We start from the raw sequence: 40,841 nt of genomic DNA, 5'->3' as shown, positions 1-40,841 counted from the left end.
GGCGCTTGGGTCGCGCAAGCCCTACCCGAGTAACCCAGCCCCGCCGAAAGCCGGGGCCCCGCCGGCGCGGAGCGCCGCTCGACGCTACCGCGTCGAGCATTCTGTAGTGGCTAGGCCGCGGCTTTCGCCGGGGAAGGGCTAGAGGTTGGAAGGTCGAAGGGTGAGAGCTAACTTCCCTGCTTGCCCCTCTGCCACCACCACCGCGCCAGCCCGCCGATCGCGATCACGGCCCAGGCGGTCTCGATCACCAGCGCCGAGAGGTTGAACGCGCCCAACAGCGAGATCAGGATGCCGATCGCGCCGAGCAGGTTGAGCAGCAGCGCGGCGGGCTTGAGCGGATCGATGCGCCCGCCGACGGTCAGTCCATAGGCGATCAGCAACAGCAGCACGCCCAGCAGGCCGATCGCATCGAGAAGGGTGAAGCTATCCATGTTGCCGGAGGTGGACGTCGCGAACGCCTTGCGCAACCTGCGCGCAACGCGGGGTGTTGCGTCACGATGACCGATCCCGTTCAACTGCTCGCCAGCTGGCGCGAGGCGCCGCGGGTCCGCCGCCTCAATGAGCATCCCGTCGCCACCTCTGCGAAATACGTGCTGTGCTGGCTGCAACAGGCGCTGCGCGCGATCGACAACCCGGTGATCGACGCGGCCGTGCGGCTCGGCAATGCCTGGGGTCTGCCGGTGCTGGTCTATCATGGCGTGCGCGAGGATTACCCCTATGCGTCCGACCGGCTGCACCGGTTCATCCTGGGCGCGAGCCGCGACCTGGAGCGCGACTGCGCCGCGCGTGGGCTGCGTTGCGTCAACTTCGTCGATCGCGCCGCCAAGCGCGAGAAGGGGCTGGTCTATCGCCTTGCCGCCGATGCCGCCGCCGTGGTGCTGGAGGATCAGCCCGCGTTCGTGGCGCAATGGCAGGCAGAGCGGTTCGCCGCGAGGGCCGATGCGGCCGTGCTGGCGGTCAACGCGGCGTGCGTGGTGCCGCCGCTGGCGCTGGAGCAGGGGGTCAGGACCACGTCGGCCTTCCGTCGCCGGCATCAGGCGGCGCGCGAGGAGTGGTATGGCTGGACCGACGAGGCGGCGACGGAAAGGCCGTATGCGGGCAAGCTGCCCTACACGCCCGACCTGCTCGCCGACCTGAGCGACGCCGATCTGGACGCGCTGGTGGCGGAATGCGCGATCGACCACGCGCTGCCGGCACCAGCGATGTTCCCGGCGACCCGCGCGGAGGTGGCGGTGCGGCTCCAGCGGCTGCAGGACGAGGTGCTGCCCGCCTATGCCGACGCGCGCCGTCTGGCGAGCCGGCCGGAGGGGGCGAGCACGCTGTCGCCTTATCTCCATTTCGGCATGGTCGGTCCGCGCGAGATCGTCGCGGTGGTCGAGCAGGCGGATATCCCCGCGACCGAGCGTTCCAAGTTCCTCGACGAGTTGCTGACCTGGCGCGAGTGGTTTCATTACAAGGCGCGTTCGCTGCGCGTGCCCGAGCGATATGATCGCGTGCCGGCCTGGGCGCAGCGCGAGCTCGCCGAGCATGCCGAGGACCCGCGGCCAGAGCAGGAGCCGATGCGCGCGCTGCTGCTGGGCGAGACCGCCGACGAGACGTGGAACGCGTGCCAGAAACAATATCTGGTCGACGGCTGGATGCACAACAATTTGCGCATGTACTGGGCCAAGCGGATCATCGCGATGACGCCATCGCCCGAGGCCGGCTGGGCGACGGCGTGCTACCTCAACGACCGGCTGAGCCTGGATGGCCGCGATCCGTCCACCTATGGCAACCTCGCCTGGGCGTTCGGCGACGCGCAGCCGGGCTATCGTCGGTTGCCGATCTTCGGCCTTGTCCCGACCCGCGTCGACACGACGCTGCGCAAGGTCAACGGCGACGACTGGTTCGCGCGCGCGGCGGCGCGGGCGGGGCCGGCGCTGGACGTGCCGGATGAGGTGCCGGTGGATCCGTATCTGACGGGGGAGCTGCCGTTGCCGATGGTGAAGGGGTAGCTGTTCCGGTTGCCCTTTTCCCCAGTGTCCGCCGGGGAAGAGCAATGAAGTGGAGCCGCTCTCCTGGCTCTAGGGTGCCACCTCCACCTCACGCGCCGCCGCCAGATACACCGCGAACAGTCCGTCCGCGTCCGTCCACTCCTTCACCGGCGTCCATCCGCCCGCCGCCAGCAGCAGGCGCGCATCTCGGCTGCCGTATTTGTGGCTGTTCTCGGTGTGGATGCTCTCGTCCACCGCGATCGCGAACCGCTCGCCCGCAACCGTGAACGCGATGTCGCGGGTGGCGAGCAGGTGCATCTCGATCCGCGCCGCCGCGTCGTTCCAGCGTGCCTCGTGCGCGAACGCCTCCAGCGGAATGTCGCCGGCCAACTCGCGGTTGATGCGCGCGAGCAGGTTGACGTTGAACTCCGCCGTCATGCCGGCCGCGTCCTCATAGGCGGCGATCAGCACGGCGGGGTCCTTGATCCGGTCCATGCCGATCAGCAGCTGCGCGCCCTGTCCCAGGGTGTCGCGCATCCGGCGGAGCAGGTCGACGGCGTCGGCGGGCCCCATGTTGCCGATCGTCGAACCGGGGAAGAAGCCCAGCTTTGGCAGCGCGGCGACGTCGTCGGGAAGGCGCACCGCCTGCATGAAATCGGCTTCCACCGGCAGCACCGCCAGCGCCGGGAAGTCGGCCGAGAGCGCCTGCGACGACTCGCGGAGGAACGCGCCCGAGATGTCGATCGGCACGTACGCGGCAGGCGCAATCGCGCCGAGCACCAGCGGCGTCTTGGCCGACGAGCCGGAGCCGAACTCCACCACCGCGCGGCCAGTGCCGGTCAGCGCGGCCAGTTCCGGCCCGATCCGCGCCAGGATCGCGGCTTCGGTGCGGGTCGGGTAGTATTCGGGGAGCGCGGTGATCGCCTCGAACAGCTCGGACCCGCGGCGGTCGTAGAACCACCGCGCCGGGATCGCGCGCGGGCGGGCGCGGAGGCCGGCGATCACATCTTCGCGGAAACTCACCGGTCGCGGGCGAGGCGCACGCCGGTGAACTGCCAGCGTTGGTGGGGGTGGAAGAAGTTGCGGTAGCTCGCGCGCACATGCCCGCGCGGGGTGGCGCACGATCCGCCGCGCAGCACGAACTGCCCGCTCATGAACTTGCCGTTATATTCGCCAACCGCGCCCTCGACGGCGCGGAAGCCGGGATAGGGGCGATAGGCGCTGCCGGTCCATTCCCAGACATCGCCGAACGGGGCCGGACCGCCGCGGGTCGGTCGTGGCTCGACCGGACCGGCCGTGTCCAGCTGATTGCCGCCCGCCGGATCGTGCGGGGTGGCGAACACCTCCCACTCGGCTTCGGTCGGCAACCGCGCGCCGGCCCAGCTGGCATAGGCGTCCGCTTCGTAGAACGAGACGTGCGTGACCGGCGCGGCGGGGTCGATCGGGCGTCGCCCGTCCAGGCCGAAGCGCGTCCAGCCGCCGTCGCGCTGTTCCCAATATAGCGGCGCCGCGATGTCGTGCGCACGCAGCCATGTCCAGCCGTCGCTGAGCCAATGCCGCGCGTCGCGGTAGCCGCCATCGGCGATGAATTGCATCCACTCGCCATTGGTGACGGTGCGGTCGGCTACGCCATGCGGGTGGAGCAGCACCGCGTGGCGTGGCCCCTCGCAGTCGAAGCCGAAATCCGAGGCGTGATGCCCGATCTCGGCCGAGCCGCCCGGGTGTTCCAGCCAGCGGATCGGGCCGGGCATGGCGACGGGAACCTTGGGCGCGGGTGGCCACAGCGCGGGTTCGAGCGGGTTCTCGCTGAGCAGATGGAGGATATCGGTGACGAGCAGCTCCTGGTGCTGCTCCTCGTGGTGACAGCCCAGTTCCACCAGCGTGCGCGCTTCCGCCGACAGGCCGGGGAGCGCGTCGGCCAGGCCTGCGTCGACATGCGCGCGATACGCCCGCACCTCGTCGAGCGTCGGGCGGGTCGCCATCCCGCGACGGTCACGCGCGTGGCGGCGGCCTTCGGCCTCGTAATAGCTGTTGAACAGGAACGGCCAGCGTCCGTCGTGCAGCCGGTAGCCGGCGACATGATCGCGCAGCACGAAGGTCTCGAAGAACCAGGTCGTGTGCGCGAGGTGCCACTTTGCGGGCGAGGCATCGGGCATCGACTGCACCGTCGCATCGGCGTCCGACAGCGGGGTGGCGAGTGCAAGGCTGAGCGCGCGCACGCGGACGAAGCGCGTCGCCAGCGCGTCGTCGGCGGCCTGCAATGGATTCAGCATCACGGCCCCCTTCTCGCGTCAACGCGCAGAGGGCGTTAGCGCTCCGCGCCCGGCACCCATAAGATGTCGCTGGCCCCGCCGTCGTTCGCCCGACGCGCGGCGCAGAACAGCCAGTCGGACAGCCGGTTGAGATAGGCGAGCGCCCCCGCACCGACCGGCGGCTCGACGGCGACCGCCTGCCGCTCCGCGCGCCGGGTGATCGCGCGCGCCAGATGCAGCGCCGACGCCGCCGCCGTGCCGCCGGGCAGGACGAAGCTGGTCAGCGGCTGGAGCCGCGCAGTCATCGCGTCGATCTCCGCCTCCAGCCGCTCGATCTGCGCGGGCACGATGCGCAGCGCACCGTCGATGGCGAGCGGGGTGGCGAGGTCCGCGCCCAGGTCGAACAAGTCGTTCTGGATGCGCCGCAGCGCCGTGGCGGTCGCGTCGTCGGCGTGCAGCACCGCCAGCCCGATCGCGGAGTTCGCCTCGTCCACATCGCCGATCGCCGCGATCAGCGCCGACGCCTTGGCGACGCGCGAGCCGTCGACCAGCCCGGTCGTGCCGTCGTCGCCGGTGCGCGTGTAGATCTTGTTGAGCTTGACCATGCCCGTCCCCCTTCAGCGGGCGGCGCGGATCAGCCGTTCTTGCCCGCCGCGAACATGATCACGACGACGAGCAGGACGGCGAGCGCCTGATAGAAGATCCGCCTCTGCATCATGCGGTTCGATTTCAGCGACGCAGCACTCGGCCCTTCGCCGTCGCGCACCGCCGCATGACCCAACGCCAGGAAGGAAACGATGCCGCGCACGAGCGCCACCACAGCGGCAATCATGGCGGCGACGAGCAGGATGGAGAGGAACGTTGACATGCACCATATCTAGGCCGTCGTGAGCGCAAATCCAGTGGGCAAGCGCCCCGCGCGCAACCTTTGTGCCAGCGCCGGCCCGTCCTCGCCTGCCTCGCGCAGCGCAGCGAGTGTCGGGCTGCCGTGCCGCTTGGCGAGCCGCTCGCCGGCGGCGTCGGTGAGCAGCGGATGATGATGGTAGCGCGGCGTCGGCAGGCCGAGCAGCGCCTGCAGCAGCCGGTGCACATCGGTCGCGGCGAACAGGTCCGCGCCACGGATGATGTCGGTGATCCCCTGCGCGGCGTCGTCGACGGTCACGGCGAGGTGATAGGAGGCCGGCGCATCCTTGCGCGCGAGGATGACGTCGCCGTGCGCGGCGGGATTTGCCTGGACCCGGCCGGCGATGGCGTCGTGCCAAGATAAATCCTCTCCGGCACGGGGAGGTGGCGCGCGGCGATCGCCGCGTGAGGGTGGGGGCTCTCGACCGGGAGCGCCCTCGCGGCCTGCCCCCGCCACCACCGCGCGTCGCGCGGCGGTCCCCCTCCCTGTCCCTGGGAGGATCGAGACGGCTTTCATGACATCCAGCCGCCAGCAATGCGGGCGGCTCAGGTCCGGCGCGACCAGTCCCCGGCACGTCCCCGGATACACCGCCTCCACGCCGTGCGGTGCCCCTGCACTCGCGGCCGCGACGTCGGCGCGGGTGCAGAAGCAGGGATAGACCAGCCCCGCCGCCTTCAGACGCTCCAGCGTCGCCGCGTAGAGATCGAGCCGCGCCGACTGGAACACCGGCGGCTCGTGCGCGAGGCCCAGCCACGCCAGATCCGCCAGGATTGCCTGGACATGCTCCGCGCGCGCGCGGCTGCCGTCGATGTCCTCGATCCGCAGCAGGAAGCGCCCACCGTGCTCTGCCGCAAAGTCATGCGCCAGCACTGCCGACCAGGCATGGCCGAGATGCAATCTACCGGTCGGCGAGGGCGCAAATCGGGTGACGACGTCGTTAGCTGGGGCTTGACCCGGAATCATCGGTTATGCTGTCATCGCAGCGTCTCGGTCGCGACGCACAGCGATCGTAACGCGCAATGCTGGGAGGAGCCGTGTTTCATCCCGATCTGATCCGCCACCCCGATGGCTGCCCCGCGCTCGTGCTCAACGCCGACTACACGCCGTTATCCTATTACCCGCTCAGCCTGTGGCCGTGGCAGACGGCGGTCAAGGCGATGTGGCTCGACCGCGTCGACGTCGTCGCGTGCTACGAGCGCGAGGTGCGCAGCGCCACCGTCGCGCTGAAGCTGCCCAGCGTCATCGCGCTCAAGCAGTTCGTGAAGCCGTCGCAATTCCCCGCTTTCACCCGCTTCAACCTGTTCCTGCGCGACCGGTTCGAGTGCCAATATTGCGGGCATGGGCGCGAGCTGACGTTCGACCATGTCGTCCCGCGCGCGCAGGGCGGCCGCACGACGTGGGAGAATGTCGTCACCGCCTGCGCGCCCTGCAACCTCAAGAAAGGCGGCCGCACGCCGAAGCAGGCGAACATGCCGCTGCACATCGACGCGATCCGCCCGACCTCGTGGCAGCTGCAGGAACATGGGCGGAGTTTTCCGCCCAACTACCTGCACCAGACATGGCGCGACTGGCTGTACTGGGACATCGAGCTGGAGGCGTAGCGCGGCGAGCACGCGCCTAGCGAAGCCGGGTGCGAGACGCGCAAGCTCGGCCGGCGCGCGGCAGAGCAGACCCGCTCGAGGTCACGACGCGGCTTTGCCGCGGCGCTGCTCGCCCCTCCCTAACCACCCTCCGGCCGCGGCGGCACGAAGCCGACATGACCGAGCCGCCAGCTTCGTGCCGGATCACCTGGCCAGTAGTCGGCCGGATCCAGCGTCGCGCCCGGCGGCACCGCGCCGACCACCTGCACCGCGATGACCCGCCCCAGCTCGCGCAGGTGGATTTCCGCGCCCGGAAACCGGGCCGACATCGACGCATGCAGCGCGTTCGCGTCCGCCGCGACGTCGACGCCGTCCAGCTCGCGCGGCGCGCCGTCGATCAGCTCGGCGGAGGCGGAACGAAGCGCGCGCACGCCGTCATGCAGGATGCCGAGCGAGATCACTCCCGCCGCCAGCGCGTCCGCCCACCACCAGCCCAGGCCAATGCCGATCACCCCACCAATCCCCGCCACGCCGGTCATCCAGTCCGCCTTTTGCGTCTGCGCATCGGTGAACAGCGTCTTGTCGTTCAACTCGCGCGCCAGCGGCAGCTTCAGGCGACCCAGCACGACCGGCACCGCGATCGAATACAGCTGCGCCGCGACCATCACCCAGCCGAGCCAGACCTCGCGTCCCAGGATCACCACCCCGCCGACCGTGGCGTGCTCGCGCGCGGCCAGCGACATCACCGACTCGACCAGCAGTACGCCGCCCAGCACCGCCAGCGCCGCCGCCGCGATCGCGAACGCGAGGCCTGGCGCGCGCGCGAAGCCGTTGGGGAAGCGCGAGGTCGGCCGGTGCCGTTCGACGCGCGCCGCCATCAGGAACACGATCGGCGCGGTGAGGCTCAGGCAGTCCTCGATCCACGCGGTCTTCATCACCTGGCTCGACCCCATCGCCAGACCCATCACCGCGATCACCGTCGCGATCAGCCCGATCGTCCACCATTCCAGCCGCTCGGCGCGCTTGAGGGTCGCCTGCAGCTTGGGTGGGAGCGCGTCGTTCATGCGCCCCCCTCCGCCCGCGCAGCGCGTTCGACCAGCATGATCCAGGCGTTCTCGCCGTTGCGCGCGACGATATGTTCCCGGTGCGCGCCCTCGTCGAGCGGAGGGCCCAGGGTCACCCGGGTCGCCCAAGGCGTTTTCGCGTCGAAGCGGCCGCCGACCACGAGATCCAGCCTGCCTTCTTCCAGATCGAGCAACAGCGGCTCCAGCTGACCGCTCCGGACCACTGGTCGCGCGCCCGTCGCGCGGGCGACGTCCGCCAGCACGCGCATCCCCGCCGCGTCGGTCGCGCCCGCCACCCTTCCGACCGTGAACCGCCCTTCGCGCTGAATCCGATCCAGCGTGCCGTCGGGATCGCGCGGCAGCGGGGCGCAGGTGGCGATCATCGTTGCGCCGATCACCGCCGCCATCAAGCCTTGCATGATCCTGCCCCGCCCCTTTGTCGCGGCCGACAATAGGCAGGGTTGGGTTGCGCCGCCAGCGCCATCGCCTCCCGATTACAAACGTAGTTGACGTCGCCTGTTGAGGTGATACACTGTACTACATGACCACCACGCTTCTGCGCTTCGCCTCTGTCTCGCTGCTCGCCCTCGCTGCCTCCGCGACCGCGCAGACGCCCCCGGTGCCCGCCCCGCAGGCCGACGCCGCCCCGGTGACGCGGACCTACCTGCCCGCCGATTTCACCCGGTTCGCGCCCAAGACCGCGTTCGACATGCTTGCCCAGGTGCCCGGCTTCTCCATCGTCGAAGCCGAACAGGAACGCGGGCTGGGGCAGGCGTCGGAAAACGTGCTGATCAACGGCCAGCGCATCGCCGACAAGTCCGGCGGCGCGGTGGGCCAGCTCCGCAAGCTGCCCGCCGCCCAGGTGGAGCGGATCGAGATCGTGGAGGCCGCGACGCTCGGCCTCGCCGGACTGACGGGCCAGGTCGCCAACGTCGTCGTCAAGGCGGCGCGCACCGGCAGCGGCCAGTTCGAATGGCAACCGGACTTTCGCGCCCATTACGCCCGGCCCAATCTGTTTCGCGGCTCGGCCAGCTACACCGGCAGGAGCGGGGCGATCGACTACACGCTGTCGGTCGACAACCAGGCGGGACGTGGCGCGTTCGGGGGGCCGGTGCTGATCACCGGTCCGGACGGTGCGCTGATCGAACGGCGCGAGGAAGTGCTTCACAACGAGTCGGATCTCGTGACGTTCAAGACGCGCTTCGGCCTCGACGGACCCGGGTCGATGACGGCTCGGCTGACGCTGTCGGTCACGCCCTATTGGGCACCGGGTTTCACCAGCGACCGGCGCGTGCGCGCCGACGGTGACGATCGCACCCGCATCACGCGGAGTCAGCTGACCGGCAGCTTGTACGACATCAACGGCGAGGTCGACATGGCGCTGGGCTCGGGTCGGCTCAAGCTGATCGGCATCCGGCACTATGATTTCGAGCCGCGCGAGACCACGCAGATCACCAGCTTCGACTCGGGGGTGCCCGCGGCGGGTATTCGCCTGAACCGCACCAGCTTCATCGGCGAGACGATCGGGCGGGCGGAATATGGCTGGAACGGCGGCAGGAACGCCTGGCAGCTGTCACTGGAGCGCGCGGTGAACGTGCTCGACCAGCGCGGCCGCCTCGCCGGGCTGACGCCGGCGGGCGGGTTCGATCCGCTGCCCTTCCCCGGCGGCACGGGCGAGGTGCGCGAGGTCCGCTACGAGGCGACAGGCACGCTCAGCCGGCCGCTCACGCCCAAGCTGGACCTGCAGCTGGTGCTCGGCGCGGAGCAGAGCAGCCTCGCGCGGGTCGACGGCGATGGCGCGGCGCGGCGATTCTTCCGGCCGAAGGGCAGCGCGTCGCTCGCCTGGCGGCCGACCAAGGGCACCGACGCCAGCCTGAAGCTCAGCCGCCGGGTCGGGCAGATCAGTTTCTATGACTTCCTGTCGCAGCCCAATCTGACGCAGGATCGCGAGAATGCGGGCAACCCGGATCTCGTCCCGCCGCAGAGCTGGGAGCTGGAGGGGCAGGTCGCGCGCGAGCTGGGCCGGTGGGGCAAGACGCGACTGCGCGCCTATGGCCACCGTGTCGAGGACATCATCGACATCGTGCCGATCGGCGCGACCGGCGAAGGCGTCGGCAACCTGCCCAGCGCCACGCGGCTGGGCGTGGAGAGCGTCAGCACGCTGCAGTTCGATCCGCTGGGCTGGAGCGGCGCGCGGCTGGACGCCACGATCGGGTTCGTGCGCACCCGCGTGCGCGATCCGCTGACCGGTGACCAGCGCCCGATCAGCGGCACCCGCGACGCCTATGTCAAACTGGAGTTCCGGCGCGACGTGCCCGGCAGCCCGCTCGCCTGGGGCGGCAGCGCATCGTACGATCACAACGCGCGCCACTTCCGCCTGTCGGAGGTGTTCCGCAGCTGGGAAGGCCCGGTGTTCGACAGCCTGTTCGTCGAGCACAAGGATGTCTTGGGCCTGACCGTCCGGGCGCAGGTGGCCAATTTGCTGAACGCCCGCCACCGGCTCGACCGCTTCGTCTATGCCGGCCGCCGGAACACCAGCCCGCTGCTGTTCCGGCAGGAGGCCGACCAGCTGATCGGGCCGATCTTCCAGTTCCTGGTCAGGGGAAGCTTCTAGCTACGCCTTCTCAAGCGTGCATTGCAGCGGGTGCTGGTTCTGCCGCGCGAAGTCCATCACCTGGCCGACCTTGGTCTCGGCGACCTCGTAGGAAAAGGTGCCGCACACGCCCACGCCCTTTTGATGGACGTGCAGCATCACCCGCGTCGCCGCCTCCATGTCGAGGCGGAAGAAGCGCTGCAGGCACAGCACGACGAACTCCATCGGCGTGTAGTCGTCGTTGAGCATCAGCACGCGATAGGGTGTCGGCTGTTTGGTCTTCGCACGCGTCTTGGTGGCCAGGCCCGTGCCGGTACGGCCCCCGCCCTCGGTATCGCCGTCCCCGTCCGGGTCGGTGCCGCGCCGTTCGGCCGCTTGGAATGGTTCGCGCTGCATGAGTCGACAAAATATGGGCACAGGGCGAGTCGAGGCAAGGGCCAACTAAGAAAAGGGCGACGATCCGAAGACCGCCGCCCCTTTTCTGCGCAGGCCGTCAGGGGAGTAAATCCCGTGACGTCGGACAGGTTCGCTTCAGCGACCCGCCGGCCGGCCTGGAGGCGTGCGGCTCAGCGTGGCTAAGCCGTCTCGCCTCAGGCGGCTGCCTTTACCTTCTCGACGGCCAGCGCGACGCGGTTGGCGACCGGCTGGGCGACTTCGCCCATCAGCTTCATCATCGACTCGGTCGAGCGCGACGTCTCGGCGACCAGGCCGTCGAACTGCTGGCGGACATAGTCGCCCTGCAGCTTGACGAACTCGGTCGGCGACTTGACCGACGACATCGTGCGGGCCGTGGCGGTGGCGTCCTCGAAGTGCTTGCGCATCGCGGCCGCGCCGTCCTGCGCCAGCGTCTGCATGCCGGCGAACGCCAGCTTGCTCGACTCGACCAGCGCCTCGACATTGCCCTTGTTGAAGTCGTTCCAGTCGGCGAACAGCCTGGTGCTCTTCGCCATCGCGTCCTGCGCGCGGCCGCTCATGTCGGCAAACGCGGCCTGCGTCTTCTCGGTTGCGGTCTGGGTCATGTTCTCGATCGTCGTGGCCATGGTCGTTTCCTTGGAAGAGATCGCCGGCAGCGCGGCGGTCGGGTTGGGCAGGGTGGAGGGAGCCTCCGCAAAGGTGGCCGGCGCCGCGACGAACGGTTCAGCCGACTTGGCCTTCTTCGGCTTGGGCGCGGCGAGCGCCGCCGGGATCGATTCCGCGGACTCGAGCACGGGCAGAACGGGGAGATCGGACACGGCAGGCTCCTTTGTTGCAGTGCAACATAGAGGAACCCGGCGGCGCGTCAAGTAAAATGGTGCAGTGCAACATTTGTTGGATTAACGCGCGCGCACATACTCCCCGGGCGCGTCGCACAGCGCCGGCAGCACTCCCTCGCCCGGGACGCGCGCGCCTTCCGCCGCGACCTCCGTTCCGTCACGGTCGCGCAGCCAGTCGATCCAGTCCGGCCACCAGCTGCCCTTCGTCTCCGTCGCCCCCGCGACGAATTCGGCCAAGGTGTCGACCTTCGCGTCGTTGCGCCAATATTGATATTTTCCCGCCGCCGGGTGGTTCACCACGCCCGCGATATGCCCCGATCCCGCCAGCACGAAGCGCAAGGGACCACGGAACAAATGCGTGATCTTCCACACGCTTTCCGCCGGGGCGATATGGTCCTCGCGCCCCGCCTGGACATAGGTCGGCGTCGCCACCGTCGTCAGGTCGATGGGCGTGTCCAGCACCGACAGCCGGCCCGGCTCTACCAGCAGATTGTCGCGATACAGGTCCGCGAGGTAACTGCCGTGCCACCCTGCCGGCAGGTTGGTGGTGTCCCCGTTCCAGTGCAGCAGGTCGAATGCCGGATAATCGTCACCCAGCAGATAGTGGTTGGTGACGTAGTTCCAGATCAGATCGCGCCCGCGCAGCAGGTTGAAGGTCGCGGCCATCACGCGTCCGTCGAGATAGCCGTCCCTGGCTAGCCCGGCGACCATCTGCATCTGCTGGTCGTCGACGAAATGCTTGAGCTCGCCGGCATCGGTGAAATCGACCTGCGCGGTGAAGAAGGTCGCACTCGCCACCTTGTCCGCCTCCCCCTTCGCGGTCAGCACCGCCAGCGTCGCGGCCAGCGTCGTGCCCGCGACGCAATAGCCGATCGCGTGCGTGGCCGGCACGTCCAGCAGGTCGCGCACCGTGTCGATCGCGTCGATCTGGGCGGCGACGTAATCGTCCCATTTCACGTCCGCCATGCTGGCGTCGGCGGACTTCCACGACACCATGAAAACGGTCAGTCCCTGGTCCACCGCCCAGCGGATGAAGCTCTTCTCCGGCGTCAGATCGAGGATGTAGAAGCGGTTGATCCAGGGCGGAAAGATCACCAGCGGCGTGGCCAGCACGCGGTCCGTCGTCGGCGAATACTGGATCAGCTCGTACATCGGCGTGCGCTTGACGACCTTGCCCGGCGTCGTCGCCAGGTTGCGGCCGAGCTCGAAAGCGTCGCCCGCGGTGTGCGTCAGTTGCCCCTTGTTGAGGTCGGCGAGCATGTTGCCCATGCCGGTGAGCAGATTCTGTCCGCCCGTCTCGGCCGTCCGCGCCAGCACCTGCGGGTTGGTGAGCGGGAAGTTGGACGGGCTCATCGCGTCGGCCAGCGTGCGCGCGGCAAAGCGCAGCTTCTCGCGCTGTGCGTCGTCGACGCCGTCCATGCGATCGACGCTCGCCATCAGCGCCGCGCTCGCCTGTTCGTACGCCTGCCGCATCGCCGCGAAGCCGGGTTGCGACCAGCTGGGGTCCTTGAACCGCTTGTCCGCGGTGGGCGCGACCTCGACAGGTTCGAGGAACCGCTGCCACAGGTGCAGCCCGTCGCGCCAGAACTGGCCCACGCGTTCGATCGTCGCCGCGTCGTTGACGCCGGGCACGCCGCCGCCGGTCTGCTTCCCCGACTCCTTCATCGTCGCGATCGCCTGCTCCAGCAGCTTCTCCTGTTCGGCACCGACGGTGCGCAGCCAATCGACAGGGCTCGCCAGTGGGGGGCTGGTGGGCGGAACGGACTCGGCCATCGGATCACCTTTGCTTCGAACAGTCGAAACGCTGTAGCACGCGAACATGTCCGACGATTTCTACCGCATCAAGCGCCTGCCGCCCTACGTCATCGCCGAGGTCAATTCGATGCGCGCGGCGGCGCGCGCGGGGGGCGAGGACATCATCGACCTCGGCATGGGCAATCCCGATCTGCCGCCGCCGCCGCATGTCATCGCCAAGCTGGTCGAGGTCGCGCAGAAGCCCGACGCGCACGGTTATTCGCAGTCGAAGGGCATTCCCGGCCTGCGTCGTGCCCAGGCCAATTACTATGGCCGACGCTTTGGGGTCGATCTCGATCCCGAGACGGAGGTGGTGGTGACGATGGGGTCCAAGGAGGGGCTCGCCAGCCTCGCCACCGCGATCACGGCGCCGGGCGACGTCGTGCTCGCACCCAACCCGAGCTATCCGATCCATACCTTCGGCTTCATCATCGCCGGGGCGACGATCCGCGCGGTGCCGACCACGCCAGACGAGGCCTATTTCGAGAGCCTCGACCGGGCGATGGCGTTCACGGTGCCGCGTCCGAGCGTGCTGGTGGTGAACTATCCGTCAAATCCGACCGCGGAGTCGGTCGACCTTGGCTTCTACGAGCGGCTGGTCGCGTGGGCGCGCGAGAACAGCGTCTGGGTCATCTCCGACCTCGCCTATTCCGAGCTGTATTACGACGGCAACCCGACGCCATCGATCCTGCAGGTGCCGGGCGCCAAGGACGTCGCAGTCGAGTTCACCTCGCTGTCGAAGACCTATTCGATGGCGGGCTGGCGGATCGGCTTCGCGGTCGGCAACGCCAGGCTGATCGCCGCGATGGCGCGGGTCAAATCCTATCTGGACTATGGCGCGTTCACGCCGATCCAGGCCGCCGCCTGCGCGGCGTTGAACGGCCCGCAGGACATCGTCGCGACCAACCGCCAGCTCTATCACAAGCGTCGCGACGTGCTGGTGGAGTCGTTCGCCCGCGCCGGTTGGGACATCCCCAGCCCAAAGGCATCGATGTTCGCCTGGGCGCCGCTGCCGCCGGCGCTGAAGCACCTCGGTTCGCTGGAGTTCTCCAAGCAGCTGTTGACCCAGGCCAAGGTCGCGGTCGCGCCGGGCGTCGGCTATGGCGAGAACGGCGAGGGCTTCGTCCGCATCGCGTTGGTCGAGAACGAACAGCGGTTGCGACAGGCGGCGCGCAATGTGCGCCGGTATCTGGCGAGCATGGGGGTGAATACGCCGGGGCAGGGGGCGGGATGAGCGGACGAGATGCCCGACGCGCACGTTAGTTCGCAGAGCCGGGCGAGACACCGGTGAGCCGTTACCTGACGTTGCACTAATCGCCCGGTCCGGGTAGGCGGCCGTTACTCGCATGGACCCGGTGCAATTCCGGGTGGCTATTCCGGCCGCCGATCCGCCGGACAACACCGCGCACCTGACTTGAGCGTCGCCGTAGCGGCGTCTCCCGGGCGTCCGTTGCGGATTTCCTCCTTTGATCGCCAACTCTGCCGTCGCCCGCTATCGCGCCGAATGGATCAGCGACGCCGCGGGCGCTCGGCGCGATGTCCTCGCCGGCATCGTGGTCGCGCTCGCGCTGATCCCGGAGGCGATCGGCTTCTCCATCATTGCGGGTGTCGATCCGCGCGTCGGGCTTTATGCCTCGGTCGCGATCGCCATCGTGATTGCGTTCACCGGCGGGCGCCCCGGCATGATCTCCGCCGCGACCGCCGCCGTTGCCGTCCTGGTCGTCCCGCTGGTCCGCGATCATGGCGTCGAATATCTGTTCGCCGCGACCATCCTGATGGGAGTGGTTCAGATCGTGGCCGGGCTGCTGCGGCTGGATCTGCTGATGCAGTTCGTGTCGCGGTCGGTGATCACCGGCTTCGTAAACGCGCTCGCGATCCTGATCTTCATGGCGCAGCTGCCACAGCTCATCGACGTTAGCTGGCAGGCTTATGCGATGGTCGCGGCCGGACTGGCGATCATCTACCTCGTGCCGCATATCACCAGGGCCATTCCATCGCCGCTGGTCGCCATCCTGGTGCTCAGCGTTGTCAGCATCGCTACCGGCGCGCCGGTCAACACGGTGGGTGACATGGGCGCGCTCCCGCAAGGCCTTCCTAGCCTCTCCTGGCCCGACGTGCCGCTGACGCTGGACACATTGTGGATCATCCTGCCCTATTCGCTGACGATGGCGGCGGTGGGCCTACTGGAGTCGCTGCTGACCGCGCAGATCGTTGACGACATGACTGACACGGACAGCGACAAGCGCCGGGAGTGCGGCGGTCAGGGCAGCGCCAACATCGTTGCGGCCTTCTTCGGCGGCATGGGTGGATGCGCGATGATCGGCCAGTCGGTGATCAACGTCACATCCGGGGGCCGAGGGCGGCTGTCGACGTTCACAGCGGGCGCGTTCCTGCTGTTCCTGCTGGCGGTGCTGGGGCCGTTCGTCGGGCGCATTCCGATGCCCGCCTTGGTGGCGATCATGATTATGGTGTCGATCGGAACCTTCAGCTGGAACTCGATCCCGAACCTTCGCCGGCACCCGTGGCCATCGTCGGTGGTGATGGTGACGACGGTTGTCGTAGTGGTGGCGACGCACGACCTGGCGCAGGGGGTCCTGGCGGGCGTGCTGCTGTCGGGCATCTTCTTTGCCGGCAAGGTGCGGCGCATGTTCGCCGTCGAACGAACGCTCTCTGAGGACGGCACGACCGCGAATTTCCGTGTGTCGGGGCAGATCTTCTTTGCCTCGGTGGATCGCTTCACCCGCGCGTTCCAGGTCGAGGCGCGCGTTGCCAACGTGCTGATCGACATGACGGGCGCGCACTTCTGGGATATCTCCGGGGTCGCGGCGCTCGACAAGATCGTGGCGAGACTACGGCGCGATGGCGCTCGCGTAGAGGTCATCGGCTACAACCGGGCCAGCGCCGACATCGTCGACCGGTTCGCGCTGCACGACAAGACCGGCGTCCAGATGGGTGCCGTACCTCACTAGGTAGCGGACAAGCTCGATCCTACTCCGCCGCGATCGCCTCCTGGGGGTCGCGCGCGAGGTCCGCCGGCAGCGCCCAGTGGAGGTCGTCCAACCCCAGCACCCGGCCGTCATGCGCCAGCACGTTCATCGGCTGCACCGGTCGCATGTCGCGCTTGTCGACCAGCACGGGGAAGGCCGGCACGCACGTCTCCCAGCGCTCGCCCCACTGGCGCATCGCGATCATCGTCGGCAGCAGCGCCGCGCCCTTTTGGGTCAGGCTGTACTGCACCTTGCGGCGGTCATCGGGCATCGGCTCGCGCTGCAGGATGCCGTACTGGACCAGCTTGGCGAGCCGGCTGGCCAGGATGTTGCGCGCGATGCCCAGTTCCGACTGGAACTCCTCGAAATGGTGCAGCCCGTTGAAGGTGGCGCGCAGGATCAGGAACGACCAGCGCTCTCCGACCGCGTCCAGTGCTGCAGGCAGCGAACATTCGTCCAGCTTTTCCCGGAGCTTGCCCATCCTTCAGATCCTCTTCCTGCGCGAAGCGTACCGCATTTCGCCGACCCTGCGTGAAAAATATAGGTTTCGCGTTGCAACTAGAAACCTATCCGGGTAAGTGGTGATTCGCAACGCATTTACAGGGAGGTTCTCATGCGCCAGGTTCTCGCTTTCGCCGCCGCCATTCTCGTCGGCTCCACCATGATCGCCGCCACCGCCGATGCGCAAACGCCGGGGGGCTATTACGTCGCCACTCCCGCCGCACAGCCGGCCAAGTCGACCCTCGTCACGCGCTCGACCGCCTGGTCGCTGCGCGGCGCCGACTACGTCGCCGCCCGCGCCCCCGAGCGCGACGCGGTGCTGTGCCAGCTGATCGCGCGCAAGACCGGCCAGCTCAGCGGTTTCACCGTCGCGGGCAAAGCGTACGATGCCGATCAGCTCGCCAAGTGCAACGGCGCGAGGGGCGTGGGCTCCGCATCGGTCGCAGCGCGCTAAACAGGTTGCATCGCAGCATGCCGTCGCCCCAAGGTGGCGGCATGCTGCGGCAATATGAGCTGGTGGATCGCGTCCTCGACTACGATCCCGACGCCGACGAGGCGCTGCTCAACCGCGCCTATGTCTTTTCCATGCAGGCGCATGGCAGCCAGAAGCGCGCATCGGGCGACCCCTATTTCTCGCACCCGATCGAGGTCGCGGGAATCCTGACCGACCTCCGGCTCGACGCCGAGACGATCGCCACCGCGATCCTCCACGACACGGTCGAGGACACGCTGACCACGCCCGAGGAGATCGAGCGGCTGTTCGGCCCCAACGTCGCGCGGCTGGTCGACGGCGTGACCAAATTGTCGCGGATCGAGGCGCAGTCCGACAACGAGCGCGCGGCGGAAAATCTGCGCAAGTTCCTGCTCGCCATGTCCGACGACATCCGCGTGCTGCTGGTCAAGCTCGCCGACCGGCTGCACAACATGCGCACGCTCCACCACATCGCCAAGCCCGAGAAGCGCCGCCGCATCGCGCGCGAGACGATGGATATCTACGCCCCGCTCGCCGAGCGCGTCGGCATGTACGAATTCATGAAGGAGATGCAGACGCTCGCCTTTCGCGAGATCGAGCCGGAGGCGTTCGAATCCGTCACCCGTCGGCTCGCGCAGCTCAAGGAAGGTGGTGGCGACCGCATCGCCAAGATCGCGTCCGGCGTGAAGCTGCTGCTGGGCCGCGCCGGTATCGACGCCGAGGTCGGCGGTCGCGAGAAGCATCCCTATTCGATCTGGCGCAAGATGGCGGGGCGGCACATCAGCTTCGAGCAGCTGTCCGACATCATGGCGTTCCGCGTCGTGGTCGGCTCGGACGAGGAATGTTATCGCGCGCTGGGCGCGATCCACCGTCGCTGGCCGATGGTGCCCGGGCGGTTCAAGGACTATATCTCCACCCCCAAGCGCAACGGCTATCGCTCGCTCCACACCAGCGTCATCCATGCCGAGAACACGCGCGTCGAAATCCAGATCCGCTCCAAGACGATGCATGCCGAGGCGGAATTCGGCCTGGCCGCGCACTGGGCGTACAAGGAGGGCACGCGCGCCGAGGTCGGCGGGTCGGGGGACCATAGCTGGATCCGCGATCTGGTCGAGATCCTCGATACCGCCGCGACGCCCGAGGAGCTGCTCGAACATACCCGCATGGCGATGTATGCTGACCGCATCTTCGCCTTTACGCCCAAGGGCGAGCTGACGCAGCTGCCCAAGGGCGCGACGCCGATCGACTTCGCCTATGCGGTCCATACCGATCTCGGCGATCAGGCGGTCGGCGCCAAGATCAACGGCCGCGTCGTGCCGCTGTCGACGGTGATCGAGAATGGCGATCAGGTCGCGATCCTGCGCTCCAAGGCGCAGGAGCCGCAGCCCGCCTGGCTGGACGTCGCGATCACCGGCAAGGCGCTCGCCGCGATCCGCCGCCATCTGCGCCACAAGGAACGCGACGAGCATCTCAAGCTCGGCCGCAAGCTGCTCGACGACATCATCGCGCGTCTGCCCGCCACGCTGGCCGCCGATGCGACAGACCACGCGCTGCGCCGACTGAAGCTAGTGGACGAGGCGGCGCTGCTGATCGCGATCGCGCGGCACACGCTGACCGACGGCGCGGTGATGGAGGCGCTGATGCCCGGATCGGCGGGTGCCGACATGGCGGCCGCCGCGCCGCAGGTGCAGGCGATCTCGATCAAGGGGCTGACGCCGGGGGTCGCGTTCGACCTCGCCACCTGCTGCCATCCGGTGCCCGGCGACCGCATCGTCGGCCTGCGCCGCCCGGACGCCGGCATCGAGGTCCATGCGATCGAGTGCGCGGTGCTGGCCGAACTGGCGGATCGCTCCGCGGAGGAGACCGACTGGCTCGATCTCGGCTGGGGCGACGGCGCGGACGGCGCGGTGGCGCGGGTGTCCGTGATGGTCAGGAACGAGCCCGGCGCACTGGGCCTCGTCGCGTCGGTGATCGGCCAGCACAAAGCCAACATCATCAACCTGCGCCTCGACACCCGCGATACGCGCTTTCACACCAACACCATCGACGTCGAGGTCCACGACCTGGCGCAACTGCTCCGGCTGATGGCGGCGCTGCGCGCGGCGGATGCGGTGCACGCGGTGGAACGGATCTAGCGCACCCAGCGCGTCATGGCGGGAAAGCAGCCCGGCTCCGCCAGCCCCCAGAACACGAGCAGCGGCACGCCGAGCGGCGAGCCCTGCGAGAAGACCTCGATCAGCCAATCCGAGTCGCCGCGATAGCCGTCCGCATGAAACAACAACCGCGGCTCGATGCCGATCGCCTGCGCCGCCGCCCACGACCAGGCGATCGCCGCCATCTCCTCGCCCGCGTCATCGGCCACCTCCGCCCTTGCGGTCCGGACAGCCGGGTCGCTTACCGCGACATGACCCGCCTCGTGCAACAGGTCGCCCGGTTGCGTCAGTCGATCGGGATCGAACACGACCGTCCCGTGCCGTACCGTGATCGCGGACAGCAGCGTGTCCTGGCCGAGCGCCTCTGCGGCGACCGGGATGCCGATGTCGGTCAGGAAGGTCAGGATGCGGGCGGTGGCGGGGTGGTCGTACGCGCTCATCGACGCAGCGTAGCGACGCAAACGCGGTAGCGACAGCCGCGCCGCTGCCGTACGGTCGCGCAGCTTGCTATCGTGTCGCGCCCGAGGAGAACCACATGCACCGCCGTCAGTTCATCGCCGGCAGCACCGCCGCCGCCACCGTCGCGCTGCTGCCGGGTGAAGCGTTCGCGCAGAAGGGCGACGCTGCGCTGACCGCCGCGTTCGACACGATCTTCGCCGACACGGTGCAGAACGCGCCCGAGCTGGCGACATCGCTGGGGCTCGACAAGGGTGCGAACGCAGGGTTGCGGCGCAAGCTGGGCGACGGCGGGCCGGGCGCGCTTGCCAAGGACCTCGCGCGGGCACGCGGCCATCGCGCCCGTCTGACCAGGATCAACCCCGCGTCCCTCTCAGCGCAGGCGAAGATCGATCGCGAGGTCGTGCTGTATTCGGTCGATCAGGCGATCGTCGGGCCGGAACGTTTCGGGCTCGGCTCGCCGCAGCAGCCGTATCGCATCTCGCAACAGGACGGCGCTTACTTCTCGCTGCCGGACTTTCTCGATACCACCCACCCGATCGCGACCGCCGACGATGCATCGGCGTATCTCGACCGGCTGGCGCTGGTTGGACGCGCGCTGGACGACGACACGGCGGTGCAACGCGAACAGGCGGCGAAGGGTCGGCTCGCCCCCGACTTCTGCCTCGATCTGGCGCTGGCGCAGATGACCAAGCTGCGTGGCGCCTCGCCCGCCGACAATGGCCTGACCCGCAGCCTGGTCACGCGTGCGCGCGAGGCAAAGCTGACCGGCGATTATGGCACCCGCGCCGCCCGGCTGGTCGAGCAGACCGTCTATCCGGCGCTCGACCGCCAGATCGCCGCCGTCCGCCAGCTGCGGACAAAGGCGCGCAGTACCGCCGGCCTGCAGGCCATTCCCGGTGGCGATGCGATCTACGCGGCCGCACTCGCGCAGGCGACCACGACCAATTTCACGCCCGCGGAGGTGCATCGCATGGGCCTGGAGCAGGTCGCCGACCTGTCGGCGCAGCTCGACACGATTCTGCGGGGGCAGGGCCTGACACAGGGCAGCGTCGGCGCGCGGCTGGCGCAGCTGAACAAATCTCCCGCTCAGCTCTATCCCGACACCGATGCCGGGCGTGCGGCGCTGCTCGCCAGCCTCAACACCGGCAACCGCGCGATGCAGAACCGCCTCGCCAAGGCATTCTCCAATGCGCCCGATGCGCCGCTGGAGATCCGCCGCGTCGCGCCGGCGATTCAGGATGGCGCATCGAACGGCTATTATTATCGCGCCCCGCTCGATGGCTCCCGCCCCGCGATCTACTGGATCAACCTGAAATCGGTCGCCGACTGGCCGAAATACTCGCTCCCGGCGCTGACCTATCACGAGGGCGTGCCCGGCCATCACCTGCAGATCTCGACCGCACAGCGCGCGGCGACGCATCCGCTACGCAAGATCGCCTTCTTCAACGCCTATCTGGAGGGATGGGCCCTGTACGCGGAGCAGCTGGCGGACGAGCTGGGCGGGTTCGCGAGCCCGATCGAGCGGGCGGGATACCTGCAGTCGTTCCTGTTCCGCGCGGCCCGGCTGGTGGTCGACACCGGCATTCACGCGCAGGGGTGGTCCAGAGAAAAGGCGACGCAGTATTTCGTCGATACCGTCGGCTTCGCCCGCCCGCGTGCGCAGCGCGAGATCGAGCGTTACTGCGTGCTCGTCGGCCAGGCCTGCTCGTACAAGATCGGTCACGCATCCTGGTTGCGCGCCCGCGCCGAGGCGCAAGCGATCGCCGGCAACAAATTCGATCTGAAGCAGTTTCACGATGTGCTGGAAGCCGGCGCGATGCCGCTGGTGATGCTGGAACGACTCACGGCTGAGCGTGCGCGCACTGCCCGTGCATGAGGGAGTGAGTGTATGCGTAGCCGTCTGACTTTTGCCGCCGCGCTGCTGCTCGCGAGCGCGCCCGCCACGGTGGCGGCGCAGGCGCGCAGCGTCTCGGCGTCCGACAAGGCGACGGGCGCGCAGGCGCATCCGCAGCTGATGGCGCAGTTCGGCGGCGCCTATCGCGGCGAGGAGGCCGCGACGGTGGAGCGGGTCGGCAGGCGCGTGGCGCTGCAATCGGGGCTGTCCAACGCGGGCAGCGACTTCACCGTGACGCTGCTCGATTCCCCGGTCGAGAACGCCTTCGCGATCCCGGGCGGCTATGTGTACGTCACTCGCCAGCTGCTCGCGTTGATGAACTCCGAAGCCGAGCTGGCCTCGGTGCTGGGGCACGAGGTCGGCCATGTCGCGGCGCGCCATGCCAGCAAGCGCAACACGCGCGCGCAGGTCGGCAACATCGCCGCGTCGATCCTGGGCTCGGTGACGGGCAGCAGCCTGCTCGGCCGCGCGGCGGGCATGGGCTCGCAGCTCTACACGCTGCGCTTCAGCCGCGAGCAGGAGTTCGAGGCCGACAATCTGGGCGTGAGCTACATCGCCCGGGCCGGCTACACCCCGCACGCGCTCGCCGACATGCTCGCCGGGCTGAACGACTCGACGCGATTGCAGGCCGCGATCACCGGCAAGACGGCCGGCGGCCCGACCTGGATGTCGAGCCATCCCAACGGCGCCGAGCGCATGACCCGTGCGGCGCGGCTGGCGGCGGCAACGGGTCGGCCGGATACGACCGGGACGCAGGACCAGCGCTTCCTGCGCATGCTGGACGGGCTGCCCTATGACGACGGCAGGAAGGTGGTGCGCGTCCATACCGTTCGCGCGGGCGACACGGTCGCCCGCCTCGCCGCACGCATGGCCTATGGCGATCGACAGGTGGACCGGTTCAGCGTCCTCAACGCCCTGGACCCGCGTGTGGCGCTGCGGCCCGGAAGGCTCGTCAAGCTGATCGTCGCGCGCTGATCACCAAAGGGGGCGGACGCCGAACTGGTCGAGCTTGTCGTCGATCGATTCTTGAGCGCGGCGGGTCAAATCAGGCGCGCGATCGGCCGACCAAGCCAAGGCGTGAGTGTCGAGGAGAAGTCTCGATCGTCATCCTTGGGCCAACCTGTGCATTCATCGCGTAGCGGCTCTCAAAAGCTTGGCGGCACGGTCAGTCCTTCAACGTTCCCGGCTGACGTTTGCCCGTCAGAGGCGCGGCTGTCGGCACAAGCTTGAGCTTGACTGCGCCTCGCCGTTCGATGTCGATTTCCTCGCTGCCCGTTGCGCGATCGAGGACAGCCGCGAGGTGGGCGCAGGCTTCATCCTTGCTGATCACGGTCGCCACGGCGGGTTCTCCTTGCAGAAACCCCAGCCCTACGCACGCCGTGTCACAACTTGCCCCATGACGCCCCCGCTGGTCCCCGCTAGATGCAATCCATGCGCCCTGCTTTGTCCGTCGTCATCCCCTGCTACAACGAAGCACCGTGCCTGGAGATGCTGCACGAACGGGTCAGCACGGCCGCGCGCGCGGCCGTGGGTGACGATCACGAGATCGTGCTGGTCAACGACGGCAGTCGCGATGACAGCTGGGCGGTCATGCAGCGGCTCGCGGCGGCGGACCCGCGGCTGGTGGCGATCAACCTGTCGCGCAATCACGGGCATCAGCTCGCGCTGACCGCCGGGCTGGATCTGTGTGCGGGTGAGCAGATCCTGATCATCGACGCCGATCTGCAGGATCCGCCCGAACTGCTGGCCGACATGCGGCGCGCGATGGCGGAGCAGGGCGCCGATGTCGTCTATGCCGTCCGCCGCAACCGGCAGGGCGAGACGCTGTTCAAGAAGGCGACCGCGGCGATCTTCTATCGCCTGCTCGACCGCCTGACCGACACGGAGATCCCGCTCGACACCGGCGACTTCCGGCTGATGAGCAGGCGGGCGCTGGACGCGTTCCTCTCCCTGCCCGAACAGGCGCGTTTCATCCGCGGCATGGTGGCCTGGGTCGGGTTCCGGCAGGTGCCGTTCCCGTACGACCGCGCCGAGCGGGCGGCGGGCGAGACGAACTATCCGCTGGCCAAGATGCTGCGGCTGGCGTTCGACGCGGTCACCGGCTTCTCCACCGCGCCGCTGCGGTTCGCGAGCCATGCGGGGCTGGCGCTGACCGGGGTGGCGCTGCTGCTGTTCATCTACGTCGCGGTGGGCTTCTTCTCCGGCTCGGCGGTGCAGGGCTGGACCTCGACCATGCTGGTGGTCGTGTTCCTGGGCGCGGTGCAGATGTTCGTGCTCGGGATGATCGGCGAGTATCTGGGTCGCATGTATGTGGAGGTGAAACGCCGGCCGCTTTACCTCGTCGCCGACATCACCGGCCCGGTGCAGGGGCGCGCGAGTATCGGGTTCGTTGCGGATCAGAGCCCTTCCCCGTTCGTGTCGAGCGCAGTGGAGACACATGATCCCTCGACTTCGCCCAGCTCGAACGGAGGGTTGGGTCAGGCAGGCACCGCCAACGTCACCAGCGATATCCCGGGCGTCAGCGGCACCCTGCCGACCAGGTGACGTTCCAGACGGAAGATCCGCTCGAACAGCGCGTTCACCAGCCCCGGCGGCGGTGAGTCATCGCTGTCCTGCCGCCCGGTCAGCTTGCCCGCCAGCCGTCCCGCGGCAGCGAGGGGGAACAGCAGCGAGTTGAGCCAGCCGAGCTTCTCGGGCCGCAACCCCGCCTCCGCGATCGCCGCCCTGAGCGATGCCTTGGTATAGCGGCGGTGGTGGTGGTTGACCACGTCGTGCGCGCTCCACATCCACGGATGCGCGGGAACCGCGATCAGGATCTTGCCGCCGGGTTTCAGACACTCGCCCATCGCCTTGAGCGCGGCGACGTCGTCGGCGATATGCTCGACCACGTCGAGCACGGCGATCAGGTCGTAGGCGCCGCGCTCCACGCCCGGCAGTTCTGGCAACGGGGCGTCCCCGACCGGCCGGCCGAGCCGCTCGCTGGCGATCGCCCGGGCGGCGGGGTCGATCTCGATCGCCTCCACCGCGCCGAAGCGGGCGAGCATCGGCAGATTGTGACCCGTGCCGCAGCCGATCTCCAGGATGCGCGCGTCGCCCGGCAGCGCGCCGTAACGCTGGAGGTAGCTTTGCAGAACGTCACGCCGCGCCCGGTACCACCAGTGGGTGGAGTCATGCGCCGCCATTCGGTCGTAAACGACACGGTCCATCTATTTGAACACCCACAGCCGGTTGAGGAGAAACGTGACCAGCGGCGTCACGAACAGGATCGGCAGCAGCGGCCACCACCATGGTCCCGCCAGCACCGCATCGTCCGTCAGCAGCCACACCCAGAAGCTGTTCGCGCCATAGCTGAACAGCGACACGACGAAGAACTTCCAGCTCGTGTCTTTCGCCTCCGCGCCGTGGCCGCGAAAGCTCCAGCGGCTGTGCAGCAGATAGCCGGACACGACCGCCACGACATAGCCGGCCAGGTTGGCGACCTGCTCCGAGGTCCAGCCGAACCCCGCCAGTGGAGAATAGACGGCGGTGTACAGCCCGGTCGTCAGCCCGCCCGCGACCGCGAAGCGTACCAGCTGCCCCGCCGCCTCGCTCCGCCGCCATTGCTCCAGCCGCCCCATGCCTGACTGCGCCGCTGCCACTCCTTGCCCTTTGCCTCGCCCTCACTAGAGCGGCGGCGTCTAGGGCGGGTGAACGTGTGAAGGAAGCTACTTCGGTCGGCTGGTTACGTGACCTCGACCGTCACTGGATCGTCTGGGTGCTGATCGCATGGGCGGCGTTCGCGGGCTATCAGCTGTGGAGCGACTGGAACGCGGTGCGGTGGCTGTCGCTGGGCGACACCGACGACAACATGCGGCTGGCGCAGGTGCGCGCGCTGCTCGACGGTCAGAACTGGTACGATCTGCGCCAGTATCGGATGAACCCGCCGGCCGGGTTCGACATGCACTGGAGCCGGCTGGTCGACCTGCCGCTCGCCGGCCTGATCCTGCTGTTCGACCTGTTCACCACCCGCAGCTGGGCGGAGCGGATCGCGTGCGGGGTCGCGCCGCTGCTCCCGCTCGCGCTGACATTGCTCGGGCTCGGCGCCACCGTGCGGCGGCTGGTGCATCCGCTCGCCTGGACGCTGGCGACGCTGGTGTTCCTGACCGCGTTCGTGCCGATGCTGATGTACGCGCCGATGCGGATCGATCACCACGGTTGGCAGCTGGCGATGCTGGCGATGACGCTGGCGGGGCTGAGCGATCCACGACGCGCGCGCGGCGGCGTGCTGGTCGGGCTGGCGAGCGCGGTCAGCCTGTCGATCGGGCTCGAGATGCTGCCCTATTGCGCGATGGCGGGTGCCATCCTCGGCTTGCGCTGGGTGGCCGATCGCGACGAGGCGTCGCGACTGGCCGCCTATGCGCTCACGCTCGGCGGCGGCAGCGCGCTCGGCTTCGCGCTGTTCGCGTCGAACGCCAATCGGGTGGCGCGCTGCGACGCGCTGACGCCGGTGTGGCTGAGCGTGACCGTGGTCGCCGGCGGGCTGTTGTTCCTGCTCGGCCGGCTCAACCCCGTAACCTTGCGCACCCGGCTGCTGCTGGCGCTGGCGGTGGGCGGGGTCATTGCGGTCGGCTTCGCGCTGGTGTTTCCGCAGTGCCTTGGCCGGCCCGAACAGGTGTCGGACGAACTGGCGGCGGCGTGGCTCAACAACGTCAAGGAAGCCAAGCCGATCTGGGGTCACCCGCTGCGGATAGCGTTCCCGATCATTGCGCTGCCCATCGTCGGGCTGATCGGCGCGGGCCTGGCGATCTGGCGGGCGAGGGGGGTGGAACGCACCGACTGGCTGCCCGTCGCGCTGTTCGCCTCGTTCGCCGTGCTGATGCTGGCCTGGCAGGTCCGCGCCGGGCCCGCGGCGCAGTTGCTCGCGGTCCCCGGCGTGGTCGCGCTGGGGTGGCTGCTCATCCCGTGGCTGCGCGGCCGGCGATCGGTGCTGGTGCGCGTGCTGGGGCCGGTGGCGGTGCTGATCGTGGTGATGGCGGGACTGTTCGCGTCGACGGCGGTAAGCTGGTTCCGGGTAGACCGGCCCACGACCGGGCAGGCCCGGGTCAACGTCGCGACGGGCGACTGCATGCGCACATCGAGGCTGCTGACGCTCAACCGATACCCGCGAGCGCGCATGTTCTCGTTTGTCGACCTGGGGCCGCGGCTGATCACCGTCACGCACCACGACGCGATCGCCGGACCGTACCACCGCAACGGCGACGCGATCATGGCCGTCAAGCACGCCTTCGGCCGCTCGCCGGCGGAGGCGCGGCGCATCATGCGCGCGAGCGGCGCGACCCTGCTGCTGATCTGCCCCAACATGGCGGAATCGACGATCTACCGCGTCCGTAACAAGGGCGGCTTCTACGACCAGCTCGCCAGTGGCGCGCGGTTCCCGTGGCTCAGCCGATTGCCGTTGCCGCGCAGCTCGCCGTACGCGCTGTACCGGATCAGCTAGGTCGGGCTACCGCAGCGACACCTGCAGCCCGTCCATGACGAACTGCACCGCCAGCGCCGCCAGCAGCACGCCCAGCAACCGCGTGATCACCGCTTCGATCTTCGCGCCCAGCAGCCGCATCATCGGCCCCGCCGCGAGCAGCGCCACCAGCGTCAGCAGCAGGATCGTCGCCAGCGCGCCCAGCACCACCGCCGACCGCTGCCAGCCGTCGTTGCGCGCCATCAGCAGCATCACCGACGCGATCGATCCCGGCCCCGCGATCATCGGCATTGCCATGGGAAAGATCGACACATCCTCCTGCGCGCTCTCCTGCACCTTCGCGGCGCGGTCCTCGCGGCGTTCGGTGCGCTTCTCGAACACCATCTCCAGCGCGATCAGGAACAGCATGATGCCGCCCGCGATGCGGAAACTGGCGAGCGATATGCCCAACCCCCGCAACAGATCCTCGCCGACCAGCGCGAACACCACCAGGATGATCGCCGCGACGAACACCGCGCGGATGGCCATCGAACGGCGCTCCGCGTCCGGCGCGCCTGCCGTCAGCCCGGCATAGATCGGCGCGCAACCGGGCGGGTCGATCACCACGAAGAAGGTGATGAGCGAGGAGACGAAGAGTTCGATCACAAGTCCACCGCCACGCCCTCGCGCCGTCCCGCCGAGACCACCGTGTTGCGCAGGAGGCAGGCGATCGTCATCGGCCCGACCCCGCCCGGCACCGGGGTGATCGCGCCCGCGACCTCGACCGCGCTGGCGAAGTCGACATCGCCGACCAGCCCTGTGTCGGTGCGGTTGATGCCCACGTCGATCACGGTCGCGCCCGGCTTCAGCCAGTCGCCCTTGATCAGGCCGGGGATGCCGACCGCCGCGACGACGATGTCGGCGCGCGCGATGTGCGCGGGCAGGCCACGTGTGCGGCTGTGCGCCAGCGTCACGGTGCAGCTCTGCGCCGTCAGCAGCGCCGCCATCGGTTTGCCGACTATCGCGGAGCGGCCGACCACCACCGCCTCCAGCCCGGCGAGCTGCGGGTGGACGTCGCGCAGCAGCAGCAGACATCCGTACGGCGTACACGGCACGAAGCCGGACAGCCCGATCGCAAGCCGACCGGCGTTGACGGGATGGAAGCCGTCGACGTCCTTGTCCGGATCGATCGCCTGGATGACGGCATTCGCATCGATCTGCGGGGGCAGGGGGAGCTGGACGAGGATGCCGTCGACGGCCGGATCGGCGTTGAGCTGCGCGATCAGCGCCAGCAGCTCGGCCTGCGGGGTGTCGGAAGGCAGGCGGTGTTCCCAACCCTCCATCCCGGCTTCACGGGTCGCCCGGCCTTTCGAGCGGACATAGACGGCGGACGCGGGGTCCTCGCCGACCAGCACCACGGCCAGCCCCGGCGCGCGCGCGGTGGCGGCGCGAAAGCGTTCAACCTCACCCGCGACCTGCGCACGCAGGGCGGCGGCGCGTACCTTGCCGTCGATGATGGAGGCCGTCATGCGACGTCGCTTAGCCGCAGCAGCACTGCAGGCGCTACCCGTCATGCTGAACTTGTTTCAGCATCCATGCGCGTCGCCTCGCCACGCTCGCCGTCCGTATCTCTGGCGTGCGCCCCGAAGTCCCCGCGTCAGATCACGTCGGTGGCCATGCCGCTCAGCAGCAACGGCAGGACGCTGCCCCGCAACAGCGAGATGGCGATCAGCACCACCAGCGGCGCCAGATCGATCGCGCCGAGATCGGGCAGGACACGACGGATGGGGCGATAGAGCGGCTCGGTGATCCGATCGAGCCCCTGTACGACCCCGCCGACGATCGGGCTGTGGCGGCTAACGACGTTGAAAGCGGTCAGCCAGCTGAGGATCACCTGCACGAAGATGATCACCTGCAGCGCGAGCAGGATCGTGGAGAGGAGCGAAACGAGCAGATACATGGCGCGAACTTAGGGGCGCGTCAGCTTTGCGGCAATGGCGCGCGTAGTCCCCTCCCGCCTGCGGGACAGCGCGTTGGAACTCCCCTCCCGTTTGCGGACGGGCTGGGGGGAGGGGCTGTTGGGCCGCGCTGATGTCGGACATGTGCTCCCCTGACCTTTCCCGCTCCGCGGGCGGGAAACTTGGAGGCTCGACCCGTCGGCACCGTCTCGCGAATAGCGCCGCTATTCGCGTGCGGCCTGCCGCCGCACCAATGTCCCCGCCCCTTGCCGCGTGAATATCTCCAGCAGGATCGCATGCGGGACGCGGCCGTCGATGATAACGGCCGCATCCACCCCCGCCTCGACCGCCGCGACGCAGGTGTCGACCTTGGGGATCATGCCGCCGGTGATCGTGCCGTCCGCCTTCAGCGCCGCGACGCGGGCAGGGTCGAGATCGGTCACCACCTCGCCCGCCTTGTCGAGCACGCCCACGACATCGGTCAGCAGGAAGAAGCGTGCCGCACCCAGCGCGCCGGCGATCGCGCCCGCCATCGTGTCGGCGTTGATGTTGTAGGTCTGGCCGTCCGCGCCAGTCGCGACCGGCGCGATGACGGGAATGATGCCCGCGTCCGACAGCGTGTCGAGCAGCGACCGATCGACGGCAACGGGCTCGCCCACGAAGCCGAGGTCGACGTGGCGCTCGATGCCCTGCAACGGATCCGCCTCGCGCCGCCCGCCCACCTTCTCCGCCGTCACGAGCTGCGCGTCCTTGCCGGAGATGCCGACCGCGCGCCCGCCCGCCTGGCCGATCCAGCCGACGATCTGTTTGTTGATCGATCCCGCCAGCACCATCTCGGCGATGTCGGCGGTTTCCTTGTCGGTGACGCGCAGGCCGTCGACGAAACGCGATTCGACGTTCAGCCGCTTCAGCATCGCGCCGATCTGCGGCCCGCCGCCATGCACCACCACCGGGTTGATGCCGACCGCCTTCAGCAGCACCATGTCCTCGGCAAAGTCGCGCTGGCGCTCGGGATCGCCCATCGCGTGCCCGCCATATTTCACCACGAACGTGCAGCCGGCATAGCGTTGCAGATAGGGCAGCGCCTCGGTCAGCGTTTCCGCTTTGGCGAGCAGGGCGGGGTCGGGCGTGTGATCGGTCATGCACGCGCCAATAGGGGGCCGGGCGCGCCAGCCCAACCCCCTCGCAGCAGCCTTCTCGTCGGCACTGCGCCGCCGCTTACTTCTTCTGGTCGGTCTCGCCTTCGGACACGCCGATCGCGGGGACGGAGATCGTCTCCTTCTCGGTGGTGACCTTCGGCACGTCGATCGTCTCTTCCTTGGTGCCGACGACGATCTTCTTGGAATCGACGTCGACGTCGGGAAGCGCGCCGCCCTTGGCGCTGACATCGACGTCCGGCAGTGCGCCGCCCTTGGCGTTCATGCTGAAGAAGCCGGTCGCGAAGCCGATCGCGGCGATGAGACCGGCGATCAGCGCGATGATCCCGAGCGTCCGGCCAAGGCCGCCACGCTTCTCGACATGCACGCGGTCGCCCGCGTCGTTGCTACGATACTCGGCCATTGAACTGCCTCCTGTTGAACCGCGAGCACAACCGCTCGACAGGCTGTGTTGTTCCCGCGCCGAAACGAAGTGCGGTTCAGTGGCGGCCAGCCGCGCTCGGCTCGCGGTCAAGCACGCGACCGATCGCCACGACGGCGTAGATCAGCGGCGGCACCAGCAGCGCCGACAGCACGACCTTGGCGATCATCTGCCCGGCCAGCAGCTCCCCGATCGGGAACACGCCCCAGAACGCGATGGTGACGAACAGCAGCGTGTCGACCGCCTGGCTGAGTACGCCCGCGATCGCGGAGCGCAGCCATAGCAGCCGGCTGCCCTCGCGCCCCTTGAGCCACGAGAAGATCGAGACGTTGAGCGTCTGCGAAATGCCATAGGCGACGATCCCGCCAAGCCAGATCCGCCACGTCCCGCCCAGCACCAGTTGAATCGCGTCGCGGTTGGCGGGCTGCATGTCGGGCGCGGCGGGCAGCGCGCGGACGATGATCGACAGGATGATCGAAGCGACCAGCGGCGCGAAGCCGAGCAGCACCAGCCGGTTCGCGGTGTCACGCCCGTGGAGTTCGGCGACCGCACTGGAGATCACGACCAGCAGCAGAAAGGCGAAGATCCCCGCCTCCACCGCCAGCGGCCCCAGCCCGAACACCGAGCCGATCGCCGACAGGGGTCCCAGCGATACCTGCTTGTTGCCCAGCACGCCCGCGATGCAGACCATGCCGCCATAGAAGATCGACAGCGCGAACAGCGAACGCGAAAGTGGAGCGAAAGTGGTGGTCATGAACGAGTGCTAGCCGCTCGGCTCCGCGCGTCAACCACAGCCCCTTCCCCTGCCGTCGGCTTCCTGCAACAAACTCGCCCATGACCAGCCCCCTGATCGGCATTGCCGGCATCATCGTCATCCTGCTGCTCGCGCTGGCGCTGTCCACCGACCGGCGCGCCATCAGGCCGCGCGTGGTCGGCGCCGCGTTCGGCTTGCAGGTCGGCATCGCCGTGCTGGTGCTGTATACCAGCTGGGGCAGGGCGGGGATCGAGGCGATGGCGCAGGGCGTGTCCAACCTGCTCGGCTATGCCAACAAGGGCACCGAATTCCTGTTCGGCCCGGCCGCGACCAACCCGCTCGCCAACACCTTCGCATTGGGCGCGCTGCCGGTGATCATCTTCTTCGCGGCGCTGGTGTCGATCCTCTACTATCTCGGCATCATGCAGCGCATCGTGCGCTGGGTCGGCGGCGCGATCGGCTGGATCACCGGGGTCAGCCGCGTCGAGGCGCTCGGCTCGGCCGCCAACATCTTCGTCGGCCAGAGCGAATCGCCGCTCGTGGTGCGGCCCTATCTGGCCGCACTCCCGCCGGCGCAGCTGTTCACGCTGATGGTGGTCGGCATGGCGGGCGTCGCGGGGACGATCCTGGCGGCCTATGCGACGCTGCTTGGGCCGACCGCGCTGCCTTATCTGCTCGCCGCCGCCTTCATGTCCGCGCCTGCCGGCATCCTGATGGCCAAGATCATCATGCCCGACGCCGCGCCCGCACCGGACGAGCTGCCGCTGCGGGGCGAACAGGGGGTCGCCAACGCCCACATCGAGGTCGCCGAGACCTTCGAGGACGGCGAGCGCCCCGCCAACATCATCATGGCGGCCGCGCAGGGCGCGCAGACCGGCGTCAAGCTGGCGGTCGCGGTGGGCGCGATGGTGCTCGCCTTCGTGGCGCTGGTGGCGCTCGCCAACGGGCTGCTCGGCGGCGTCGGCGCGTGGTTCGGCCGGCCGGACCTGAGCTTTCAGCAGATCGTCGGGCTGGTGTTCCAGCCGCTGATGTTCCTGATCGGCGTGCCGTGGAATGAGGCGGGCACTGCGGGCGGGCTGTTCGGCACCAAGATCGTGCTCAACGAATTCGTCGCCTTCATCGAACTGGGTCAGATGGCCGCGCTCAGCGAACGCACCCGCATCATCGTCACCTTCGCGCTGTGCGGGTTCGCCAACTTCTCCTCCATCGCGATCCAGATGGCGGTGACCGGCGGCCTCGCGCCCAACCAGCGGCCGATGATCGCGAGGCTGGGCCTGCGCGCGCTGGCGGCGGGCAGCCTCGCGAACCTGATGAGCGCCGCGCTGGCGGGGCTGCTGATCGGGTGACGCGGAGCCGGACGTTCACGCATGTCCTCGCCGTCGGCGACTATGCGTTCGCGATCCGGCTTCCGTTCGATCCCAAAGAGGCGTTGGGCCGCACCCGTGCCCCGGTGGTCGTCGCGATCGGCGGATACGAGTATCGCAGTACCGTGACGACGATGGGCGGCGGCGCCTGGATCCCCTTCCGCCGCAGCCATCGCGAGGCGGTCGGTGCAACGCCGGGCGAGCCGTTAACCATCACCGTCGCCCTCGACCGCGAGGAACGCCGCATCGACCCGCCCGCCGACCTTCGTGCCGCGCTGGAAGCGGCAGGCGCGTGGGGAGGGTGGGAGCGGCTCAGCTTCACGCACCAGCGCGAGCACACGGAAGCGGTGGAAGGCGCGAAGAAGCCGGAAACCCGCGCCCGCCGGATTGCCGCCTGCGCCGAGACCCTGCGCTCACGCTGACCAAGGCTGTCGTAACCCCAGTAAACGCGCGGGTGACGTCGTCGCCCCGCTCAACACCGCCAAAATGGAGCCATTCCTTTTTGCCTCTCCATTCCTCCGCGACCAGATCGCACCGGCAACGCGACAGCGGGGAGGGCAACGGACATGACGGACAGGGCAATCGAGGCAATCGGAAAACGCGCTCGGGAACAGGTCGATTTCACGTGGTTCAGGCGAACCTTCATGGGCGACCACGGCCTCAAGAACACCTTGGCGTTCGGTCACGCGGTGCTCGATAGCGTGCCGAAGCTGGACGAGTACCTATGGACCTACGGGCCGATGATCGAGAGTCAGTGGACGAAGATCGCGAACGTGCTGGGCACGATCACCCCGCCACACCGGTTGATCGACTATGGGTGCGGACAGGGTCTCGCCGGCCTGCTGGTCAACGATCTGACCGACGGTTGCCTGTTGACCGATGTGGCGGAGGTCGTGCTGATCGAGCCGTCCGCACTGGCGCTGGCCCGTGCCGAGGCGATCTATGCAAAAATCTGTCCCGAGGCCGAAATAACCAGCGTCGGCAAGCGGTTCGACGGTCTCGTCGAATCGGACCTGCCGCCGGCCGATGGCCAGGTGACATTGCACCTGTTCTCCAACACCCTGGACGTGGCAGGTTTTCAGCCTCTGAACCTTCTCGAAAAGACACTCCAGCCCGGCCGTAATACCATCGTGTCGGTAAGCCACGATCGCGATTTCAACGGCGGAACGCCGCAGATCGAGATGGTGAAAGCGACCCTGGAGCATCCGAACATGGCCAGCGATCTGACGGTCATCCGATCGGAGCTGACCCGGCTTACCTGCGACAATCCCGCCAAGTCGAAAGCCGTGGTATGGCTATGCGAACTCGAGATCGCTGATGGCTGACCTGCTTGCCCCTCTGAACCGCACACCGCCGTTCGCGTTGCCGTCGGCGGAGGGGTATTCCGCTGCATGGAACGAGCAATGGAACGGCTTCAACGTGACGGTGCCGGGCGGCAGCTTCTTCTACGCGGAACACTTCTTCACCCAGGCGTGGAGCGACCGGACCTTCGCCTATCTGCAGGAGAACGACACACTCGATTGGCGCACGGCCAACTGGCGAGACGTTTCCGCCGAAGCCCTGGAAAAGATCAACTTCGCCAACATCCGCTGGAAACAGGACCACCTCAAGCTCTACGGCAAGGCCGTGCCGTTGCCGCGCCTCACCGCCTGGTACGGCGATCCGGGCGCCGCCTACACCTATTCGGGCATCAAGTCGGAACCGAACCCCTGGGCCGACGGACTGCTCCACCTCAAGCAGCGGATCGAGGCGCTGATCGGCAGCACCTTCAACAGCGTGCTGCTGAACTGGTATCGGGACGGCCGGGACAGCCTCAGTTGGCATGCCGACGACGAAAAGGAGCTCGGACCCGATCCGGTCATCGCGTCCGCAAACTTCGGTGCGACGCGTGACTTCCAGCTCCGCCGCAACGACGATCACGGCGAGAAGCTGACGCTGCCGTTGCGGCACGGCACGCTTCTGGTGATGCGCGGCGAGCTTCAGCGGCACTGGCGACACGCCGTTCCAAAGCGGGCGAACGTTGCCGGGTCTCGCTTCAACCTGACGTTTCGCACCATCCACGGCTGATCCGCGTCAACGCGTCGGCACCGGCTCCGCGCCCGAATAGTCGTAGAATCCGCGCCCAGCCTTCTTCCCGAACCACCCCGCTTCGACATATTTCACCAGCACCGGCGCGGGCCTGAATTTCGGATCGCCAGTCCCCTCGAACAGCACCCGGGTGATCTCCAGGCAGGTATCCAGCCCGATGAAGTCGGCCAGCATCAGCGGCCCCATCGGGTGGTTGAGCCCCAGCCGGCACGCGGTGTCGATGTCGCGCACGCCCGCCACGCCTTCGCCGAGCGCGAAGCAGGCTTCGTTGAGCATCGGCATGAGCACACGGTTGACGATGAAGCCCGGCGCGTCGTTGGCATGGACCACCTCCTTGCCAAGCCGCTTCGCAAACGCCTCGACCGTCGCCACCGTCGCGTCGGCGGTGGCGAGGCCGCGGATCAGCTCGATCAGGCCCATCACCGGCACCGGATTGAAGAAGTGGACGCCGACGAAACGCGCCGGGTCGGGCGATGCCTGCGCCAGCCGCGTGATCGGGATCGACGAGGTATTCGACGCCAGGATCGCGTCCGGCCCGAGCACCGCGCCGACATCGGCGAAGATGCGCCGCTTGATCTCCTCGCGCTCGGTCGCCGCCTCGATCACCAGCGAGGCCAATGCGAACGCCCCCGCGCCGTCGACCGGCTCGATCAACGCCAGCGCGGCGTCGCGCGCGGCCGGGTCGATCTTCTCCTTGGCGACCAGTCGCTCAAGCTGCCTGGCGATCCCCGCCTTGCCGGCCTCCGCGCGTTCGCGCGAGACGTCCGCCAGCAGCACGCGATATCCGGCCTGCGCGGACACCTGCGCGATCCCCGCGCCCATCTGCCCCGCCCCGATGACGCCGATCGTTTCCCCGCTTCCGCTCATGTGTTCGTTGCTCCCGTGTCGGCTCGCCGCTAGCCTTCCCGCGTCGGAAGAGGAACAGCAGATGCGGATCGTAAGCGTAATTGCGGGCATGTTGCTCGCCTGTTCGGCACCTGTATCAAGCCAGGCTCTACCCCCGCCCGTGCCGCTGCCCGGCGATGGACCCGAGGACGCCAAGCTCAAGCGGCTGTTCTACGACAGTGACGAACGCGACCTGCGCCTCAACCCGATCAGCGCGATCTTCCGCGGCGACCTGCGCTATGCCGACCGCTTCGGCGAGGCGTACACCGACGCGCGCGAGGCGCAGGACCGGCGCAACATCGAAGCCGACCTCGCCGCGCTCAAGCGCATCGACCGCGCGCGGCTGACGCCGGTCGATCAGATCGCGTACGACGTGTTCCGCACCGATCAGGAAACCGCGCTCAAGGCTTACGCTCCCGGCATCCTGCGCGTCAGCCGTGCATTGCCGATCAACCATTTCGGCGGCCTGCAGACCTTCTATGCCGACTTCGCGTCCGGCAAGGGTGCGGCACCGTTCAGGACCGTGCTCGATTACGAGAACAACCTGAAGCGCAACGCCGGCTATGCCGCGCTGTACGACCGCATCGTCGCGCGCTTCCGCACCGGCCTGGCGCAGGGCATCGTCCAGCCGCGGCTGACCGTCGTCAACATGATCGAACAGTTCGACAACCTGCTCAAGCAGGGCGTCGAGGGCTCGACCTTTTACGCCCCGGTGACGATGTTCCCGGCGACAGTTCCCGCCGCCGAGCAGGCGCGCCTGAAGGCTGCCTATGCCCATCAGGTGCGGACTGTCATCGACCCCGCGCATCGCAGGATCCGCGACTTCCTGAAGAACGAATATCTGCCCCGCTCGCGCGCCACTTTCGGCCTGTCGGCGATCCCCGGCGGCGCCGCCTATTACGCTTACCGCATCGAGGCGAGCACCACCAAGCCGCTGCGCGCCGCCGAGGTCCACCAGCTCGGGCTTCAGGAGGTCGCGCGCATTCGCTCGGAGATGGAGCGCCAGCAGGCGGCGGTCGGGTTCAAGGGGACGTTGCCGCAATTCTTCGACCACCTCCGCACCGATCCGCGCTTCGCGCCGACCTCCGCCGACGCGATCAAGCAGAGCTATGAGTCCATCGCCAAGCGCATCGATGCCCGCATCGGCGAACAATTCGCGTTGATCCCGAAATCCCCACTCGAACTGCGCCCCGTGCCGACCTTCCGCGAAAAGACCGACGCGGCGGGCTCGTACCAGCAGGGCACGCCCGACGGCACGCGCGCGGGCATCTTCTACTTCAACACCTACGACCTGCCGACGCGCTACAGCTGGGGCGAGGAGACGCTGTACCTGCACGAGGCGGTGCCGGGGCATCATTTCCAGATCAGTCTCGCGCAGGAGAACGTGGCCCTGCCGGCCTTCATGCGCTTCGGCGGCAACACGGCCTATGTCGAGGGCTGGGCGCTCTACGCGGAATCGCTTTACCGGGAACTGGGCATGGAGACCGACCCCTATCAGCGCATGGGTGGCCTGGGCGACGAGATGCTGCGCGCGATGCGGCTGGTGGTCGACACCGGCCTGCATTCGATGGGCTGGAGCCGCGAACGCGCGATCGACTACATGCTCGCCAACTCGCCGGGCAGCCGCACCGACTACACCGCCGAAGTCGAACGCTACATCGCCAACCCCGGCCAGGCGCTGGCGTACAAGGTCGGCCAGCTGACGATCCTGCGCCTGAAGGCGGACGCAAAGGCGAAGCTTGGGGGGAAGTTCGATCCGCGCGCGTTCCACGCCGCCGTGCTCGACACCGGCTCGCTGCCGATGCCGGTGCTGGAGCGGAAGATCGCTGCGTGGATCGCAGGCGGAGGGAGGATGCCGGGGCGCTGAGACGAGTCTCCCGTGCCCCTCAGGCCACCAGCTTCCCGCGATCCAGCCGCACCGTCGCGGTCAGGCCGCCGTCGTCCCAGTCATAGTCGATCGAGCCGCCGAGCTGGCGCTCCACGCTGCGGTCGACCAGCTTGCTGCCGAAGCCGCCGCGCTCGGGCGGCGTTGAAACAGGGGGGCCGCCCCGCTCCATCCAGATGAGCGCGATCTCCGAGTCGTGCGACGTGCTGGAAACGTCCAGCGTCCCGGCCTCGACGGACAGCGCACCGTATTTGAGCGAATTCGTCGCCAGCTCGTGCACCACCAGCGCCAGGCTGGTCGCCGCAGCCTCGCCCACACCCATCCGCTCGACCGCGACACGGATGCGCCCGCTGAACGCGCCCAGATCGTCATAGGGCGCCAGCAGCACCGACAGCAGGTCACCCAACAATGCCGCCTTCCCCTGTCCCCCGGGGAGCGGCCGCACCAGATCGTGCGCGCGTCCCAGTGCGGTCAGGCGCTGGGACAGCTCGCGCGCCATGTCAGCGGTCGTCGTGGTCGAGCGCGAGGTGATCTCCGCCAGCCCTGCGGCGATCGCGAGCAGGTTCTTGACCCGATGGCTCATCTCGCCCGCGAGCAGCTCATGACCCTCCTCGGCCTGCTTGCGGCCGGTGACGTCGAGGAAGATGCCGAACATGGTGCGGCCGACGATGCCGACGTCCTGTCCCTGGCCGCGTGCGGACACCCACCGAACCTTGTCTTCGACCATGATGCGGAAGTCCGTTTCGTACGGCCCCAGCACCGCGCGGGTCGCGGCAAAGCCGGCGCGGACACGGTCGCGGTCGGCGGGATGGATATGGTCGGACAATTCCTCGAACGTCACCGTGTCGCTCCAGGAGATGCCCCACAGCTCGAACCCGCGCTCGTCCATCGTGAAGCGGTCGTCATCGACGTTCCATGCCCATAGCGACACGCCCGCCGCCTCGACGGCCAGGCGTAGGTTCTCCGGTCGCCAGGCGTGCGGTTTCCTGTCGTGGGAAGTCATAAGGCCGCACTGTCTCCTGCGTGTCGCGATCCGCCGGGATCGGAACGACCGACGTCCCCTGCCTTATCGATACGGCTTGCTCAATCGCCACGCACGAAATGCTGCCCGGCAGGACCCCGCCTGCGTCGTGCGCCGCCGTGCGGAAGGCGCTACGCCCGAAACTCGCCGGGGTGACTACGGGGAATGATCGTCGCTAAGGACTTGGCCATGACCAACGCCGCTCCCCCAGTCGCCGCCCGTCGCCCGCACAGCTTCACCGCGCACGGCCATACGATCGAGGACCCTTATGCCTGGCTCAAGGACGCCGGCTACCCCGAGGTCACCGACCCCGACATCCTCGCCTATCTCGAAGCCGAGAACGCCTATTTCGAGAGCGTCATGGCCCCGCACGCGCCGCTGATCGAAACGATCTACGAAGAGATGAAGGGCCGCATCAAGGAGGACGAGTCCTCCGTTCCGCAGAAGGATGGCGACTGGCTGTACTGGACCGCATTCGAGACCGGCGGCCAGTACCGCAAATGGTGGCGCAAGCCTGTTGCGGGCGGCCCCGACGAACTGCTGCTCGACGAGCCTGCGCTGGCCGAGGGCAAGGAGTATTTCCGCCTCGGCGCGTTCGCGATCTCCAACGACGGCACCAAGCTCGCCTACGCGATCGACGACAGCGGCGCGGAGCGGTTCGAGGTGCGCGTCAAGGACTTGAGCACCGGCGAGCACCTGTCCGAGGTGATTCCCGGCATGCTGTCGGATATCGTCTGGACCAGCGACGACGCCGGCTTTCTCTACGGCCTCGCAAACGACCAGTGGCGCACCGACAACGCGCGCTTCCACCGGCTCGGCACACCGGTCGCCGACGATGTCGTGCTGTTCCACGAAGCTGACGAGGGCTTCCGCGTCGGCGTCGCGGAGACCAGCGCGCGCAACTGGATCGTCATCGCCACCGGCGATCACGTCACCAGCGAAGTGTATCTGCTCCCCGCCAACGACCCGCTCGCCACGCCGATCTGCGTCGCCCCGCGCCTGACCGGGCGCGAGTATGATGTCGACGAGCATGACGGCACGCTGTTCATCCACACCAACGACACCGACCCGATGTGGCGGCTCGTCACCGCGCCCGTCGAGCAGCCGGGCGAGTGGACCGAGCTGATCGCGCCGAGCCAGCATTTCTACATGACGGGCGTCGAATGCTACGCCGACTTCTTCGTCGTCGAGGGCCGCGAGCACGGCCTCGATCAGGTCGCGATCCACCGCTACGACACGCCCACCCAAGGCAAGCGCATCCCCTTCCCCGAGGCGAGCTACGCCGCCGGGCTGGGCGACAACCCGGAATACGCCGTCGACACGCTAAGGCTCGGCTATGAATCGATGGTCACGCCCGGCACCGTCTACGATTACGACCTCGCCACGGCCGAGATGACGGTGCGCAAGGTGCAGGAGATCCCGTCCGGCTACGACCCGGCGAAATACCGCACCGAGCGCCTCCACATCGCCGCCCGCGATGGCACGCAGATCCCCGTCTCGATCGTCTACCCCGCCGGACTCGCGAAGGACGGCAGCGCGCCGCTCTATCTCTATGCCTATGGTGCTTATGGCTACGCGATCCCGCCGGGCTTCTCGACCGGGCGGCTGTCGCTGCTCGACCGCGGCTTTGCCTTTGCGATCGCGCACATCCGTGGCGGCGACGATCTGGGCCAGCAATGGTATCACGACGGCAAGCTCGACAAGCGTACCAACACCTTCAACGACTTCGTCGATGTCGCGCGCGGGCTGATCGCCGATGGATGGACGCGCGAAGGCCGCATTGCGATCGCCGGCGGCTCGGCGGGCGGCGAGCTGATGGGCGCGGTGGTCAATTCCGACCCGGAACTGTGGGGCGCGGTGGTGGCGAGCGTGCCGTTCGTCGACGTGCTCAACACCATGCTCGACGAGAGCCTGCCGCTGACGCCCGGCGAATGGCCGGAATGGGGCAATCCGATCACCGACAAAGCGGCGTTCGAGACGATCCGCGGCTATTCT

At 68.3% G+C, this 40,841-nt stretch carries 41 protein-coding genes and 1 other annotated feature; of the genes, 17 read left to right on the top strand and 24 right to left on the bottom strand.

Annotation, left to right across the window (positions count from 1 at the left end):
* Nucleotides 1-167: 167 nt before the first annotated feature.
* Nucleotides 168-431 carry a hypothetical protein gene (locus JWN21_RS04875; RefSeq protein ID WP_299646827.1) on the bottom strand — a complete coding sequence of 88 codons (264 nt, stop codon included), beginning with the start codon at nucleotides 429-431 and terminating at the stop codon, nucleotides 168-170.
* A gap of 66 nt (nucleotides 432-497) precedes the next feature.
* Here JWN21_RS04875 and JWN21_RS04870 point away from each other — a divergent pair, with 66 nt between their 5' ends.
* Nucleotides 498-1,994 (top strand): deoxyribodipyrimidine photo-lyase, encoded by a 1,497-nt coding sequence (locus tag JWN21_RS04870; protein WP_299646825.1) that lies wholly within the window; start codon nucleotides 498-500, stop codon nucleotides 1,992-1,994.
* Nucleotides 1,995-2,063: 69 nt separating this feature from the next.
* Here the strand turns inward: JWN21_RS04870 and egtD are convergent, their stop codons facing one another.
* From egtD to JWN21_RS04845, 5 genes are read right to left on the bottom strand one after another with little or no spacing between them, the layout of a single operon-like run.
* Nucleotides 2,064-2,996 carry an L-histidine N(alpha)-methyltransferase gene (gene egtD / locus JWN21_RS04865; RefSeq protein ID WP_299646823.1) on the bottom strand — a complete coding sequence of 311 codons (933 nt, stop codon included), beginning with the start codon at nucleotides 2,994-2,996 and terminating at the stop codon, nucleotides 2,064-2,066.
* Nucleotides 2,993-4,246: an ergothioneine biosynthesis protein EgtB gene (gene egtB, locus JWN21_RS04860; RefSeq protein WP_299646821.1), complete on the bottom strand. Its 1,254-nt coding sequence runs from the start codon at nucleotides 4,244-4,246 to the stop codon at nucleotides 2,993-2,995. Before egtB ends, egtD begins: the two co-directional genes overlap by 4 nt.
* A gap of 35 nt (nucleotides 4,247-4,281) precedes the next feature.
* Nucleotides 4,282-4,830: a cob(I)yrinic acid a,c-diamide adenosyltransferase gene (locus JWN21_RS04855; protein ID WP_299646819.1), complete on the bottom strand. Its 549-nt coding sequence runs from the start codon at nucleotides 4,828-4,830 to the stop codon at nucleotides 4,282-4,284.
* Between the two features lie 29 nt (nucleotides 4,831-4,859).
* A complete protein-coding gene (locus tag JWN21_RS04850; protein WP_299646817.1) occupies nucleotides 4,860-5,093 on the bottom strand; it encodes a twin transmembrane helix small protein in 234 nt (77 codons plus the stop codon).
* 9 nt (nucleotides 5,094-5,102) lie between these two features.
* The gene (locus JWN21_RS04845) at nucleotides 5,103-6,092 is read right to left on the bottom strand and encodes a glutamate--tRNA ligase family protein (protein ID WP_299646815.1); all 990 of its coding nucleotides are present in this window, start codon (nucleotides 6,090-6,092) and stop codon (nucleotides 5,103-5,105) included.
* Nucleotides 6,093-6,163: 71 nt separating this feature from the next.
* Here JWN21_RS04845 and JWN21_RS04840 point away from each other — a divergent pair, with 71 nt between their 5' ends.
* Nucleotides 6,164-6,730, top strand: a complete 567-nt coding sequence (locus JWN21_RS04840) for an HNH endonuclease (protein ID WP_299646813.1) — start codon at nucleotides 6,164-6,166, stop codon at nucleotides 6,728-6,730.
* A gap of 119 nt (nucleotides 6,731-6,849) precedes the next feature.
* Here the strand turns inward: JWN21_RS04840 and JWN21_RS04835 are convergent, their stop codons facing one another.
* Both JWN21_RS04835 and JWN21_RS04830 read right to left on the bottom strand, forming a co-directional pair.
* Nucleotides 6,850-7,773: a cation transporter gene (locus tag JWN21_RS04835; RefSeq protein WP_299646811.1), complete on the bottom strand. Its 924-nt coding sequence runs from the start codon at nucleotides 7,771-7,773 to the stop codon at nucleotides 6,850-6,852.
* Nucleotides 7,770-8,192, bottom strand: a complete 423-nt coding sequence (locus JWN21_RS04830; RefSeq protein WP_299646809.1) for a hypothetical protein — start codon at nucleotides 8,190-8,192, stop codon at nucleotides 7,770-7,772. The genes JWN21_RS04835 and JWN21_RS04830 overlap by 4 nt, the downstream gene beginning before the upstream one ends.
* Nucleotides 8,193-8,314: 122 nt before the next feature.
* Between JWN21_RS04830 and JWN21_RS04825 the strand changes: the two genes are divergently transcribed.
* A complete protein-coding gene (locus JWN21_RS04825) occupies nucleotides 8,315-10,387 on the top strand; it encodes a TonB-dependent receptor plug domain-containing protein (protein WP_299646807.1) in 2,073 nt (690 codons plus the stop codon).
* Here JWN21_RS04825 and clpS read toward each other — a convergent pair whose 3' ends face one another.
* From clpS to JWN21_RS04810, 3 genes are all read right to left on the bottom strand, one after another.
* The gene (gene clpS / locus JWN21_RS04820) at nucleotides 10,388-10,762 is read right to left on the bottom strand and encodes an ATP-dependent Clp protease adapter ClpS (RefSeq protein ID WP_299646805.1); all 375 of its coding nucleotides are present in this window, start codon (nucleotides 10,760-10,762) and stop codon (nucleotides 10,388-10,390) included.
* A 194-nt stretch (nucleotides 10,763-10,956) separates the two neighbouring features.
* On the bottom strand, nucleotides 10,957-11,598 hold the full coding sequence (locus JWN21_RS04815) for a phasin family protein (protein WP_299646803.1): 642 nt from the start codon (nucleotides 11,596-11,598) through the stop codon (nucleotides 10,957-10,959).
* An 81-nt stretch (nucleotides 11,599-11,679) separates the two neighbouring features.
* Entirely contained in the window at nucleotides 11,680-13,392 is a 1,713-nt protein-coding gene (locus JWN21_RS04810) for an alpha/beta fold hydrolase (protein WP_299646802.1), read from the bottom strand.
* Between the two features lie 46 nt (nucleotides 13,393-13,438).
* Between JWN21_RS04810 and JWN21_RS04805 the strand changes: the two genes are divergently transcribed.
* Both JWN21_RS04805 and JWN21_RS04800 read left to right on the top strand, forming a co-directional pair.
* A complete protein-coding gene (locus tag JWN21_RS04805; RefSeq protein WP_299646800.1) occupies nucleotides 13,439-14,647 on the top strand; it encodes an LL-diaminopimelate aminotransferase in 1,209 nt (402 codons plus the stop codon).
* 111 nt (nucleotides 14,648-14,758) lie between these two features.
* Nucleotides 14,759-14,814: a sequence feature (sul1 is cis-regulatory element that is thought to sense ions involved in sulfur or methionine metabolism; They are found in Alphaproteobacteria), on the top strand.
* A gap of 68 nt (nucleotides 14,815-14,882) precedes the next feature.
* Entirely contained in the window at nucleotides 14,883-16,382 is a 1,500-nt protein-coding gene (locus JWN21_RS04800) for a SulP family inorganic anion transporter (protein ID WP_299646829.1), read from the top strand.
* A gap of 19 nt (nucleotides 16,383-16,401) precedes the next feature.
* On the opposite strand, the gene JWN21_RS04795 is transcribed toward JWN21_RS04800, so the two are convergent.
* Nucleotides 16,402-16,881, bottom strand: a complete 480-nt coding sequence (locus JWN21_RS04795) for a helix-turn-helix domain-containing protein (protein ID WP_299646798.1) — start codon at nucleotides 16,879-16,881, stop codon at nucleotides 16,402-16,404.
* A gap of 132 nt (nucleotides 16,882-17,013) precedes the next feature.
* On the opposite strand from JWN21_RS04795, the gene JWN21_RS04790 reads away from it, so the two are divergent.
* Together JWN21_RS04790 and JWN21_RS04785 are read left to right on the top strand one after the other, a co-directional pair.
* The gene (locus JWN21_RS04790; protein ID WP_299646796.1) at nucleotides 17,014-17,355 is read left to right on the top strand and encodes a hypothetical protein; all 342 of its coding nucleotides are present in this window, start codon (nucleotides 17,014-17,016) and stop codon (nucleotides 17,353-17,355) included.
* Nucleotides 17,356-17,396: 41 nt separating this feature from the next.
* Nucleotides 17,397-19,508: a bifunctional (p)ppGpp synthetase/guanosine-3',5'-bis(diphosphate) 3'-pyrophosphohydrolase gene (locus tag JWN21_RS04785; RefSeq protein WP_299646770.1), complete on the top strand. Its 2,112-nt coding sequence runs from the start codon at nucleotides 17,397-17,399 to the stop codon at nucleotides 19,506-19,508.
* On the opposite strand, the gene JWN21_RS04780 is transcribed toward JWN21_RS04785, so the two are convergent.
* A complete protein-coding gene (locus JWN21_RS04780) occupies nucleotides 19,505-19,966 on the bottom strand; it encodes a hypothetical protein (RefSeq protein WP_299646768.1) in 462 nt (153 codons plus the stop codon). The genes JWN21_RS04785 and JWN21_RS04780 overlap by 4 nt on opposite strands.
* 95 nt (nucleotides 19,967-20,061) lie before the next feature.
* Here JWN21_RS04780 and JWN21_RS04775 point away from each other — a divergent pair, with 95 nt between their 5' ends.
* Nucleotides 20,062-21,861: a DUF885 family protein gene (locus JWN21_RS04775; protein ID WP_299646766.1), complete on the top strand. Its 1,800-nt coding sequence runs from the start codon at nucleotides 20,062-20,064 to the stop codon at nucleotides 21,859-21,861.
* A gap of 12 nt (nucleotides 21,862-21,873) precedes the next feature.
* The gene (locus JWN21_RS04770) at nucleotides 21,874-22,854 is read left to right on the top strand and encodes a M48 family metalloprotease (RefSeq protein ID WP_299646764.1); all 981 of its coding nucleotides are present in this window, start codon (nucleotides 21,874-21,876) and stop codon (nucleotides 22,852-22,854) included.
* A gap of 190 nt (nucleotides 22,855-23,044) precedes the next feature.
* Here JWN21_RS04770 and JWN21_RS04765 read toward each other — a convergent pair whose 3' ends face one another.
* Nucleotides 23,045-23,218 (bottom strand): hypothetical protein, encoded by a 174-nt coding sequence (locus tag JWN21_RS04765; RefSeq protein WP_299646762.1) that lies wholly within the window; start codon nucleotides 23,216-23,218, stop codon nucleotides 23,045-23,047.
* Between the two features lie 92 nt (nucleotides 23,219-23,310).
* Here JWN21_RS04765 and JWN21_RS04760 point away from each other — a divergent pair, with 92 nt between their 5' ends.
* Nucleotides 23,311-24,423, top strand: coding sequence for a glycosyltransferase family 2 protein (locus tag JWN21_RS04760; RefSeq protein ID WP_299646760.1), 1,113 nt, complete (start codon nucleotides 23,311-23,313; stop codon nucleotides 24,421-24,423).
* Here the strand turns inward: JWN21_RS04760 and JWN21_RS04755 are convergent.
* Together JWN21_RS04755 and JWN21_RS04750 are read right to left on the bottom strand one after the other, a co-directional pair.
* The gene (locus JWN21_RS04755; RefSeq protein WP_299646758.1) at nucleotides 24,357-25,085 is read right to left on the bottom strand and encodes a class I SAM-dependent methyltransferase; all 729 of its coding nucleotides are present in this window, start codon (nucleotides 25,083-25,085) and stop codon (nucleotides 24,357-24,359) included. The genes JWN21_RS04760 and JWN21_RS04755 overlap by 67 nt on opposite strands.
* Nucleotides 25,086-25,517 carry a GtrA family protein gene (locus JWN21_RS04750; protein ID WP_299646756.1) on the bottom strand — a complete coding sequence of 144 codons (432 nt, stop codon included), beginning with the start codon at nucleotides 25,515-25,517 and terminating at the stop codon, nucleotides 25,086-25,088.
* 56 nt (nucleotides 25,518-25,573) lie between these two features.
* Here JWN21_RS04750 and JWN21_RS04745 point away from each other — a divergent pair, with 56 nt between their 5' ends.
* On the top strand, nucleotides 25,574-27,355 hold the full coding sequence (locus tag JWN21_RS04745; RefSeq protein WP_299646754.1) for an AcrB/AcrD/AcrF family protein: 1,782 nt from the start codon (nucleotides 25,574-25,576) through the stop codon (nucleotides 27,353-27,355).
* Nucleotides 27,356-27,361: 6 nt separating this feature from the next.
* Here the strand turns inward: JWN21_RS04745 and JWN21_RS04740 are convergent, their stop codons facing one another.
* From JWN21_RS04740 to JWN21_RS04715, 6 genes are all read right to left on the bottom strand, one after another.
* Complete coding sequence (locus JWN21_RS04740) at nucleotides 27,362-27,979, bottom strand: MarC family protein (protein ID WP_299646752.1); 618 nt, start codon at nucleotides 27,977-27,979, stop codon at nucleotides 27,362-27,364.
* On the bottom strand, nucleotides 27,976-28,842 hold the full coding sequence (folD, locus tag JWN21_RS04735) for a bifunctional methylenetetrahydrofolate dehydrogenase/methenyltetrahydrofolate cyclohydrolase FolD (RefSeq protein ID WP_299646750.1): 867 nt from the start codon (nucleotides 28,840-28,842) through the stop codon (nucleotides 27,976-27,978). Before folD ends, JWN21_RS04740 begins: the two co-directional genes overlap by 4 nt.
* A gap of 128 nt (nucleotides 28,843-28,970) precedes the next feature.
* Nucleotides 28,971-29,273 carry a YggT family protein gene (locus JWN21_RS04730; RefSeq protein WP_299646748.1) on the bottom strand — a complete coding sequence of 101 codons (303 nt, stop codon included), beginning with the start codon at nucleotides 29,271-29,273 and terminating at the stop codon, nucleotides 28,971-28,973.
* 222 nt (nucleotides 29,274-29,495) lie between these two features.
* Nucleotides 29,496-30,413, bottom strand: a complete 918-nt coding sequence (gene argB, locus JWN21_RS04725) for an acetylglutamate kinase (protein ID WP_299646746.1) — start codon at nucleotides 30,411-30,413, stop codon at nucleotides 29,496-29,498.
* A 76-nt stretch (nucleotides 30,414-30,489) separates the two neighbouring features.
* Nucleotides 30,490-30,831 (bottom strand): hypothetical protein, encoded by a 342-nt coding sequence (locus tag JWN21_RS04720; protein WP_299646744.1) that lies wholly within the window; start codon nucleotides 30,829-30,831, stop codon nucleotides 30,490-30,492.
* Between the two features lie 76 nt (nucleotides 30,832-30,907).
* Nucleotides 30,908-31,603 carry a queuosine precursor transporter gene (locus JWN21_RS04715; RefSeq protein WP_299646742.1) on the bottom strand — a complete coding sequence of 232 codons (696 nt, stop codon included), beginning with the start codon at nucleotides 31,601-31,603 and terminating at the stop codon, nucleotides 30,908-30,910.
* Between the two features lie 80 nt (nucleotides 31,604-31,683).
* Between JWN21_RS04715 and JWN21_RS04710 the strand changes: the two genes are divergently transcribed.
* The 4 genes from JWN21_RS04710 to JWN21_RS04695 all read left to right on the top strand — a co-directional run bounded on the left by JWN21_RS04710 (nucleotide 31,684) and on the right by JWN21_RS04695 (nucleotide 35,034).
* Nucleotides 31,684-32,949 (top strand): nucleoside transporter C-terminal domain-containing protein, encoded by a 1,266-nt coding sequence (locus JWN21_RS04710; protein WP_299646740.1) that lies wholly within the window; start codon nucleotides 31,684-31,686, stop codon nucleotides 32,947-32,949.
* Nucleotides 32,946-33,389, top strand: coding sequence for a YdeI/OmpD-associated family protein (locus JWN21_RS04705; RefSeq protein WP_299646738.1), 444 nt, complete (start codon nucleotides 32,946-32,948; stop codon nucleotides 33,387-33,389). Before JWN21_RS04710 ends, JWN21_RS04705 begins: the two co-directional genes overlap by 4 nt.
* Nucleotides 33,390-33,611: 222 nt before the next feature.
* A complete protein-coding gene (locus JWN21_RS04700; protein ID WP_299646736.1) occupies nucleotides 33,612-34,292 on the top strand; it encodes a hypothetical protein in 681 nt (226 codons plus the stop codon).
* Entirely contained in the window at nucleotides 34,285-35,034 is a 750-nt protein-coding gene (locus JWN21_RS04695) for an alpha-ketoglutarate-dependent dioxygenase AlkB (RefSeq protein ID WP_299646734.1), read from the top strand. Before JWN21_RS04700 ends, JWN21_RS04695 begins: the two co-directional genes overlap by 8 nt.
* Nucleotides 35,035-35,040: 6 nt before the next feature.
* Here JWN21_RS04695 and JWN21_RS04690 read toward each other — a convergent pair whose 3' ends face one another.
* Complete coding sequence (locus JWN21_RS04690; RefSeq protein ID WP_299646732.1) at nucleotides 35,041-35,922, bottom strand: 3-hydroxyacyl-CoA dehydrogenase NAD-binding domain-containing protein; 882 nt, start codon at nucleotides 35,920-35,922, stop codon at nucleotides 35,041-35,043.
* A gap of 61 nt (nucleotides 35,923-35,983) precedes the next feature.
* Here JWN21_RS04690 and JWN21_RS04685 point away from each other — a divergent pair, with 61 nt between their 5' ends.
* Nucleotides 35,984-37,807, top strand: a complete 1,824-nt coding sequence (locus tag JWN21_RS04685) for a DUF885 family protein (RefSeq protein WP_299646730.1) — start codon at nucleotides 35,984-35,986, stop codon at nucleotides 37,805-37,807.
* A gap of 19 nt (nucleotides 37,808-37,826) precedes the next feature.
* On the opposite strand, the gene JWN21_RS04680 is transcribed toward JWN21_RS04685, so the two are convergent.
* On the bottom strand, nucleotides 37,827-38,828 hold the full coding sequence (locus tag JWN21_RS04680; protein WP_299646728.1) for an HWE histidine kinase domain-containing protein: 1,002 nt from the start codon (nucleotides 38,826-38,828) through the stop codon (nucleotides 37,827-37,829).
* A gap of 207 nt (nucleotides 38,829-39,035) precedes the next feature.
* On the opposite strand from JWN21_RS04680, the gene JWN21_RS04675 reads away from it, so the two are divergent.
* Nucleotides 39,036-40,841 (top strand): S9 family peptidase (locus JWN21_RS04675; RefSeq protein ID WP_299646726.1); only part of this gene is annotated, 1,806 nt, incomplete at its 3' end.

The sequence above is a fragment of the Sphingomonas bacterium genome (genome assembly GCF_028292945.1).
Taxonomy (GTDB): Bacteria; Pseudomonadota; Alphaproteobacteria; order Sphingomonadales; family Sphingomonadaceae; genus Sphingomonas.
Note: the sequence above shows the minus strand (reverse complement) of the source record. Positions and strands in the feature narration are given on the sequence as shown.

Bases quoted from the DNA above. Each gene is read 5' to 3' on its own strand.
- JWN21_RS04720 (WP_299646744.1), bottom strand. From the start codon at position 30,831: ATGGCCGAGTATCGTAGCAACGACGCGGGCGACCGCGTGCATGTCGAG.
- JWN21_RS04875 (WP_299646827.1), bottom strand. From the start codon at position 431: ATGGATAGCTTCACCCTTCTCGATGCGATCGGCCTGCTGGGCGTGCTG.
- JWN21_RS04690 (WP_299646732.1), bottom strand. From the start codon at position 35,922: ATGAGCGGAAGCGGGGAAACGATCGGCGTCATCGGGGCGGGGCAGATG.
- argB (WP_299646746.1), bottom strand. From the start codon at position 30,413: ATGACCGATCACACGCCCGACCCCGCCCTGCTCGCCAAAGCGGAAACG.
- JWN21_RS04855 (WP_299646819.1), bottom strand. From the start codon at position 4,830: ATGGTCAAGCTCAACAAGATCTACACGCGCACCGGCGACGACGGCACG.
- JWN21_RS04805 (WP_299646800.1), top strand. From the start codon at position 13,439: ATGTCCGACGATTTCTACCGCATCAAGCGCCTGCCGCCCTACGTCATC.
- JWN21_RS04730 (WP_299646748.1), bottom strand. From the start codon at position 29,273: ATGTATCTGCTCGTTTCGCTCCTCTCCACGATCCTGCTCGCGCTGCAG.
- egtB (WP_299646821.1), bottom strand. From the start codon at position 4,246: ATGCTGAATCCATTGCAGGCCGCCGACGACGCGCTGGCGACGCGCTTC.
- JWN21_RS04870 (WP_299646825.1), top strand. From the start codon at position 498: ATGACCGATCCCGTTCAACTGCTCGCCAGCTGGCGCGAGGCGCCGCGG.
- JWN21_RS04845 (WP_299646815.1), bottom strand. From the start codon at position 6,092: ATGATTCCGGGTCAAGCCCCAGCTAACGACGTCGTCACCCGATTTGCG.
- JWN21_RS04755 (WP_299646758.1), bottom strand. From the start codon at position 25,085: ATGGACCGTGTCGTTTACGACCGAATGGCGGCGCATGACTCCACCCAC.
- JWN21_RS04825 (WP_299646807.1), top strand. From the start codon at position 8,315: ATGACCACCACGCTTCTGCGCTTCGCCTCTGTCTCGCTGCTCGCCCTC.
- JWN21_RS04835 (WP_299646811.1), bottom strand. From the start codon at position 7,773: ATGAACGACGCGCTCCCACCCAAGCTGCAGGCGACCCTCAAGCGCGCC.
- clpS (WP_299646805.1), bottom strand. From the start codon at position 10,762: ATGCAGCGCGAACCATTCCAAGCGGCCGAACGGCGCGGCACCGACCCG.
- JWN21_RS04775 (WP_299646766.1), top strand. From the start codon at position 20,062: ATGCACCGCCGTCAGTTCATCGCCGGCAGCACCGCCGCCGCCACCGTC.
- JWN21_RS04795 (WP_299646798.1), bottom strand. From the start codon at position 16,881: ATGGGCAAGCTCCGGGAAAAGCTGGACGAATGTTCGCTGCCTGCAGCA.
- JWN21_RS04810 (WP_299646802.1), bottom strand. From the start codon at position 13,392: ATGGCCGAGTCCGTTCCGCCCACCAGCCCCCCACTGGCGAGCCCTGTC.
- JWN21_RS04850 (WP_299646817.1), bottom strand. From the start codon at position 5,093: ATGTCAACGTTCCTCTCCATCCTGCTCGTCGCCGCCATGATTGCCGCT.
- JWN21_RS04715 (WP_299646742.1), bottom strand. From the start codon at position 31,603: ATGACCACCACTTTCGCTCCACTTTCGCGTTCGCTGTTCGCGCTGTCG.
- JWN21_RS04685 (WP_299646730.1), top strand. From the start codon at position 35,984: ATGCGGATCGTAAGCGTAATTGCGGGCATGTTGCTCGCCTGTTCGGCA.
- JWN21_RS04695 (WP_299646734.1), top strand. From the start codon at position 34,285: ATGGCTGACCTGCTTGCCCCTCTGAACCGCACACCGCCGTTCGCGTTG.
- JWN21_RS04770 (WP_299646764.1), top strand. From the start codon at position 21,874: ATGCGTAGCCGTCTGACTTTTGCCGCCGCGCTGCTGCTCGCGAGCGCG.
- JWN21_RS04785 (WP_299646770.1), top strand. From the start codon at position 17,397: ATGCTGCGGCAATATGAGCTGGTGGATCGCGTCCTCGACTACGATCCC.
- JWN21_RS04760 (WP_299646760.1), top strand. From the start codon at position 23,311: ATGCGCCCTGCTTTGTCCGTCGTCATCCCCTGCTACAACGAAGCACCG.
- JWN21_RS04830 (WP_299646809.1), bottom strand. From the start codon at position 8,192: ATGCAAGGCTTGATGGCGGCGGTGATCGGCGCAACGATGATCGCCACC.
- JWN21_RS04710 (WP_299646740.1), top strand. From the start codon at position 31,684: ATGACCAGCCCCCTGATCGGCATTGCCGGCATCATCGTCATCCTGCTG.
- folD (WP_299646750.1), bottom strand. From the start codon at position 28,842: ATGACGGCCTCCATCATCGACGGCAAGGTACGCGCCGCCGCCCTGCGT.
- JWN21_RS04700 (WP_299646736.1), top strand. From the start codon at position 33,612: ATGGGCGACCACGGCCTCAAGAACACCTTGGCGTTCGGTCACGCGGTG.
- JWN21_RS04680 (WP_299646728.1), bottom strand. From the start codon at position 38,828: ATGACTTCCCACGACAGGAAACCGCACGCCTGGCGACCGGAGAACCTA.
- JWN21_RS04790 (WP_299646796.1), top strand. From the start codon at position 17,014: ATGCGCCAGGTTCTCGCTTTCGCCGCCGCCATTCTCGTCGGCTCCACC.
- JWN21_RS04780 (WP_299646768.1), bottom strand. From the start codon at position 19,966: ATGAGCGCGTACGACCACCCCGCCACCGCCCGCATCCTGACCTTCCTG.